Annotated in this window: 52 protein-coding genes, 3 rRNA genes and 1 pseudogene (2 of these 56 cut by a window edge); 23 read left to right on the top strand and 33 right to left on the bottom strand. The window is 69.6% G+C overall.

The genetic code is table 11. The features are described 5' to 3' along the window. The 4 genes from rrf to ACOKM3_RS31500 all read right to left on the bottom strand — a co-directional run. A 5S ribosomal RNA gene (gene rrf / locus ACOKM3_RS31515) occupies positions 1-72 on the bottom strand; it reaches 45 nt to the left of the window's first position. A gap of 134 nt (positions 73-206) precedes the next feature. Next, a 23S ribosomal RNA gene (locus tag ACOKM3_RS31510) occupies positions 207-3,329 on the bottom strand. A gap of 315 nt (positions 3,330-3,644) precedes the next feature. Then, positions 3,645-5,170, bottom strand: a 16S ribosomal RNA gene (locus ACOKM3_RS31505). The 16S, 23S and 5S rRNA genes sit together here, the layout of an rRNA operon. 565 nt (positions 5,171-5,735) lie before the next feature. Next, positions 5,736-6,377 (bottom strand): DNA-3-methyladenine glycosylase, encoded by a 642-nt coding sequence (locus ACOKM3_RS31500; protein ID WP_426904500.1) that lies wholly within the window; start codon positions 6,375-6,377, stop codon positions 5,736-5,738. A gap of 115 nt (positions 6,378-6,492) precedes the next feature. Between ACOKM3_RS31500 and ACOKM3_RS31495 the strand changes: the two genes are divergently transcribed. From ACOKM3_RS31495 to ACOKM3_RS31485, 3 genes are all read left to right on the top strand, one after another. Then, entirely contained in the window at positions 6,493-7,275 is a 783-nt protein-coding gene (locus ACOKM3_RS31495; protein ID WP_426904498.1) for a sporulation protein, read from the top strand. A gap of 66 nt (positions 7,276-7,341) precedes the next feature. Continuing rightward, positions 7,342-7,884 carry a YbhB/YbcL family Raf kinase inhibitor-like protein gene (locus ACOKM3_RS31490; RefSeq protein WP_426904496.1) on the top strand — a complete coding sequence of 181 codons (543 nt, stop codon included), beginning with the start codon at positions 7,342-7,344 and terminating at the stop codon, positions 7,882-7,884. A 178-nt stretch (positions 7,885-8,062) separates the two neighbouring features. Beyond that, complete coding sequence (locus ACOKM3_RS31485) at positions 8,063-8,569, top strand: HNH endonuclease (RefSeq protein ID WP_426904494.1); 507 nt, start codon at positions 8,063-8,065, stop codon at positions 8,567-8,569. Positions 8,570-8,630: 61 nt separating this feature from the next. Here ACOKM3_RS31485 and ACOKM3_RS31480 read toward each other — a convergent pair whose 3' ends face one another. From ACOKM3_RS31480 to ACOKM3_RS31470, 3 genes and pseudogenes are all read right to left on the bottom strand, one after another. Then, complete coding sequence (locus tag ACOKM3_RS31480; RefSeq protein ID WP_426904492.1) at positions 8,631-9,593, bottom strand: SPFH domain-containing protein; 963 nt, start codon at positions 9,591-9,593, stop codon at positions 8,631-8,633. Between the two features lie 136 nt (positions 9,594-9,729). After that, entirely contained in the window at positions 9,730-10,164 is a 435-nt protein-coding gene (locus ACOKM3_RS31475) for an NfeD family protein (protein ID WP_426904490.1), read from the bottom strand. A 335-nt stretch (positions 10,165-10,499) separates the two neighbouring features. Beyond that, positions 10,500-11,030: pseudogene (locus tag ACOKM3_RS31470) on the bottom strand (ABC transporter ATP-binding protein); the annotation flags it as partial. Between the two features lie 166 nt (positions 11,031-11,196). Here ACOKM3_RS31470 and ACOKM3_RS31465 point away from each other — a divergent pair. Then, entirely contained in the window at positions 11,197-11,979 is a 783-nt protein-coding gene (locus tag ACOKM3_RS31465) for a hypothetical protein (protein WP_426904488.1), read from the top strand. A 78-nt stretch (positions 11,980-12,057) separates the two neighbouring features. On the opposite strand, the gene ACOKM3_RS31460 is transcribed toward ACOKM3_RS31465, so the two are convergent. The 4 genes from ACOKM3_RS31460 to ACOKM3_RS31445 all read right to left on the bottom strand — a co-directional run bounded on the left by ACOKM3_RS31460 (position 12,058) and on the right by ACOKM3_RS31445 (position 14,749). After that, a complete protein-coding gene (locus tag ACOKM3_RS31460) occupies positions 12,058-12,297 on the bottom strand; it encodes a chaplin (RefSeq protein WP_385766661.1) in 240 nt (79 codons plus the stop codon). A 223-nt stretch (positions 12,298-12,520) separates the two neighbouring features. Next, positions 12,521-12,766: a chaplin gene (locus ACOKM3_RS31455; protein ID WP_426904486.1), complete on the bottom strand. Its 246-nt coding sequence runs from the start codon at positions 12,764-12,766 to the stop codon at positions 12,521-12,523. Between the two features lie 203 nt (positions 12,767-12,969). Beyond that, positions 12,970-13,611 carry a response regulator gene (locus ACOKM3_RS31450; protein WP_426904484.1) on the bottom strand — a complete coding sequence of 214 codons (642 nt, stop codon included), beginning with the start codon at positions 13,609-13,611 and terminating at the stop codon, positions 12,970-12,972. Then, on the bottom strand, positions 13,604-14,749 hold the full coding sequence (locus tag ACOKM3_RS31445; RefSeq protein WP_426904482.1) for a GAF domain-containing sensor histidine kinase: 1,146 nt from the start codon (positions 14,747-14,749) through the stop codon (positions 13,604-13,606). The genes ACOKM3_RS31450 and ACOKM3_RS31445 overlap by 8 nt, the downstream gene beginning before the upstream one ends. 184 nt (positions 14,750-14,933) lie before the next feature. Here ACOKM3_RS31445 and ACOKM3_RS31440 point away from each other — a divergent pair, with 184 nt between their 5' ends. From ACOKM3_RS31440 to ACOKM3_RS31430, 3 genes are all read left to right on the top strand, one after another. Then, positions 14,934-15,629 carry an SDR family NAD(P)-dependent oxidoreductase gene (locus ACOKM3_RS31440; RefSeq protein ID WP_426904480.1) on the top strand — a complete coding sequence of 232 codons (696 nt, stop codon included), beginning with the start codon at positions 14,934-14,936 and terminating at the stop codon, positions 15,627-15,629. Next, on the top strand, positions 15,629-16,711 hold the full coding sequence (locus tag ACOKM3_RS31435) for an S-adenosylmethionine:tRNA ribosyltransferase-isomerase (protein WP_426904478.1): 1,083 nt from the start codon (positions 15,629-15,631) through the stop codon (positions 16,709-16,711). The genes ACOKM3_RS31440 and ACOKM3_RS31435 overlap by 1 nt, the downstream gene beginning before the upstream one ends. A 319-nt stretch (positions 16,712-17,030) precedes the next feature. Then, a complete protein-coding gene (locus ACOKM3_RS31430; RefSeq protein WP_426904476.1) occupies positions 17,031-17,774 on the top strand; it encodes a transglycosylase SLT domain-containing protein in 744 nt (247 codons plus the stop codon). A gap of 102 nt (positions 17,775-17,876) precedes the next feature. Here ACOKM3_RS31430 and ACOKM3_RS31425 read toward each other — a convergent pair whose 3' ends face one another. Beyond that, positions 17,877-20,408: an ABC transporter ATP-binding protein/permease gene (locus ACOKM3_RS31425; RefSeq protein ID WP_426904474.1), complete on the bottom strand. Its 2,532-nt coding sequence runs from the start codon at positions 20,406-20,408 to the stop codon at positions 17,877-17,879. Positions 20,409-20,668: 260 nt separating this feature from the next. On the opposite strand from ACOKM3_RS31425, the gene ACOKM3_RS31420 reads away from it, so the two are divergent. Together ACOKM3_RS31420 and serB are read left to right on the top strand one after the other, a co-directional pair. After that, complete coding sequence (locus tag ACOKM3_RS31420; RefSeq protein ID WP_426904472.1) at positions 20,669-22,144, top strand: streptophobe family protein; 1,476 nt, start codon at positions 20,669-20,671, stop codon at positions 22,142-22,144. 168 nt (positions 22,145-22,312) lie between these two features. After that, positions 22,313-23,554, top strand: a complete 1,242-nt coding sequence (gene serB, locus ACOKM3_RS31415; protein ID WP_426904470.1) for a phosphoserine phosphatase SerB — start codon at positions 22,313-22,315, stop codon at positions 23,552-23,554. A 78-nt stretch (positions 23,555-23,632) separates the two neighbouring features. Here serB and ACOKM3_RS31410 read toward each other — a convergent pair whose 3' ends face one another. The 4 genes from ACOKM3_RS31410 to ACOKM3_RS31395 all read right to left on the bottom strand — a co-directional run bounded on the left by ACOKM3_RS31410 (position 23,633) and on the right by ACOKM3_RS31395 (position 26,098). After that, positions 23,633-24,151 (bottom strand): SixA phosphatase family protein, encoded by a 519-nt coding sequence (locus tag ACOKM3_RS31410; RefSeq protein WP_403849012.1) that lies wholly within the window; start codon positions 24,149-24,151, stop codon positions 23,633-23,635. 84 nt (positions 24,152-24,235) lie between these two features. After that, positions 24,236-24,442 (bottom strand): hypothetical protein, encoded by a 207-nt coding sequence (locus tag ACOKM3_RS31405; RefSeq protein ID WP_426906946.1) that lies wholly within the window; start codon positions 24,440-24,442, stop codon positions 24,236-24,238. A gap of 190 nt (positions 24,443-24,632) precedes the next feature. Continuing rightward, positions 24,633-24,743, bottom strand: a complete 111-nt coding sequence (locus ACOKM3_RS31400; RefSeq protein ID WP_266725572.1) for an SGM_5486 family transporter-associated protein — start codon at positions 24,741-24,743, stop codon at positions 24,633-24,635. A 38-nt stretch (positions 24,744-24,781) separates the two neighbouring features. Then, positions 24,782-26,098 carry a CynX/NimT family MFS transporter gene (locus ACOKM3_RS31395; protein WP_426904468.1) on the bottom strand — a complete coding sequence of 439 codons (1,317 nt, stop codon included), beginning with the start codon at positions 26,096-26,098 and terminating at the stop codon, positions 24,782-24,784. A gap of 81 nt (positions 26,099-26,179) precedes the next feature. Here ACOKM3_RS31395 and ACOKM3_RS31390 point away from each other — a divergent pair, with 81 nt between their 5' ends. Beyond that, positions 26,180-26,875, top strand: a complete 696-nt coding sequence (locus ACOKM3_RS31390; protein ID WP_426904466.1) for a FadR/GntR family transcriptional regulator — start codon at positions 26,180-26,182, stop codon at positions 26,873-26,875. On the opposite strand, the gene ACOKM3_RS31385 is transcribed toward ACOKM3_RS31390, so the two are convergent. The 3 genes from ACOKM3_RS31385 to fabG form a co-directional block, all read right to left on the bottom strand. Then, the gene (locus ACOKM3_RS31385) at positions 26,850-27,221 is read right to left on the bottom strand and encodes a hypothetical protein (RefSeq protein WP_426904464.1); all 372 of its coding nucleotides are present in this window, start codon (positions 27,219-27,221) and stop codon (positions 26,850-26,852) included. The two genes, ACOKM3_RS31390 and ACOKM3_RS31385, sit on opposite strands and share 26 nt — an antisense overlap. An 82-nt stretch (positions 27,222-27,303) precedes the next feature. Then, on the bottom strand, positions 27,304-28,080 hold the full coding sequence (fabI, locus tag ACOKM3_RS31380) for an enoyl-ACP reductase FabI (protein ID WP_426904462.1): 777 nt from the start codon (positions 28,078-28,080) through the stop codon (positions 27,304-27,306). A gap of 5 nt (positions 28,081-28,085) precedes the next feature. After that, positions 28,086-28,805, bottom strand: coding sequence for a 3-oxoacyl-[acyl-carrier-protein] reductase (fabG, locus tag ACOKM3_RS31375; protein ID WP_426904460.1), 720 nt, complete (start codon positions 28,803-28,805; stop codon positions 28,086-28,088). A gap of 175 nt (positions 28,806-28,980) precedes the next feature. On the opposite strand from fabG, the gene ACOKM3_RS31370 reads away from it, so the two are divergent. From ACOKM3_RS31370 to tyrS, 3 genes are all read left to right on the top strand, one after another. Then, positions 28,981-30,504 (top strand): TldD/PmbA family protein, encoded by a 1,524-nt coding sequence (locus ACOKM3_RS31370; protein ID WP_426904458.1) that lies wholly within the window; start codon positions 28,981-28,983, stop codon positions 30,502-30,504. Continuing rightward, positions 30,501-31,895 (top strand): metallopeptidase TldD-related protein, encoded by a 1,395-nt coding sequence (locus ACOKM3_RS31365; RefSeq protein ID WP_426904456.1) that lies wholly within the window; start codon positions 30,501-30,503, stop codon positions 31,893-31,895. The genes ACOKM3_RS31370 and ACOKM3_RS31365 overlap by 4 nt, the downstream gene beginning before the upstream one ends. A 90-nt stretch (positions 31,896-31,985) precedes the next feature. After that, positions 31,986-33,260 (top strand): tyrosine--tRNA ligase, encoded by a 1,275-nt coding sequence (gene tyrS, locus ACOKM3_RS31360; RefSeq protein WP_426904454.1) that lies wholly within the window; start codon positions 31,986-31,988, stop codon positions 33,258-33,260. A gap of 52 nt (positions 33,261-33,312) precedes the next feature. Here tyrS and ACOKM3_RS31355 read toward each other — a convergent pair whose 3' ends face one another. Next, complete coding sequence (locus tag ACOKM3_RS31355) at positions 33,313-33,588, bottom strand: GlsB/YeaQ/YmgE family stress response membrane protein (protein ID WP_426904452.1); 276 nt, start codon at positions 33,586-33,588, stop codon at positions 33,313-33,315. A gap of 225 nt (positions 33,589-33,813) precedes the next feature. Here ACOKM3_RS31355 and ACOKM3_RS31350 point away from each other — a divergent pair, with 225 nt between their 5' ends. Beyond that, positions 33,814-34,164: a DUF3099 domain-containing protein gene (locus ACOKM3_RS31350; RefSeq protein ID WP_426904450.1), complete on the top strand. Its 351-nt coding sequence runs from the start codon at positions 33,814-33,816 to the stop codon at positions 34,162-34,164. 239 nt (positions 34,165-34,403) lie between these two features. Then, positions 34,404-34,670, top strand: a complete 267-nt coding sequence (locus ACOKM3_RS31345) for a hypothetical protein (protein WP_426904448.1) — start codon at positions 34,404-34,406, stop codon at positions 34,668-34,670. 4 nt (positions 34,671-34,674) lie between these two features. On the opposite strand, the gene moaA is transcribed toward ACOKM3_RS31345, so the two are convergent. The 3 genes from moaA to ACOKM3_RS31330 all read right to left on the bottom strand — a co-directional run bounded on the left by moaA (position 34,675) and on the right by ACOKM3_RS31330 (position 37,806). Next, entirely contained in the window at positions 34,675-35,664 is a 990-nt protein-coding gene (moaA, locus tag ACOKM3_RS31340) for a GTP 3',8-cyclase MoaA (protein WP_426904446.1), read from the bottom strand. Between the two features lie 151 nt (positions 35,665-35,815). After that, complete coding sequence (locus tag ACOKM3_RS31335) at positions 35,816-37,441, bottom strand: solute symporter family protein (protein WP_426904444.1); 1,626 nt, start codon at positions 37,439-37,441, stop codon at positions 35,816-35,818. Then, positions 37,438-37,806 carry a DUF485 domain-containing protein gene (locus ACOKM3_RS31330; protein ID WP_426904442.1) on the bottom strand — a complete coding sequence of 123 codons (369 nt, stop codon included), beginning with the start codon at positions 37,804-37,806 and terminating at the stop codon, positions 37,438-37,440. Before ACOKM3_RS31330 ends, ACOKM3_RS31335 begins: the two co-directional genes overlap by 4 nt. Positions 37,807-38,075: 269 nt before the next feature. On the opposite strand from ACOKM3_RS31330, the gene ACOKM3_RS31325 reads away from it, so the two are divergent. The 3 genes from ACOKM3_RS31325 (at position 38,076) to ACOKM3_RS31315 (ending at position 42,416) form a co-directional block, all read left to right on the top strand. Then, the gene (locus tag ACOKM3_RS31325; protein ID WP_426904440.1) at positions 38,076-39,632 is read left to right on the top strand and encodes a S8 family serine peptidase; all 1,557 of its coding nucleotides are present in this window, start codon (positions 38,076-38,078) and stop codon (positions 39,630-39,632) included. Between the two features lie 111 nt (positions 39,633-39,743). Further along, positions 39,744-41,156: a CoA transferase gene (locus ACOKM3_RS31320; RefSeq protein WP_426904438.1), complete on the top strand. Its 1,413-nt coding sequence runs from the start codon at positions 39,744-39,746 to the stop codon at positions 41,154-41,156. A 240-nt stretch (positions 41,157-41,396) separates the two neighbouring features. Beyond that, complete coding sequence (locus ACOKM3_RS31315) at positions 41,397-42,416, top strand: CopD family protein (RefSeq protein WP_426904436.1); 1,020 nt, start codon at positions 41,397-41,399, stop codon at positions 42,414-42,416. A gap of 80 nt (positions 42,417-42,496) precedes the next feature. On the opposite strand, the gene ACOKM3_RS31310 is transcribed toward ACOKM3_RS31315, so the two are convergent. Further along, positions 42,497-43,132, bottom strand: coding sequence for a response regulator (locus ACOKM3_RS31310; protein ID WP_426904435.1), 636 nt, complete (start codon positions 43,130-43,132; stop codon positions 42,497-42,499). Then, positions 43,129-44,454, bottom strand: coding sequence for a sensor histidine kinase (locus tag ACOKM3_RS31305; protein WP_426904433.1), 1,326 nt, complete (start codon positions 44,452-44,454; stop codon positions 43,129-43,131). Before ACOKM3_RS31305 ends, ACOKM3_RS31310 begins: the two co-directional genes overlap by 4 nt. 164 nt (positions 44,455-44,618) lie before the next feature. On the opposite strand from ACOKM3_RS31305, the gene ACOKM3_RS31300 reads away from it, so the two are divergent. Continuing rightward, complete coding sequence (locus ACOKM3_RS31300; RefSeq protein WP_426904431.1) at positions 44,619-45,395, top strand: class I SAM-dependent methyltransferase; 777 nt, start codon at positions 44,619-44,621, stop codon at positions 45,393-45,395. A gap of 17 nt (positions 45,396-45,412) precedes the next feature. Here the strand turns inward: ACOKM3_RS31300 and ACOKM3_RS31295 are convergent, their stop codons facing one another. The 8 genes from ACOKM3_RS31295 to ACOKM3_RS31260 form a co-directional block, all read right to left on the bottom strand. Then, entirely contained in the window at positions 45,413-46,456 is a 1,044-nt protein-coding gene (locus ACOKM3_RS31295; RefSeq protein ID WP_426904429.1) for a zinc-dependent alcohol dehydrogenase family protein, read from the bottom strand. Positions 46,457-46,494: 38 nt separating this feature from the next. After that, complete coding sequence (locus tag ACOKM3_RS31290) at positions 46,495-47,172, bottom strand: lysoplasmalogenase (protein ID WP_426904427.1); 678 nt, start codon at positions 47,170-47,172, stop codon at positions 46,495-46,497. Next, complete coding sequence (locus tag ACOKM3_RS31285; RefSeq protein WP_426904425.1) at positions 47,169-48,053, bottom strand: sterol desaturase family protein; 885 nt, start codon at positions 48,051-48,053, stop codon at positions 47,169-47,171. The genes ACOKM3_RS31290 and ACOKM3_RS31285 overlap by 4 nt, the downstream gene beginning before the upstream one ends. Before the next feature lie 73 nt (positions 48,054-48,126). Next, positions 48,127-48,852, bottom strand: coding sequence for a VIT1/CCC1 transporter family protein (locus ACOKM3_RS31280; RefSeq protein WP_426904424.1), 726 nt, complete (start codon positions 48,850-48,852; stop codon positions 48,127-48,129). Positions 48,853-48,877: 25 nt separating this feature from the next. After that, positions 48,878-50,122 (bottom strand): amidohydrolase family protein, encoded by a 1,245-nt coding sequence (locus ACOKM3_RS31275; protein ID WP_426904422.1) that lies wholly within the window; start codon positions 50,120-50,122, stop codon positions 48,878-48,880. Beyond that, positions 50,119-51,402 carry an amidohydrolase family protein gene (locus ACOKM3_RS31270; protein WP_426904420.1) on the bottom strand — a complete coding sequence of 428 codons (1,284 nt, stop codon included), beginning with the start codon at positions 51,400-51,402 and terminating at the stop codon, positions 50,119-50,121. Before ACOKM3_RS31270 ends, ACOKM3_RS31275 begins: the two co-directional genes overlap by 4 nt. 17 nt (positions 51,403-51,419) lie before the next feature. Then, the gene (locus ACOKM3_RS31265; RefSeq protein WP_426904418.1) at positions 51,420-52,304 is read right to left on the bottom strand and encodes an SDR family NAD(P)-dependent oxidoreductase; all 885 of its coding nucleotides are present in this window, start codon (positions 52,302-52,304) and stop codon (positions 51,420-51,422) included. 1 nt (position 52,305) lies between these two features. Next, entirely contained in the window at positions 52,306-53,103 is a 798-nt protein-coding gene (locus tag ACOKM3_RS31260) for an acetoacetate decarboxylase family protein (protein ID WP_426904416.1), read from the bottom strand. 153 nt (positions 53,104-53,256) lie between these two features. Between ACOKM3_RS31260 and ACOKM3_RS31255 the strand changes: the two genes are divergently transcribed. From ACOKM3_RS31255 to ACOKM3_RS31240, 4 genes are all read left to right on the top strand, one after another. Then, the gene (locus tag ACOKM3_RS31255; RefSeq protein WP_426904415.1) at positions 53,257-53,883 is read left to right on the top strand and encodes a TetR/AcrR family transcriptional regulator; all 627 of its coding nucleotides are present in this window, start codon (positions 53,257-53,259) and stop codon (positions 53,881-53,883) included. A 79-nt stretch (positions 53,884-53,962) separates the two neighbouring features. Then, positions 53,963-54,949: a DEDDh family exonuclease gene (locus ACOKM3_RS31250; RefSeq protein WP_426904413.1), complete on the top strand. Its 987-nt coding sequence runs from the start codon at positions 53,963-53,965 to the stop codon at positions 54,947-54,949. Between the two features lie 129 nt (positions 54,950-55,078). Then, positions 55,079-55,312 carry a hypothetical protein gene (locus tag ACOKM3_RS31245; protein WP_266721084.1) on the top strand — a complete coding sequence of 78 codons (234 nt, stop codon included), beginning with the start codon at positions 55,079-55,081 and terminating at the stop codon, positions 55,310-55,312. Between the two features lie 77 nt (positions 55,313-55,389). Next, positions 55,390-55,445, top strand: partial view of an SURF1 family cytochrome oxidase biogenesis protein gene (locus tag ACOKM3_RS31240; RefSeq protein ID WP_426904411.1) — the start only. The gene runs 739 nt beyond the window's last position; 56 of the gene's 795 nt are visible here — the first part of the coding sequence; its start codon is at positions 55,390-55,392; the stop codon falls past the right edge of the window.

Here is a 55,445-nt window from a genome sequence, read left to right as displayed (position 1 = left end):
ATCGGCGCTGTGAGGCTTAGCTTCCGGGTTCGGAATGTAACCGGGCGTTTCCCTCACGCTATGACCACCGAAACCCTTTCAGACATCCCTCAAGAGGGACATGTGAACAGGGCGGCGAACTAGCACACTCTTCAATTGATAAGTGAAACTGTTCAGCCAGCACAACTGTTCGTTGTCTGGGAACAACACAGTGGACGCGAGCAACTGAGGACAAGCCCTCGGCCTATTAGTACCGGTCACCTCCACACCTTACGGTGCTTCCAGATCCGGCCTATCAACCCAGTCGTCTACTGGGAGCCTTAACCCCTCAAAGGGGGTGGGAATACTCATCTCGAAGCAGGCTTCCCGCTTAGATGCTTTCAGCGGTTATCCTTTCCGAACGTAGCCAACCAGCCATGCCCTTGGCAGGACAACTGGCACACCAGAGGTTCGTCCGTCCCGGTCCTCTCGTACTAGGGACAGCCCTTCTCAATATTCCTACGCGCACAGAGGATAGGGACCGAACTGTCTCACGACGTTCTAAACCCAGCTCGCGTACCGCTTTAATGGGCGAACAGCCCAACCCTTGGGACCGACTCCAGCCCCAGGATGCGACGAGCCGACATCGAGGTGCCAAACCATCCCGTCGATATGGACTCTTGGGGAAGATCAGCCTGTTATCCCCGGGGTACCTTTTATCCGTTGAGCGACGGCGCTTCCACAAGCCACCGCCGGATCACTAGTCCCGACTTTCGTCCCTGCTCGACCCGTCGGTCTCACAGTCAAGCTCCCTTGTGCACTTACACTCAACACCTGATTACCAACCAGGCTGAGGGAACCTTTGGGCGCCTCCGTTACTCTTTGGGAGGCAACCGCCCCAGTTAAACTACCCATCAGACACTGTCCCTGATCCGGATCACGGACCCAGGTTAGACATCCAGCACGACCAGAGTGGTATTTCAACGACGACTCCACAACCACTGGCGTGGCCGCTTCAAAGTCTCCCACCTATCCTACACAAGCCGAACCGAACACCAATATCAAACTGTAGTAAAGGTCCCGGGGTCTTTCCGTCCTTCTGCGCGAAACGAGCATCTTTACTCGTAGTGCAATTTCACCGGGCCTATGGTTGAGACAGTCGAGAAGTCGTTACGCCATTCGTGCAGGTCGGAACTTACCCGACAAGGAATTTCGCTACCTTAGGATGGTTATAGTTACCACCGCCGTTTACTGGCGCTTAAGTTCTCAGCTTCGCCACACCGAAATGTGACTAACCGGTCCCCTTAACGTTCCAGCACCGGGCAGGCGTCAGTCCGTATACATCGCCTTACGGCTTCGCACGGACCTGTGTTTTTAGTAAACAGTCGCTTCTCGCTGGTCTCTGCGGCCACCCCCAGCTCATGGAGCAAGTCCAATCACCAGTGATGGCCCCCCTTCTCCCGAAGTTACGGGGGCATTTTGCCGAGTTCCTTAACCATAGTTCACCCGAACGCCTCGGTATTCTCTACCTGACCACCTGAGTCGGTTTAGGGTACGGGCCGCCATGAAACTCGCTAGAGGCTTTTCTCGACAGCATAGGATCATCCACTTCACCACAATCGGCTCGGCATCAGGTCTCAGCCTTGTGTGCGACGGATTTACCTACCGCACGGCCTACACCCTTACCCCGGGACTACCATCGCCCGGGCTGGACTACCTTCCTGCGTCACCCCATCGCTCACCTACTACCAGCTTGGGCCGGCGGCTCCACCACTTTCCATTCCCCGAAGGGTCCGGAACGGCTTCACGGCCTTAGCATCACTGGATTCGATGTCTTTCGCGTCACAGCGGGTACCGGAATATCAACCGGTTATCCATCGACTACGCCTGTCGGCCTCGCCTTAGGTCCCGACTTACCCTGGGCAGATCAGCTTGACCCAGGAACCCTTAGTCAATCGGCGCACACGTTTCTCACGTGTGTATCGCTACTCATGCCTGCATTCTCACTCGTGAACCGTCCACAACTACCTTCCGGTGCTGCTTCACCCGGCACACGACGCTCCCCTACCCATCACAGCCGCCGTTGGGCGTATTGCTGCAATGACACGACTTCGGCGGTACGCTTGAGCCCCGCTACATTGTCGGCGCGGAATCACTTGACCAGTGAGCTATTACGCACTCTTTCAAGGGTGGCTGCTTCTAAGCCAACCTCCTGGTTGTCTCTGCGACTCCACATCCTTTCCCACTTAGCGTACGCTTAGGGGCCTTAGTCGATGCTCTGGGCTGTTTCCCTCTCGACCATGGAGCTTATCCCCCACAGTCTCACTGCCGTGCTCTCACTTACCGGCATTCGGAGTTTGGCTAAGGTCAGTAACCCGGTAGGGCCCATCGCCTATCCAGTGCTCTACCTCCGGCAAGAAACACACGACGCTGCACCTAAATGCATTTCGGGGAGAACCAGCTATCACGGAGTTTGATTGGCCTTTCACCCCTAACCACAGGTCATCCCCCAGGTTTTCAACCCTGGTGGGTTCGGTCCTCCACGAAGTCTTACCTCCGCTTCAACCTGCCCATGGCTAGATCACTCCGCTTCGGGTCTTGAGCGCGCTACTAAATCGCCCTATTCGGACTCGCTTTCGCTACGGCTTCCCCACACGGGTTAACCTCGCAACACACCGCAAACTCGCAGGCTCATTCTTCAAAAGGCACGCAGTCACGACTGTATGTGCAAGCACATACAGCGACGCTCCCACGGCTTGTAGGCACACGGTTTCAGGTACTATTTCACTCCGCTCCCGCGGTACTTTTCACCATTCCCTCACGGTACTATCCGCTATCGGTCACCAGGGAATATTTAGGCTTAACGGGTGGTCCCGCCAGATTCACACAGGATTTCTCGGGCCCCGTGCTACTTGGGTGTCTCTCAAACGAGCCGCTAATGTTTCGACTACGGGGGTCTTACCCTCTACGCCGGACCTTTCGCATGTCCTTCGCCTACATCAACGGTTTCTTACTCGTCCCATCGCCGGCAGACGATGGAAGAGAGATCCCACAACCCCGTACACGCAACCCCTGCCGGGTCTCACACGTATACGGTTTGGCCTCATCCAGTTTCGCTCGCCACTACTCCCGGAATCACGGTTGTTTTCTCTTCCTGCGGGTACTGAGATGTTTCACTTCCCCGCGTTCCCTCCACACTGCCTATATATTCAGCAGCGGGTGACAGCCCATGACGACTGCCGGGTTTCCCCATTCGGAAACCCCCGGATCAAAGCCTGGTTGACGACTCCCCGGGGACTATCGTGGCCTCCCACGTCCTTCATCGGTTCCTGGTGCCAAGGCATCCACCGTGCGCCCTTAAAAACTTGGCCACAGATGCTCGCGTCCACTGTGCAGTTCTCAAACAACGACCAACCACCCATCACCCCGAACCAGCAGGTTCGAGTGCACTGGGGCCGGCACTGAAGGCGACCATACGGCCGTACCTTCAGACACCCAACAGCGTGCCCGACACCCTCGCCACTCGTGATCAGCTTTCCACGCTCCGAAGAGCAGTACTTACAGCCCGAGATGACTGACGGTGCCGAATAATCAACGTTCCACCCATGAGCAACCACCGTCGAACGTTTGCCGACGTAATGGCCCTGGACCACCAAACAACGTTTGGCGGCCTAGATGCTCCTTAGAAAGGAGGTGATCCAGCCGCACCTTCCGGTACGGCTACCTTGTTACGACTTCGTCCCAATCGCCAGTCCCACCTTCGACAGCTCCCTCCCACAAGGGGTTGGGCCACCGGCTTCGGGTGTTACCGACTTTCGTGACGTGACGGGCGGTGTGTACAAGGCCCGGGAACGTATTCACCGCAGCAATGCTGATCTGCGATTACTAGCAACTCCAACTTCATGGGGTCGAGTTGCAGACCCCAATCCGAACTGAGACCGACTTTTTGAGATTCGCTCCACCTTGCGGTATCGCAGCTCATTGTATCGGCCATTGTAGCACGTGTGCAGCCCAAGACATAAGGGGCATGATGACTTGACGTCGTCCCCACCTTCCTCCGAGTTGACCCCGGCGGTCTCCTGTGAGTCCCCATCACCCCGAAGGGCATGCTGGCAACACAGAACAAGGGTTGCGCTCGTTGCGGGACTTAACCCAACATCTCACGACACGAGCTGACGACAGCCATGCACCACCTGTACACCGACCACAAGGGGGCGCCCATCTCTGGACGTTTCCGGTGTATGTCAAGCCTTGGTAAGGTTCTTCGCGTTGCGTCGAATTAAGCCACATGCTCCGCTGCTTGTGCGGGCCCCCGTCAATTCCTTTGAGTTTTAGCCTTGCGGCCGTACTCCCCAGGCGGGGCACTTAATGCGTTAGCTGCGGCGCGGACAACGTGGAATGTTGCCCACACCTAGTGCCCACCGTTTACGGCGTGGACTACCAGGGTATCTAATCCTGTTCGCTCCCCACGCTTTCGCTCCTCAGCGTCAGTAATGGCCCAGAGATCCGCCTTCGCCACCGGTGTTCCTCCTGATATCTGCGCATTTCACCGCTACACCAGGAATTCCGATCTCCCCTACCACACTCTAGCTAGCCCGTATCGACTGCAGACTCGGGGTTAAGCCCCGAGCTTTCACAATCGACGTGACAAGCCGCCTACGAGCTCTTTACGCCCAATAATTCCGGACAACGCTTGCGCCCTACGTATTACCGCGGCTGCTGGCACGTAGTTAGCCGGCGCTTCTTCTGCAGGTACCGTCACTTTCGCTTCTTCCCTGCTGAAAGAGGTTTACAACCCGAAGGCCGTCATCCCTCACGCGGCGTCGCTGCATCAGGCTTTCGCCCATTGTGCAATATTCCCCACTGCTGCCTCCCGTAGGAGTCTGGGCCGTGTCTCAGTCCCAGTGTGGCCGGTCGCCCTCTCAGGCCGGCTACCCGTCGTCGCCTTGGTGAGCCATTACCTCACCAACAAGCTGATAGGCCGCGGGCTCATCCTTCACCGCCGGAGCTTTTAACCCCCATCCAGGAGAATGGGAGTGTTATCCGGTATTAGACCTCGTTTCCAAGGCTTGTCCCAGAGTGAAGGGCAGATTGCCCACGTGTTACTCACCCGTTCGCCACTAATCCACCCCGAAGGGCTTCATCGTTCGACTTGCATGTGTTAAGCACGCCGCCAGCGTTCGTCCTGAGCCAGGATCAAACTCTCCGTGAATGTTTCCCCGTAATCGGGGTGACACCACGAGAGCGGAACGGTCGGAGGAATAATCCGACCGTTCACAGCGTCCTCGCTGTGCGCCTGCCGACCCGAAGGCCTGCAGGACTTTTCAAAGGAACCTCGCCCCAGCAGATGCTGGAGACGGGGTATCAACATATCTGGCGTTGATTTTTGGCACGCTGTTGAGTTCTCAAGGAACGGACGCTTCCTTTGTACTCACCCTCTCGGGCTTTCCTCCGGGCGCTTCCCTTCGGTACTTCTTTGCAGTGTTACTGCGTGTTTCCAACTCTACCAGATCCGTTTTCCGTTCCGTTTCCGGTTCGGATTTCATTTCCGGTGGCCGTTGGAGGGCCTTTGCCTTTCGGCGTGTCCACCACATTAGCCGAACCTTCCGGCAACTCATAATCGAGATTTCGCGGGTTCGAATTTCGGCATGCGAGCACGCCGAAAAGACCCCGCCGAGGGAAGTCGTAATGAGTGGTTTGGCCGCTTCCGGGGGTTGGCTGAGCGCCAGATCCGGCTTCAGCGGCTCGGGCCACATTACGGATCCCGTAGGGGCGCGTCAAGTTGAGCGGCGGCGGGGCGTGTGGGCCCGATAAGGGCTCACCGTCGGGTCGTTGGCGATCCAGAAGCGCCAGGGGTGGACGCCACCCTCGCCGGACACTCCGGTTCGTGGGCCGTTGCGTACCTGGTCAGCGGGGACGGGGGTGCCGTGCAGGACTCTCAGTGGGGAGCCCGACCGGGCGCAGGCGTCGGTGCCGTCCAGGGAACGGTCCACGCCGAGGGCCGTGGCCATACGGGCCGGGCCTTTGGCCAGTTCCTTGTCGTGACGGGCCGATAGTCGACGCTTGCGGGCCAGTTCGGCGCCTTCGATGATCTCGCCGGCGCGGAGCAGCACGGCGCTCGCCCTGCCCTCCTCGCCGCAGACCAGGTTCATGCAGTGCCACATGCCGTACGTGAAGTAGACGTACACGTGTCCCGGGCGACCGAACATCACGCTGTTGCGGGCGGTTTGGCCTCTGTAGGCGTGGGACCCGGGATCGTTCGCGCCGTCGTAGGCCTCGACCTCGGTCAGGCGGAGCTCGATCGGTCCGTCCGGGGTGGATCGGACCAGCGTGCGTCCGAGGAGGTCGGGGGCGACGTCCAGTACAGGTCGGTCGAAGAACTCACGTGCGAGGGGCGTACGGTCAGGGGCCGCGATCATGCCCTCCGAGGGTAGTGGAGCGGGGCGGGACACGCGCTCGCGGAACCGGGCGCGGGTGTCCCGCGTTTGTAGTCAGCAGTATCAGCAGTGGTTCGCACACGGAGGAGATCGAGGCATGGGGTTCAAGCGGCTGTTGGCGAGTCTGGGCGCGGGCGGGGCGTCCGTGGAGACGGTGCTCACCGAGGTCAATGTCGTGCCCGGTGGTGTCGTTCAGGGTGAGGTGCGGATCCAGGGCGGGTCCGTCGACCAGGAGATCGAGGGGCTTTCGGTCGGTCTGCAGGCGCGGGTCGAGGTCGAGGGGAACGACCAGGAGACGAAGCAGGACATCGAGTTCACCAAGGTGCGGCTCGGGGGTGCGTTCGAGCTGAAGGCGCAGGCCGTGCACGCCGTTCCGTTCGGGCTCGAGATCCCCTGGGAGACGCCCGTCACGATGATCGACGGGCAGCAGCTGCGTGGCATGAACATCGGGGTGACGACCGAGCTGGAGATCGCCCGGGCCATCGACTCGGGTGACCTCGACCCGATCAATGTGCACCCCCTGCCGTCCCAGCAGGCGCTTCTCGACGCGTTCATCCGCATCGGCTTCCGGTTCAAGAGCGCGGACATGGAGCGCGGCCACATCCGGGGGACGCGGCAGAAGCTGCCGTTCTACCAGGAGATCGAGTTCCACCCGCCGCAGCAGTACCGGGGGCTCAACCAGGTGGAGCTGAGCTTCGTGGCCGACGACCGGGAGATGGACGTCGTACTGGAGATGGACAAGAAGCCGGGGCTGTTCAGCGAGGGCAGCGACACGTTCCGGTCGTTCGTCGTCGGGCACCAGGACTTCCAGGGCACGGACTGGGCCGCGTATCTGCACCAGTGGCTGTCCGAGGTCGGCAGCAAGAGGAACTGGTTCTAGGGTTTCAGGAGCAGGGTCGACAGGCCCTGTGGGACCAGTGTTTCCGTAGATCCAGGAGGTGTCGTTGTGACCGAGCAGCCCCAGAGGGCTTCGCTTCCTCATGACTTTCATCCGCAGGTGCCGTCGTTCACCGTCGTGAGCCAGGACTTCGAGCCGGGCGGGACGCTGGACGACGCGCAGGTGTACGCGGCCGGGAACACCTCGCCGCACCTGCGCTGGGAGGGCTTCCCGGCGGAGACCAAGAGCTTCGCCGTGTCGTGCTTCGACCCGGACGCGCCGACCGGCAGCGGGTTCTGGCACTGGAGCGTGTTCGACATCCCGGCCTCGGTGACCGAACTGCCGGTGGGTGCCGGCAGCGGCAAGTTCGAGGGGCTTCCCGAGGGCGCCGTGCAGGTGCGCAACGACTATGGGACGAAGGAATTCGGGGGCGCCGCGCCGCCTCCCGGGGACCCCGCCCACCGTTATGTGTTCACCGTGTACGCGGTCGACCAGGAGAAGCTCGGCCCGGACTCCGATGCCACGCCGGCCTTCGTCGGGTTCAACCTGCGGTTCCACACGATCGCCCGGGCCCAGGTCATCGCCGAGTACGGGGCGCCCGCCGAGGGCTGAGCCAAACCCCGCGTTCATGGAACGTTTGCCCGCCCCTGGTCATGGAATTGATCAGGGGCGGGCATTTTTATGCCTGGGGCTACAGATATTGCGTTGTCCATCTCGGCGTGCACGGCCAGAGTTGACGCACGGACGCCGAGGGGTGATCCGGTGCGTATGTGTACGGGAGGTGGGCAGGGTGCGGGACACACTGGTGCTGAACGCGAGCTTCGAGCCGCTCTCCACGGTGACGCTCAATCGAGCCGTCGTGTTGGTGCTGCAGGACAAGGCCGTGGTTGAGCAGGTCCACCCCGAGCTGCGCATGCGTGGTGCCGCGATCGATATCCCGGTGCCCCGGGTGATCAGGCTGTGCCGGTATGTCCGGGTGCCGTTCCGAAGACGCGCGCCGTGGTCCAGGCGGGGCGTGCTCGTACGGGATCAGCACCGGTGCGCGTACTGCGGCAAGCGGGCGACGACCGTCGACCACGTGGTGCCGCGGTCGCACGGCGGTGCTGATTCGTGGTTGAACACGGTGGCGTCCTGCGCCGCCGACAATCACCGCAAGGCGAACCGGACGCCCGAGCAGGCGGGGATGCCGCTGCTGCGGCAGCCGTTCGAGCCGACTCCCGCCGATGCGATGCTGCTGTCGCTCGGTGCGGGCGGCCGGGTCGGGCTGCCGGACTGGCTTGCGCAGACCGCCGCGTAGGGACATGACGCGAGGGCCCGCCGACCGTGACGGTCGGCGGGCCCTCGCGCGATCCGAAGCGCTAGTCGATCGGCGGCTGCTCGCGGCGCGGCTGGGGCGGCGTCGGCATCACCGGCGGCGTCTTCGCGTCGCTGCCACCGCCCGGCATGGAGCCGCCGAAGTTGCCGAACGCGCCCGAGAGGCCCTTGAGGGCGTCGCCGATCTCGCTGGGGACGATCCAGAGCTTGTTGGCGTCGCCCTCGGCGATCTTCGGGAGCATCTGCAGGTACTGGTACGAGAGCAGCTTCTGGTCCGGGTCTCCGGCGTGGATGGACTCGAAGACCGTACGGATGGCCTGGGCCTCGCCCTCCGCGCGCAGGGCCGCGGCCTTGGCCTCACCCTCGGCCCTGAGGATCGCGGACTGCTTCTCACCTTCGGCGGTGAGGATCTGGGACTGGCGGATGCCTTCGGCGGTGAGGATCGCGGCGCGCTTGTCACGGTCGGCGCGCATCTGCTTCTCCATCGAGTCCTGGATGGAGGTGGGCGGCTCGATCGCCTTCAGCTCGACGCGGTTGACGCGGATGCCCCACTTGCCGGTGGCCTCGTCGAGGACGCCGCGCAGCGCCGCGTTGATCTCCTCGCGGGAGGTCAGGGTCCGCTCCAGGTCCATGCCACCGATGATGTTTCGCAGGGTGGTGACCGTCAGCTGCTCGATGGCCTGGATGTAGCTGGCGACCTCGTACGTGGCCGCCCTCGCGTCCGTCACCTGGTAGTAGATGACCGTGTCGATGTTGACGACCAGGTTGTCCTGGGTGATCACCGGTTGCGGCGGGAACGGCACGACCTGCTCGCGGAGGTCGATGCGGTTGCGGATCGAGTCGATGAACGGGACGACGATGTTCAGGCCCGCGTTCAGCGTGCGTGTGTAGCGGCCGAAGCGCTCGACGATGGCGGCGCTGGCCTGCGGGATGACCTGGATGGTCTTGATCAGCGCGATGAAGACCAACACCACCAGAATGATCAGGACGATGATGATCGCTGACATCGAGTCTCCCGTGCCCCTCGTACCGTTCGTACCGTCGTGGTTCCGGCGCCCTCGCGCCGGAAGATCATGAGGTCTTGCGCAGTCGAGTGTGTCAGAACTGCCCACGTGGCGGGGCTGGTTCGGATCACCTGTCGGTTCACATGACGATCGCGGTGGCGCCTTCGATGTCGATCACGTCGACCTGCCGGCCCGGCTCGAACGTCGCGTCGGCGTCGAGGGAGCGGGCGGACCAGATCTCGCCGCCCAGCTTGATCCGGCCGCCCTCCTGTCCGTCGACGCGCTCGACGACGACGGCCTGTTTGCCCTTCAAGGCGTCCACGCCGGTGGCCAGTTGGGGCGGTTCCGCGCGCTGGCGCCTGGCGATGGGGCGTACGACCACGATGAGGGCGCACGACACGGCGGCGAAGACCACCACCTGGAGGACGGCACCGCCGCCGAGGCCCGCCGTGACGGCGCCCGCCACGGCGCCGACGGCCAGCATGCCCAGCTCGGGCATGGCGGTGAGGACGAGCGGGATTCCCAGTGCGGCCGCCCCGATCAGCCACCACACCCATGCGTCGATGTCTGCCACAGGGCCATGGTAGATCCGCAACTCCCGCGCGGACAGGGGCCGTCCGGCCTGCGCGGGAGCGCGAAGGATCAGCTGAGGGGCAGGCCGGTGGCGGTCCAGCGGCCGTTGCTCTCCTCGACGACCAGCGGGAGGCCGAAGCACTTGGAGAGGTTGCGGGAGGTGAGCTCGAGCTCGATCGGGCCCGCGGCGAGGATCCGGCCCTGGCGGATCATCAGGACGTGCGTGAAGCCGGGGGCGATCTCCTCGACGTGGTGCGTCACCATGATCATCGAGGGGGCGATCGGGTCGCGGGCGAGGCGGCCGAGGCGGCGCACCAGGTCCTCACGGCCGCCGAGGTCGAGGCCCGCCGCGGGCTCGTCGAGGAGCAGCAGCTCGGGGTCGGTCATCAGGGCGCGGGCGATCAGCGTGCGCTTGCGCTCCCCTTCGGAGAGCGTCCCGAACTTACGGTCCAGGTACTCGCTCATGCCGAGCCGGTCGAGGAACGCGCGGGCGCGCCGCTCGTCCATCTCCTCGTACTCCTCCTGCCAGCCGGCCGTCATGCCGTACGCGGCGGTGAGCACGGTCTGCAGGACGGTCTGCCGCTTGGGCAGCTTGTCGGCGAGCGCGATGCCCGCGACGCCGATGCGCGGGCGCAGCTCGAAGACGTCCGTGCCGGGCTTGCCGAGGGTCTCACCGAGGATCGTGGCGGTGCCGCTGCTCGGGTAGAGGTAGCTCGAGGCGACGTTCAGGAGGGTGGTCTTGCCCGCGCCGTTGGGTCCGAGGATGACCCAGCGCTCCCCCTCCTTCACCGACCAGGAGACCTGGTCCACCAGAGCCCGGCCCTCGCGGACCACGGATACGTCCTCCAGCTCCAGTACATCGCTCATGAGCGCGTTGTCTCCCATTGCAGTCTCGGTCTGTTCGCCGCGTCCGTCATGCCTTCGCATAGTTCCTGCTCGGCACGGCCCCCAGGGAAAACCTACGCCACCGCCCCCGCGGTCCATTCCATCGGTCGGGCTTTTGGCAGCTTTGCGGGCTTCTAAGGTGGGTCGCATGCTCACTGAACCACGCTCCGGACGCCTGGCGGCCTGGGGAAATGCCCTTCTTGGTGGATTTGTCGCGCCCGACGACGCGGCGCTCGCGATTGTCGGCGAGGACACATCGCACCGTGTGGCGGGGCTGCCGGGCGAGGACGGGCCCGTCGGTCTGACGCTGGCGCTCGGCCGGCTGCGGGCGCTCGGCGTCGGCGGCCTGCGCGTGGCGCTGCCCGCGCCGGGCCATCCGCTGGGGCTCAGCGGGCCGCCGGAGTTCAACGCGCGGGCTCTGGAGGCCGAGGAGGCGGTGGTCTGTCACGGCGCCGCGCTCGGGCTCGTTCCCGAGGTGGACGAGGTCGGTCCCGAGGGCGATGTGCACGTCTCGGTGATGTGGCACTGCCTGCCGGTGCGGGAGGCGCCGCCGGCGGATGTGCCCTCGCTCGGCGAGGCGGAGCGGGAGCTGGCGGAGGCGCTGCGGGACGCGACCGAGGTGCTGACGCGGCTCGACGTGGCCGGGTCGGGGCCGGTGTCCGAGGCCGCGGTGGACGCGTACCGGGCACGGGCGGAGCGGGGGCGCGAGGCGCTGGCTCCGGGGTATCCGGGGCGGGCGGTGCGGGTGCTCGAGCTGGCGCAGCGGGTGGGGCTGCTGGTCTCCGTGGCGTACGAGAGCGGGCACGGGGGCGCGGTCAGCGCGTCGGAGATGGGGGCGCGGGCGCTCGCGCTGCGCCCGGTGGAGCGGACGGCCCGGCGCGCGCAGGTGGCCGCGTACAACGCGTTCGTGGAGGAGCGGGAGCGGGGCTGAGCACGGGGCCGGGAACGAGGGAAGGCCCCCACGGACCGGGTCCGTGGGGGCCTTCCTGTGCCTCGGGGGCAGCGAACCTCAGTTGTTCGCCGCGGTGTTGCCGAACGCCGGGTTCAGCAGGCCGATGACGTTGACGGAGTTGCCGTCGACGTTGACCGGGACGTGAACCGGAACGCCCACGTTGTTGCCCGAGCCGACGCCCGGGGAGTTCGCGGCCACGCCGTCGGCGTTCGAGTCGGCGAAGGCGGCACCGGCGGAGGCACCCGCGGCGATGCCGGCGACAGCGACGGCCACGGCGGCCTTCTTGGCGATGTTCATGAGAAGCGTTCCTCCAGATATTGCGGTCCGACCCCAGCCGCGGGGTCGCACGCTGAGAAACGCGCGGGGCGCGTGGGGGACACGGGGTGAACGTTCGATCCGCCCGATTGGATCAATAGGCCGACGAATCGACCAGCCGCGCTATCGAACAGGAGAGCCGCCCCGAAAAAGCGGACCGGCCCCACGGGGGACTCCCCGGGGGCCGGTCAACCCTGAGCACGCGTCAGCCGTTGTAGCCGTCGTTCGCGAACGCCGGGTTGAGGGCGCCGATCACCGAGACGGTGTTGCCCACGGCGTTCACCGGGATGTGGACCGGGGCCTGGACCAGGTTGCCCGAGCCGACGCCCGGGGACTTCACGGCGTGGCCGTGGGCCTGCGCACCGTCGGTGGCGGAGGCGAGGCCCGCACCGGCGGCGACAAGGCCGCCGGCCACGAGGGTGACGGCCGCGGCCTTCTTCAGGTTCTTCACTTCTGGATCCTCCTCAGCGGACGCCGCGACTTGACCGTCGCGGCACGCATTGGAGAACGCGCCACCGCCGGAAGGGATACGCCGTCCGAGGGACATCTACACGACGGTATGAATTCCAGAACGGAGTGCGACGCTCCGTGTTGCCGCCGCGTCCGTGCGCCCGCGTGTACCTCTCGGCCCGCGACGCCGTGTCTCACCGTGTCTCAGCCCGCGACGCCGTGCCGCACGGCCCACAAGGCGGCCTGCGTGCGGTCCGACAGGTCGAGCTTCATCAGGATGTTCGAGACATGGGTCTTCACCGTCTTCTCGGAGAGGACGAGGGCGCGGGCGATCTCCCGGTTCGAGCGGCCGTCGGCGATCAGGCCGAGCACCTCGCGCTCGCGCTCCGTGAGGGAACCGCCCCTCCCCTGCCCGCTGTTGGTCTCCTCCTGGGCCAACAGGGCGCCCGCGACCTCGGGTTGCAACAGGATGTGGCCCGCGTGGACGGAACGGATGGCGCCGGCCAGGGCATCGGGGTCCACGTCCTTGTAGACGTAACCCGCGGCCCCCGCGCGCAGGGCGGGGACGACGGTGCGCTGCTCGGTGAAGCTGGTGACGATCAACACCTTGGCGGGGTTGTCGAGTTCGCGGAGCCGACGCAGGGCGTCGACTCCGTCCATCACCGGCATCTTGACGTCCATCAGGACGACGTCGGGCTTCAACTCCTCTGCGCGGGCGACCCCTTCGGCGCCGTCCGCCGCCTCGCCGACGACCTCGATGTCGCCCTGCACCTCCAGGAAGGTGCGCAGGCCCCGGCGGACGACCTGGTGATCGTCGACCAGCAGTACCTTGATCGGGTCAGCCACCGGGGACCTCCATCTCGATCGTGGTGCCCTTGCCGGGCTCCGATTCCACTGTGAGTCTGCCGCCGACCCCGCCGGACCGGTCGCGCATGGAGACGAGGCCCAGATGGCGGCCCGCGCTGCGGATCGCCTTCGGGTCGAAGCCCGCCCCGTCGTCGGTGACGCGCAGCACGGCGCCCTGGCCGCGCTTGTCGAGTGCGACCCGGACCTTCTCGGCTCCGGAGTGGCGCAGCGCGTTGTGCAGGGCCTCTTGGGCGACGCGCAGCATCGCCTCCTCCTGGGCGGCGGGCAGCGCCTTTATGCCGCTGGTGGTGAAGGTGAGGTGCGCCGCGTGGGCGCGGTCGAGCACCTGGATCTGGGTGCGCAGGGTGGCGACCAGGCCGTCCTCGTCGAGCGCGGCGGGGCGCAACTCGACCACGGCGGCGCGCAGTTCGTCCGCGGCCTCCGCCGCGAGCTCCGCGACGTGGCCCAACTCCCCCTTGGCGCGCTCCGGGTCACGGTCCATCAGGGTCGCCGCGGCCTGTGCGGTGAGGCGCAGCGAGAAGAGCTTCTGGCTCACCGCGTCGTGCAGCTCGTGGGCGATCCGGGAGCGCTCCTCGGCGATGGTGAGCTCGCGGCTGCGCTCGTAGAGGCGGGCGTTCGTGAGCGCGATGGCCGCGTGCTGGGCGAGGATCCCGAGCAGTTCCTCGTCGTCCTGCGTGAAGCCGCAACCGCCTTGTGGTTTCGGGCAGTTCTTGTTGGCGAGAAAGAGGGCGCCGATCGTCTCCTCGCCGTCCTTGATGGGCAGGCCGAGGAAGTCGGACATGTCCGGGTGGGCGGAGGGCCAGCCCTCGAACCGGGGGTCCTTGCGGACGTCGGCGAGGCGCTCGGTCTTCGCTTCGCGCAGCATCGCGGCGAGGATGCCGTGCTGGCGCGGCAGCGGGCCGATGGCCCTCCACTGCTCCTCGCTGACGCCGTCGACGACGAACTGGGCGAAGCCCCCGTGGTCGTCCGGCACTCCGAGCGCCGCGTACTCGGCGTCGAGCAGCTCGCGGGCCGAGGCGACGATCGTCTTGAGGACGTCGCGCACCTCGAGATGCCTGCTCATGGCGAGGAGCGCGGCGCTCACCGCGGCCAAGCCTGTACGTGGACCCTGACTCATGAGCTCACCGTACCGGCGGGGTGTGACAGCCGGATCGGACCGAGGGAGCGCTCCGCCTAGGTCGGTCGGCGTAGGGCGAAGGGCCCTGCGTTGTTGCTGCTCGCGTACGAGGTGCCGAGGGCCGCCGCGTTCCTACGTTGAGGACACGACGCACAACGGATGACGTACGCAAGGGGACGGTGTCATGACGGTAGCGATCATCACGGGGGCTTCGCGGGGGTTCGGCAGGGCGCTCGCGACCGCCCTGGCCGAGCGGGGCTGGGATCTGGTCCTGGACGCGCGCTCCGCCCGGCCGCTGGAGGACGTGGCGGAGCGGCTGCGCAAGCACGGTGGGGCGGTGACGGCCGTGCCGGGCGATGTCGCGGACGGCGGGCACCGGGTGGAGCTGATCGCCGCGGCACGGGAGCTGGGCGGGCTCGATCTGCTGGTGAACAACGCGAGCGTGCTGGGCGCGGAGCCCCTGGTGCCGCTCGACCGTCACTCGCTGGACGACTACAGGTCGGCGTTCGAGGTCAATGTGGTGGCGCCGCTCGGGCTGCTCCAGGAGGCGCTGCCACTGCTGCGCGAGGCGCCGGCCGGGACGGTGATCAGCATGAGTTCGGACGCGGCCACGGAGGCGTACCCCACCTGGGGCGGCTACGGGTCGACGAAGGCGGCCCTCGACCAGCTCGTGGCGGTGCTCGGGGTGGAGGAGCCCGGGCTGCGCGTGTGGGCGGTCGATCCGGGCGGGATGCGGACGGACATGCTGGCGGCGGCCGAGCCGGACGAGGATCTGAGCGAGGTGCCGCGCCCCGAGGACGTGGTCCCCGCCTTCCTGAGCCTCCTGGACCGGCGCCCCGCGAGCGGGCGCTACTCGGCCCCGTCCCTCCTGGAGGCGTGATGGCGCTCGCGCTGCGGGTGCCCGAGGAGCTGTCCGCGCGGGTACCGGCCGAGCAGCGGGGGCCCGGCCGGGACAGATCGTCCGTACGCCTTCTGGTGTCGCGCGGCACCGATGCCACCCATCACCGCTTCCCCGAGCTGCCGTCCGTGCTGCGAGCCGGGGATCTGCTCGTCGTCAATACGTCTCCTACGTTGGCGGCCGCCGTCGACGGAGCGGTGGGGCACGCGCGCGTAGTCGTGCATTTCTCGACGCGCGGCGACGACGGGCGCTGGGCGGTCGAGCTGCGGGACCCGGACGACCGGGGCACGACGGGGCCGCGCGCCGGAGGGCCCGCGGGGTCCGTGGTCGCGCTCCCCGGCGGCGTACGCCTCACCTATGAGGAGCCGCTGGCGGCCGGGAGCGAGCGGCTGTGGTGGGTGCGGGCGACCGGGGACGTGCCCGCGCTGCTCGGCCGGCGCGGGCGGCCCATCCGCTACTCCTACACGGAGCGGGATCAGCCGCTGGCCGCCTACCAGACGGTGTTCGCGCTGCCGTACGCCGCCGGGGCGGGCAGCGCGGAGATGCCGAGTGCCGCGCGGCCCTTCACGGAGTCGATCGTGTCGCGGCTCGTGAGCCGGGGTGTGCAGTTCGCGCCGATCACGCTGCATACGGGGGTGGCGTCCGCCGAGTCGCACGAGCCTCCCTATGCGGAGCGTTTCGAGGTGCCCGAGGCGTCGGCCCGCCTGATCAACGCCGCGCGGGCCGCGGGGCAGAACGTGATCGCCGTCGGGACCACCGCCGTGCGGGCCGTCGAGTCCGCCGTCGACGGCGACGGGGTCGTACGGGCGGCGCGTGGCTGGACGGAGCTCGTCGTGACGCCCGGGCGCGGGGTGCGGGTGGTGGACGGGCTGCTGACGGGGCTGCACGAGCCGGAGGCCTCCCACCTTCTGATGCTGGAGGCGGTGGCGGGGCGGGCCGCGGTGGACCGTGCGTACGAGGAGGCGCTGAGGGGCCGCTACCTGTGGCACGAGTTCGGCGACGTGCACCTCATCCTGCCGGAGGAGAGGCCTCACACTGTGCGTTGCAGTGGCAACCGCGAGTGAGTTCGGGAGGGGGCGCGTGTGACGCCGCGCATAGGGCCCACGTCACGTACGAAGGCCCGTAGTGGATGAGTAAGGGACTTTGGTCCGTTGCTGGACTGGGGCAGGAAGTCGGACATTGGCTTCTTGCCCCTTTTTGCGCCTCCCCGGCCCACTACCCGGGGTCGTAGGTCACACCTTTGCCTCGGCATTTTGCGGCCGCTAAGAATGTCCCTCGTTGTTCGGCGCCGCGGGGTCCTACCCGCGGCGTTCGTGTCCTAAACACGACCGTCCGGTCCCCCGGCCCGCGAGCGACTTCCGTTCTTAGAGAGGTCCCCATCTCATGTCCAAGCACGCCAACGCCGGCCATAGTCAGCTGACCCGCACCCACAAGTTCTCGCTCGCCGGTGTCGCCGCTCTCGGCGCCGCCGCCCTCGCGGTGACGCTGGTGCCGGGTCACGACACGCAGGCCTCGGCGAAGGACGAGACGGTCGCCGCCGCCCCGGTCGCGTTCACCACCGACGCCGGTGCGAAGCAGATCAAGGACGTGCACGCCAGCGTCACCGACCAGCAGGCCGCCGCCAGCGAGAAGGCCAAGCAGGCCGAGGCGAAGCTGAAGGCCCAGAAGGAGGCCGCGGCGAAGAAGAAGGCCGAGGCCGAGCGGAAGGCCCAGGCCGAGGCCAAGGCGAAGGCCGAGGCGCAGGCGAAGAAGGAGCGCGAGGCCAAGCAGGCCGCCGCGCGTGCCGCCGCCCGCAAGCCGGTCTACGCCAACAACCTGGACGGCTGGATCAAGGAATCCCTCGCGATCATGAAGCAGAAGGGCATTCCGGGTTCGTACGACGGCCTGCACCGCAACATCATGCGTGAGTCCGGCGGCAACCCGAACGCCGTCAACGGCACCGACATCAACGCCGTGAACGGCACGCCGTCCAAGGGCCTGCTGCAGGTCATCCAGCCGACCTTCGACGCCTACCACGTCGACGGCACCGCGAACAGCCTGACCGACCCGGTCGCCAACATCGTGGCCGCGGCCAACTACGCGGCCGACAAGTACGGCTCCATCGACAACGTGGACAGCGCGTACTGATTCCTGTAGTCGGGACCTCCAGGTCCGGCACACGCTGAACCCCCACGACACGAAGGGCGGCACCCACAGGGTGCCGCCCTTCGTGTGTCCCTACGGACTCTCCTACTTGCGCATGACCTCGGGCTCGTGCCGGCGCAGCAGGCGCGCGACGGCGAAGCCGCAGACGACGGCGAGCACGATCAGGACCGTGAGGTTGATGCCCCACTGGGTGACCGAGTGCTCCCACAGCGGGTCGAAGTCGGTCGGGTTCTTCGGGTCCCACGGCGGCATCAGCTTGCTGAGGTCCAGGGTGGCGCCCGCGGCGCCCACCGCCCAGCGGGACGGCATCAGCCAGGCGAACTGCTCGAGGCCCACGGTGCCGTAGATCTGGAAGAGCACACCGGTGAACACGACCTGGACGATCGCGAACATGACCAGCAGCGGCATCGTCTTCTCGGACGTCTTCACCAGCGCGGAGATCACCAGGCCGAACATCATCGACGCGAAGCCGAGGGCGATGATCGAGATGCACAGCTCGGCGGCCGGCGGCAGCACGAGGCCTTCCTTCGGCAGTTCGCGCGGAATGAAGCCGATGGCGCAGATGATGACGCCCTGGAACGCCGTGATCACGCCGAGGACGATGACCTTGGACATCAGGTACGCGGAGCGGGACAGGCCGGTGGCCCGTTCCCGCTCATAGATGACCCGCTCCTTGATCAGCTCGCGGACCGAGTTGGCCGCCGCCGAGAAGCACATGCCGACCGCGATGATCAGCATGATCGTGCCGGCGTCCCCGTTGAACTTGGCCGGTGGCTTGGGCGGGCCCAGGCCGAAGTCGGCCGGGATGACCACCGAGACGAGGCCGAGGACCGCGGGCAGGATCACCATCAGTCCGAGGAAGCCCCGGTCGGAGGCGATCACCGACACATAGCGGCGGATCAGCGTGAACAGCTGGGAGCCCCAGGGCTGCGTCTTGGGCGGCTTGATCGCGGAGGGTGGCGCCACCGGGTCCGACTGCGCGGCGACGGCGTCGATGTCGGCCGCGTACATCTGGTAGTGCTGCGAGCCCTTCCAGCGGCCCGCCCAGTCGTAGTCGCGGTAGTTCTCGAACGCCGAGAACACGTCGGCCCACGTCTTGTAGCCGAAGAAGTTGAGCGCCTCCTCCGGCGGGCCGAAGTAGGCGACTGCGCCGCCGGGCCCCATCACGAGCAGCTTGTCGCAGAGCGCCAGCTCGGCCACCGAGTGGGTGACCACGAGGACCGTGCGCCCGTCGTCGGAGAGTCCGCGAAGCAGCTGCATGACATCGCGGTCCATGCCCGGGTCGAGGCCGGAGGTCGGCTCGTCCAGGAAGATCAGCGACGGCTTGGTCAGCAGCTCCAGGGCCACCGACACGCGCTTGCGCTGGCCACCGGAGAGGGAGGTGACCTTCTTCTCCTTGTGGATGTCCAGCTTGAGCTCGCGCAGCACCTCGTCGATGCGCTGCTGGCGCTCCTGCTCGCTGGTGTCCGCGGGGAAGCGCAGCTTGGCGGCGTACTTGAGCGCCTTCTTGACGGTCAGCTCCTTGTGCAGGATGTCGTCCTGCGGGACCAGACCGATGCGCTGGCGCAGCTCGGCGAACTGCTTGTAGAGGTTCCGGTTGTCGTAGAGGACGTCGCCCTTGTCGGCGGGGCGGTAGCCCGTGAGCGCCTTCAGGAGCGTCGACTTGCCGGAGCCCGAGGGGCCGATGACCGCGATCAGCGACTTCTCCGGGACGCCGAAGGAGACGTCCTTGAGGATCTGCTTGCCGCCGTCGACGGTGACCGTCAGATGGCGCGCGGAGAAGGAGACGTCACCGGTGTCGACGAACTCCTCGAGCCGGTCGCCGACCAGGCGGAACGTGGAGTGTCCTACGCCCACGATGTCGCTCGGACCGAGGAGGGTCGTGCCGCCCTTGGGGATCGGCTGGCCGTTCACGTACGTGCCGTTGTGCGAGCCGAGGTCGTGGATCTCGAAGCGGCCGTCGGGCGACGCGTGGAACTCGGCGTGCAACCGCGAGACCTGGAGGTCGGAGACGACCAGCTCGTTCTCCAGGGAGCGGCCGATGCGCATGACGCGGCCGAGCGCCAGCTGGTGGAACGTGGTGGGGCTGCGGTCGCCGTACACGGGTGGGGCCCCCGCGACCCCGCCGGCGCCCTGCTGCTGCGGCACCCACTGTGCCTGCGGCGGCTGTTGCTGCCGTGGCGCCTCGCGCTGCTGGGGCGCCTGTTGGGACCAGCTCGGCTGCTGCTGGTACTGCTGTGGTGGCGGCTGCTGCGCGAGGCCCGCGGCCTGCTGCTGCGCCTGGTGCGGCGTGGCCACGGCGGCGGCGCGGGCGCTGCCCTGCGCGGTCAGGCAGGGGCCGTCGGTGGAGTTGCCCAGGTGCACGGACGAGCCGGGGCCGATCTCCATCTGGTGGATCCGGTGCCCCTGCACGAAGGTGCCGTTGGTCGAGCCGTGGTCCTCGATGACCCAACTGCGGCCGCCCCAGCTGATCGTGGCGTGACGCCAGGACACCCGGGCGTCGTCGAGCACGATGTCACCCTGCGGATCACGTCCGAGGGTGTACGGCCTGGACGCGTCGAGCGTCCAGGTCCTGCCATTCAATTCCAGTACGAGATCAGGCACTCCATGCCCCACTGAGTTGTCCCCCGAGTATTTCCCCCGACATGGGGAGTCTAGGGATGTCGAACATCGTGAGGAACTATTTCAGGAAGCCCTCCGTGACCGAAAGGCGGGCCTTGCGCGGAGCCCGTTCGTACCTCCCGCACACCCCTTGGCACGCGCCCCGTTGACGGTACGGATGCGGCCCCGGAGAGTGGTAGGCGCCCACAACTCCCGACGGATCATGCGCAACTGGGATCTCAGGGGACGAGGCGGGGCGGATCGGGGGGTCCTTGATGTCCTTGGCGGAGAGCGGCCACGACGCGAAGCGGCGCGCGCGCCTGCCCGTCGGCGATGTCCTGCTGTCCGCCGTGGCAGCGGTGAGCTGGGCGTTCATCGCCATGGCCGGAGTCGCGGCGCTCGGCCTGCACTTGCTGGAGGCGGACACGGCCGCTTCGCTCGGGCCGATGACGGCCGCCGTGGTGGCGCTCGCGGCGGGTGGCCGTGTGACGCCTTCCGGAGACGTCTCGGCCTTCGGGATCGAGGGCGCGCAGGCGGACACCGCGATCGACATCGCGCCGCTCGGCGTTGGTCTGGTGGGCGCGCTCGCAATCAGCTGGTTCTTTCTACGCTCCCTGCGGGCGGCGGGAGTTGAGGTGGCGCCGCGCGAACTCCTCGCGCGCGCGGGCGCCGTGGTGGCACTGTTCGTGGCGATGATGGGCGGCCTCGCCTGGGCCGGTCACGACGTCATCACGATCGACGGCTCGCAGTTGGGGCTCGACAAGATCCCGGGCGGCGGGGACAAGCTGCCGGGGGGCATCGCGGACAAGCTGCCGGGCGGGATCGGTGACGCGCTGCCCGACCGGATCGGTGACCTGGTCGACGCGAAGGCCTCCGTCGGGTTCACCGTGGAGACGGTCCCTTCGTTGCTCGGCGGCGCGGCGTTCGTGGTGGGTGTCCTGGTGATCGCCCTGCTCGCGTCGCGGCGCACGCCGCTGCCGCGCGCGCTCGCGCCGCTGGGCCGGACGGTCCGCCCGGCCGCGTCCGCGCTCGTGGGGGTGCTGCTGATGGCAGTCGTCGCGGGCCTGGCTGCCGCGGTGTACGCGGCGATCGGCGACGACCATCCGAAGCGGATCGCGGGCGCCGCGCTGCTCGGGGCGCCCAACGGGGTGTGGCTCGGCATCCCCCTCGGCCTCTTCGTGCCCTGGGACGGCCAGGCGACGGGTGAGCTCGCGAAGCTGCTGCCGGATCCACTGGACGAGCTGCTCAGAGTGTCGTCCGACGAGCCGGTGACGCTGGGGCGGCTCGCGGAACTCGACGGCAGGGTGTGGCTGTTGGGGGTCGCGGCGGCCGTGATGATGCTGCTCGCCGGGGTGCTGACGGCCGTGCGCTCGCCGGTGACGCGGGGCGTCCTGGGGTTCGCGGGGCGGTGCGCGTTGCGACTGGGGGGCGTGACGGCGCTCGCGCTGCCGCTCCTGGTGTGGCTCACCGGGGTGTCGGCGGGGGCCTCGCTCTCGGTCCTCGGCTTCGACGCGTTCGGGGCGGGCATCGAGTTGCACGGGCAGGTCGGGATGGCGGTGCTGCTCGGGGCGGCGTGGGGGGCGGGGGCGGGAGCGCTTGGCGCGGTGCTGGCGTATGCGACCGGGCGGGTTCGACCCGCGCCGCCCCCGGGTGGCGAGGCGCCGGGGCCGTCGGGGCCGTATCAGCCCAGCCGTCCGTATCGGCCGGCGAATCCGGATACGAATCCGTATCTGCGGCCATACGATCCGTGATGCTCGTCCGTGGATCGGCCGCGGGGCTCTGCCCCGGACCCCGCGCCTCAATCGCCGGCGGGGCTTGATTGCCGCAACCGGCGGCGGGGCTTGATTTGCCGGGCCTGTGCTCAAGGGGTGGGCTTGATTGCGGTGGCCGTACACGCGCCCGATAACGTAGGGCCCATCATGAGCGCTTCGCAGCCCCAGCCCACCGCTGATGCCCCTCCCGTGGACGTTCCGGCGGACGTCCCCACTCTCCTGGTCAAGATCTTCGGCAAGGACCGGCCCGGCATCACCGCCGGGCTCTTCGACACCCTCGCCGCCTACTCCGTGGATGTCGTCGACATCGAGCAGGTCGTCACCCGCGGCCGCATCGTCCTGTGTGCCCTGGTGACCCAGCCGCCGGCCGGGCTCGAGGGGGATCTCCGGTCGACCGTCCACAGCTGGGCCGAGTCGATGAAGATGCAGGCGGAGATCATCTCCGGCATCGGCGACAACCGTCCGCGCGGCACGGGCCGCTCCCACGTCACCGTCCTCGGTCACCCGCTCACCGCCGAGTCGGCCGCGTCGATAGCGGCCGCCATCACCGGCACCGGCGGCAACATCGACCGTATCTTCCGGCTCGCGAAGTACCCCGTGACGGCGGTCGAGTTCGCGGTGTCCGGCACCCCGACGGAGGAGCTGCGCACGGCCCTCGCCACCGAGGCCGCGAAGCTGGGCGTGGACGTGGCGGTCGTCTCGGCCGGACTGCACCGGCGCGCGCAGCGGCTCGTCGTGATGGACGTCGACTCGACGCTCATCCAGGACGAGGTGATCGAGCTGTTCGCGGCGCACGCGGGCTGCGAGGACAAGGTCGCCGAGGTGACGGCGGCGGCGATGCGCGGCGAGCTCGACTTCGAGCAGTCGCTGCACGCGCGCGTGGCGCTGCTCGCGGGCCTCGACGCCTCGGTCGTGGAGAAGGTGCGCAGCGAGGTCCGGCTGACGTCGGGCGCGCGCACCCTGATCCGTACGCTCAAGCGCCTCGGTTACCAAGTGGGCGTCGTGTCCGGAGGATTCACGCAGGTCACGGATGATCTGAAGGAGCGCCTCGGGCTCGACTTCGCGCAGGCGAACACCCTGGAGATCGTCGACGGGAAGCTGACCGGCCGGGTCACGGGCGAGATCGTGGACCGCGCGGGCAAGGCGCGCCTGCTGCGGCGGTTCGCCACCGAGGCGGGGGTGCCGCTGGAGCAGACCGTGGCGATCGGCGACGGCGCGAACGACCTGGACATGCTGAACGCGGCGGGGCTCGGCGTCGCCTTCAACGCCAAGCCGGTCGTGCGCGAGGCCGCGCACACGGCGGTGAACGTACCGTTCCTCGACACGGTGCTGTATCTGCTGGGCGTCACGCGTGAAGAGGTCGAGGCCGCGGACGCGCAGGGCGCGTAGGACATCGTGGCGTGGGGCCCGGTACCGATCGTCGGTACCGGGCCCCACGTCGTACGTATGACGGACGGGCGGTGGCGGTTACTCGCTCGGCGCCCAGTAGTCGGCGAGCGTGGCGGTGCCGGGCTCCAGGCTCTTCCACGGTCCGGTGAACGTGAGCACGGAGAACGCGGCGGTCGGGAAGCCACGTCGGTTCAGCCGCTGCCGGGCGTCGCCCTCGGCGTCCGCGGCGAGGATCTCGGAGAGGGCCTGCACGCCGGGGTTGTGGCCGATCAGCACGGCATTGTGCACGTCGTCGGGGGTCTCGTTCAGCACGGCGATCAGTTCGCCGGGCGACGCTTCGTAGATCCGCTCCTCGTACACGGTCTTCGGTCGCTCCGGCATCTCCTGCACGGCGAGCTTCCAGGTCTCACGGGTGCGCGTGGCGGTCGAGCACAGGGCCAGGTCGAAGGAGATGCCTGCGTCGGCCAGCTTGCGGCCGGCGACGGGGGCATCCCTGCGGCCCCGCTCGGCGAGCGGCCGCTCATGATCGGAGACCTGCGGCCAGTCCGCCTTGGCATGCCGGAAAAGGACAATCCTGCGGGGTTCTGCGACGCTCATGTGTCCCAGCTTCGCATGAAACCCTCGGCCGGGCGCAGGGAGTTGACGGGGTCACCCGGCACGAGTGAACGGCCTGTGGGGGCTCTATCGGAGTACCAGGTCCTTCGCGCGGTCCAGGATGTGGACCAGGCTCGGGTCGCCCGCGACGGCCTGGGCGTCCGCCGGGTTGAGGATCAGCAGGAGCAGGGCCACGAAGGCCACCGCCGGAAGCACGATCGCCCACCACGGCAGCCGGACGTCGACGCGACCCGCGGCTGCCGCGTCGGGCCGGGTGTGCGTGGGGGCTGACATCGACATGGCTGCTGCCTCCGGGGCCGTGTTCCGTGGATGCGCTTCGTCCGGTGCGCCGACTCTCTCGGCGACACTTCGAAGCTACGGAACCGCGGGCCTCGGGCCCATCCGGTGATCCACCCACTTCACCCTGACACTGGCCCCCTAGGGGATGGGGGAGTTAACCCCACCCCGCCCCGAGGGACCGGCTCTACGGTGCGGCGATGGACGCGATGATGCCGACGACGACGGTGACGGCCAGCATCGCGCCGAGCACGAGGAGCAGCTTCTTCTGGCCGTTCTGGGGATTCGGCTCGAGCACAGGCGACATGCGCCAAGTGTCGCACCTGTCCGTGCCCCTCAGGACGCCGGGGCGGCCTTGGTCGTGTCGCCCGCCTCGTCCTCCACGGTGCGGTTGCGGCCCGCGAAGACGCCCACCACGATCTGCGGCACCATCAGTGCGGCCATGAACGCGATCGGGACGCCCCAGCCGCCGCTGTGCTGGTTGAGGACGCCGACGAGCAGCGGCCCGGGGATCGAGATCAGGTAGCCGGTGGACTGCGCGAAGGCGGAGAGCTTGGCGACACCCACGCCCGTGCGGGCGCGCATCCCGACCATGGTGAGCGCCAGCGGGAAGGCGCAGTTGGAGATGCCGAGCAGCAGCGCCCACGCCCAGGCGCCGGAGGCCGGGGCGAAGTACAGGCCGGCGTAACCGGCGAGGCCGCACAGGCCGAGGGCGATCACCATCGGCCCCTGGCTGGGCAGCCGGGCGGCCATCCGCGGGATGACGAAGCCGAGCGGGATGCCCATCGCCATGGTGACGGCGAGCAGCACGCCCGCGGTGGACGCGGAGACCCCCGAGTCGCGGAAGATCTGCGCCATCCACCCCATCGTGATGTACGCGGCCGTGGCCTGGAGCCCGAAGAAGACGGCGAGCGCCCAGGCGGTACGGCTGCGGGCGATGCGCAGGCCGCTTCCTTCGGAGGCCGCGGCGGACTCGGCGGCGGGTGAGGCGGCGGCCGCCAGGGTGGCCGTGTCCTTCTTGCCCACGAGCGGCAGCCAGGCCAGGGCCGCCGCGACGGCGAGCACCGCCCAGACCGCGAGCCCCGCCTGCCAGCTCCCGCCGAGCGCCGAGGTCACCGGCACCGTCGCGGCGGCCGCGGTGGAGGTGCCGAGCGCGAGGGCCATCGAGTACAGGCCGGTCATGGTGCCGACCTTGTCGGGGAACCAGCGCTTGACGATGACCGGCATCAGCACGTTGCTGACGGCGATGCCCATCAGGCCGAGCGCGCTGGCCACGAGGAAGCCGGCGGTGCCGCCGGTGAACGGGCGGATGACGAGGCCCGCGGCGATGGCGAACATGCCGGCGCAGACGACGGCGCTCGGGCCGAAGCGCTTGGCGAGCCGGGGCGCCATCACGCCGAAGATCGCGAAGCAGAGCGGCGGTACGGAGGTGAGCAGTCCGGCGACGCTGCCGCTCATCCCGAGCCCGTCGCGGACCTCTTCGAGGAGGGCGCCGAGGCTGGTGATGGCGGGCCGCAGGTTCACGGCGGCGAGCACGATGCCGACGACGACCAGCCGGACCACCCACGCGCGCGGGGCGGGCTGCTCGGTGCGCACGGGGGTCTCATGGTCGGCGCTCGGCGGTGCCATCGTCGGGGTTTCCTCACTAGCCATGAGACCCATCTTAGATTCATGGGATGATTGGTTGTCCAATCGGTTCGCTACCGTACGACCTCCGCCGCACGAAGGAATGTCATGCCGCTGACCTCGCCCCAGCGCTCGGCCCTGTCCGAGCAGGTCATCTCCGCCCTGCGCGCCCAGATCTCCTCGGGCGAGTGGCCGGTGGGCTCCCGCATCCCGACGGAGCCCGAGCTCGTGGAACAGCTGGGTGTGGCCAGGAACACGGTGCGGGAGGCGGTGCGCGCCCTCGCGCACAACGGCCTGCTGGACATCCGGCAGGGCTCGGGCACGTACGTCGTGGCGACGAGCGAGCTGGCGGGCGTCATGCAGCGGCGGTTCGCGGATGCCGCCCCGCAGGACATCGCCGAGCTGCGCGCCACGCTGGAGTCGAGTGCGGCGAAGTTCGCGGCGGAGCGGCGCACCGAGCGCGACCTGAAGCAGCTCGACGCGCTGCTCGTACGGCGTGAGGAGGCGTGGTCGTCCGGGGACACGGAGGCGTTCGTGACGGCGGACTCGACGTTCCACCTGGCCGTGGTGGCCGCGTCCCACAACGAGGTGCTGACGGCGATGTACGCGGACCTCGGCGAGGTCATGCGGGACTGGCTGCGCGAGGACGTGGGCGAGCGGCTCACCGCGGAGAACCACATGGACCACACCACGCTCGTCGACGCGATCCGGGTGGGCGACGCCGAGGCCGCCGCCAAGGAGGCCGCGCGCTATCCGTTCGACTGCCGCCCCGGGCGGCTCACCGCGCCGACTTCCGGTGACTGACCCAGGCCGTCCGCACGTTCTTCCAGCACCGGCCGTCCAGCCGCAGGGTCTCGGCCGGGAACACCGCCTTGGGGCGTGAATCGGTGTCGATGTCCCACCACTCGTCGCACTCGATGTGCAGGGCGACGCGGTCGATCGTGGGATACGGGTTGTGACAGGTCGCGCTCACGAGGTCCCGGTCGATGTCGATCCGGCAGTCCGCACCGGAACGCTCCCGCTTCTTCTCTGCCACGCGCGCGTGGTCGCCCTTTTCGGCTGTCGCCCCCTGCGCCTGCGCGCACGCGGCGACGTACGGCAGCGAGAGCAACAGGACGACGGCGGCGGTGAGACGGGGGTACAGACGCACGTAGGGACCTCCTCGCACCAGCGTGCGTGGAGGTCCCCACGGCTCGCCCGGCCGGTGGGCCGAACGAGTGAGCTATCGGCTGTCAGGCACCGATGGCGTGCAGGCCGCCGTCGACGTGCACGATCTCGCCCGTCGTCTTCGGGAACCAGTCCGAGAGCAGGGCGACGATGGCCTTGCCTGCCGGCTCCGGGTCATCCAGCTTCCACTCCAGCGGGGAGCGCGAGTCCCACACGGCGGCCAGGTCGCTGAAGCCCGGGATGGACTTGGCGGCCATGGAGCCGAGCGGGCCCGCCGAGACCAGGTTGCTGCGGACGTCGTGCTCGCCCAGGTAACGCGCCATGTAGCGGTTCGTCGCCTCGAGAGCGGCCTTGGCCGGGCCCATCCAGTCGTACTGCGGCCACGCGAACTGCGCGTCGAAGGTGAGGCCGACGACGGAGCCGCCCTCGTTCATCAGCGGCAGCAGCGCCATCGTCAGCGACTTCAGGGAGAAGGCGGAGACGTGCATGGCGGTGGACACGGACTCGAACGGCGTGTTCAGGAAGTTGCCGCCGAGCGCGTCCTGCGGCGCGAAGCCGATGGAGTGCACGATGCCGTCGAGGCGGCCACCGAGCTGCTCGCGGACCTGGCCCTCCAGGCGGGCGAGGTGCTCGTCGTTCGAGACGTCGAGCTCCAGGACCTTGACCTTGTCGGGCTGCGGCAGCTTCTTGGCGATGCGCTCGGTGAGCGTCGGCCGCGGCCAGGCGGTGAGGATGATCTCCGCACCCTGCTCCTGGGCCAGCTTCGCGGTGTGGAAGGCGATGGAGGACTCCATCAGCACACCGGTGATGAGGATCTTCTTGCCCTCGAGAATTCCAGCCATGACAGTCAGTGACCCATTCCCAGTCCGCCGTCAACCGGGATGACGGCTCCAGTGATGTACGCGGCGTCGTCGGAGGTCAGGAACTTCACCACTCCGGCGATCTCCTCGACCTGCGCGTACCGGCCGAGCGGCACCTGCGACACGATGCCCTTGCGCTGCTCGTCGGTGAGCGCCTGGGTCATGTCGGTGTCGACAAAACCGGGGGCGACGACGTTGAAGGTGATGTTGCGCGACCCGAGCTCACGAGCGAGGGAGCGCGCGAAGCCGACCAGACCCGCCTTCGAAGCGGCGTAGTTCGCCTGCCCCGCCGAACCGAGCAGGCCGACCACGGAGGAGATCAGCACGACGCGGCCCTTCTTGGCGCGCAGCATGCCGCGGTTGGCACGCTTCACGACACGGAAGGTGCCCGTGAGGTTGGTGTCGAGGACGGACGTGAAGTCCTCCTCGGACATGCGCATGAGGAGCTGGTCCTTGGTGACGCCCGCGTTGGCGACCAGGACCTCGACGTTGCCGTGCTTCTCCTCGATCTCCTTGTAGGCGGCGTCCACCTGCTGGGAGTCCGTGATGTCGCAGTGGACGCCGAGGGCGCCGGCGTCGACGAGCTCCTTGGGGGGCTCTCCGGAGCGGTAGGTGAAGGCCACCTTGTCGCCCTGCTCCAGGTAGGCGCGGGCGATGGCGAGGCCGATGCCCCGGTTTCCCCCGGTGACGAGAACCGAGCGGCTCAACGGATCACCCTTTCGTTTCGGCGGTCAGGTACGTCTTGAACCTATCCGGCCCCGGCACCGGGTGCCGAATCCGGGGGCGACAGGGCGAGGGGGTGCTGTCTGTGGGGTTCCCACAGACAGCACGTGTCGTGGTTCACTCACACGCACTGTGCCGCGACAGAAGGGGAAGCCGCCCATGGCCCACGAGATCGATCAGTCGTTCCTCGCACTGCCCCTGAGGGCACTCGCCGACGCCGCCCTCGCGCGCGCACGCGCGCTGGGAGCGGACCACGCGGACTTCCGCCTCGAGCGCGTGCGCGGCGCTTCCGTGCGACTGCGGGACGCCAGGCCCTCGGGGTCCTCCGACAGTACGGACCTGGGCTATGCGGTACGCGTGGTGCACGGCGGGACCTGGGGGTTCGCCTCCGGTGTCGATCTGACGATGGGCGGCGCCGCGAAGGTGGCCTCGCAGGCCGTGGCGATGGCGAAGCTGAGCGCGCAGGTCATCAAGGCGGCTGGCTCCGACGAGCGCGTGGAGCTGGCCGATGAGCCGGTGCACGCGGACAAGACCTGGGTCTCCTCGTACGAGGTCGATCCCTTCACCGTTCCGGAGGAGGAGCGGGCCGGGCTGCTCGCCGACTGGAGCGCGCGGCTGCTCTCGGCGGACGGGGTATCCCACGTGGACGCCTCCTTGTACTGCGTCCACGAGAACAAGTTCTACGCGGACACGGCGGGGACCGTCACGACGCAGCAGCGCGTGCGGCTGCACCCGGAGCTGACGGCGGTCGCCGTGGACGACTCCAGTGGCGAGTTCGATTCGATGCGCACGATCGCGCCGCCGGTGGGGCGCGGCTGGGAGTACCTGACCGGGACCGGCTGGGACTGGGACGCCGAGCTCGCCGAGATCCCCGAGCTGCTCGCCGAGAAGATGCGCGCGCCGAGCGTCAAGGCGGGCACGTACGACCTGGTCGTGGATCCGTCCAACCTGTGGCTGACCATCCACGAGTCGATCGGGCACGCCACCGAGCTGGACCGCGCGCTCGGCTACGAGGCGGCGTACGCGGGCACCTCCTTCGCCACCTTCGACCAGCTCGGGAAGCTCAAGTACGGCTCCGAGATCATGAACGTGACGGGTGACCGGACGGCCGAGCACGGGCTCGCGACCATCGGCTACGACGACGAGGGCGTGGCGGGACAGTCCTGGGACCTGGTGAAGGACGGGACCCTCGCCGGCTATCAACTCGACCGCCGCATCGCCAGGTTGACCGGCTTCGAGCGCTCCAACGGGTGCGCCTACGCGGACTCCCCCGGGCACGTCCCCGTGCAGCGGATGGCGAATGTGTCGCTGCAACCGGATCCGGGCGGGCTCCCGACGGACGACCTGATCGCGGGGGTCGACCGGGGGCTCTACCTCGTGGGCGACCGGTCGTGGTCCATCGACATGCAGCGCTACAACTTCCAGTTCACGGCGCAGCGGGCGTACGCGATCCGGGGCGGGAAGCTCGCCGGGCAGGTGCGGGACTTCGCGTACCAGGCGACGACGACCGACTTCTGGGGCTCCATGGCGGCGGTCGGCGGCCCGCAGACGTACGTCCTCGGCGGCGCGTTCAACTGCGGCAAGGCCCAGCCGGGCCAGGTCGCCTCCGTCTCGCACGGCTGCCCGTCGGCCCTCTTCAAGGGCGTCAACATCCTCAACACGACGCAGGAGGCGGGTCGATGAGCCCTCGTACGAACAAGCCTTACGAGATCGTCGAGCGCGCCCTCGAGCTGTCGCGGGCCGACGGCTGCGTGGTCATCGCCGACGAGACGTCCACCGCCAATCTGCGCTGGGCGGGCAACGCCCTCACCACGAACGGCGTCACGCGCGGGCGCACCCTCACCGTCGTCGCGACGGTCGACGGCAAGGAGGGCACGGCGTCCGGCGTCGTGTCCCGGTCCGCCGTGACCGCGGACGACCTGGAGCCGCTGGTCCGCGCCGCCGAGGAGGCCGCCGCCAAGGCCGGGCCCGCCGAGGACGCGCAGCCGCTGATCGGCGACGTACCGCACTCCCCCGACTTCACGGACGCGCCCGCCGAGACGTCCTCGGCCGTCTTCACCGACTTCGCGCCGGCGCTCGGCGAGGCGTTCGCACGGGCCAAGGCGGGCGGCCGGGAGCTGTACGGGTTCGCCAATCACGAGCTGACCAGCAGCTACCTCGGTACGTCGGCGGGGCTGCGGCTGCGTCACGACCAGCCCAACGGGACCCTTGAACTGAACGCCAAGTCGCACGGCCGCAAGCGCTCGGCATGGGCGGGGCGCTCGACGCGGGACTTCAAGGACGTCGACCCGGCGGCCATGGACGCGGAGCTCGCCACCCGGCTCGGGTGGGCCCAGCGGCATATCGACCTGCCTGCCGGGCGCTACGAGACGTTGCTGCCGCCGACCGCCGTGGCGGACCTGCTGATCTACCAGATGTGGTCGTCGGGGGCGCGGGACGCGACCGAGGGCCGCACCGTGTTCTCCGAGCCGGGCGGCGGTACGCGGGTGGGCGAGCGGCTCAGCGAGCTGCCGCTGACCCTGCGCAGCGACCCCCGGGAGCCGGGGCTCGAATCGGCTCCGTTCGTCCTCGCGCACTCCTCCAGCGACGCGTCGTCGGTGTTCGACAACGGGCTGCCGGTCAGCGCCACCGACTGGATCTCCCGGGGAGAGCTCAAGCACCTGACCACGACCCGGCACAGCGCCGCGCTCACCGGGCACCCGGTCGCGCCCGCCATCGACAACCTGATCCTCGACGGCGGCGGCACGAAGTCCCTCGACGAGATGGTGGCCGACACCGGGCGCGGCCTGCTGCTCACCTGCCTCTGGTACATCCGCGAGGTCGACCCGGCGACGCTGCTGCTCACCGGGCTCACCCGCGACGGCGTGTACCTCGTGGAGAACGGCGAGGTCGTGGGCGAGGTGAACAACTTCCGGTTCAACGAGTCGCCGGTCGGGCTCCTGGGCCGGGCCACGGAGGCGGGGCGGACGGAAAAGACGCTGCCGAGGGAGTGGGGCGACTGGTTCACCAGGGCCGCGATGCCCGCGCTGCGGGTGCCGGACTTCAACATGAGCTCGGTCAGCCAGGGCGTCTGAGCCGGCGCCGGACAACTCGGTACGGCGTTGTCGGTGGGCGCCCATAGACTGGCAAGGTTCCAGCAGACCTGTTCAAGGAGAACCAGAACCGTGACCGACATCGTCGACGAGCTGAAGTGGCGTGGCCTGTGGGCCCAGTCCACTGACGAGGACGCACTGCGCAAGGCGCTCGCGGACGGTCCGGTCACGTTCTATTGCGGCTTCGACCCGACCGCGGCCTCCCTGCACGTCGGACACCTGGTGCAGGTCCTCACCATGCGCCGGCTCCAGCAGGCGGGCCTGCGCCCGCTCGCCCTGGTGGGCGGGGCCACGGGACAGATCGGCGACCCCCGCCCGACGGCGGAGCGCACGCTGAACGATCCGGAGACGATCAAGCTGTGGGTCTCCCGCCTGCGCTCGCAGATCGAGCCGTTCCTCGACTTCGAGGGCGAGAACGCGGCGACGATGGTGAACAACCTGGACTGGACCGCGGGCATGTCCGCGATCGAGTTCCTGCGCGACATCGGCAAGCACTTCCGGGTCAACAAGATGCTGACCAAGGACTCCGTGGCCCGCCGCCTGGAGTCCCAGGAGGGCATCAGCTACACGGAGTTCAGCTACCAGCTGCTGCAGGGCATGGACTTCCTCGAGCTGTACCGCCGCTACGGCTGCACGCTCCAGCAGGGCGGCTCCGACCAGTGGGGCAACCTCACGGCCGGGCTCGACCTGATCCACCGCCTGGAGCCGGACGCGGTGGCGCACTGCGTGGCGACGCCGCTGATGGTGAAGGCCGACGGCACCAAGTTCGGCAAGACCGAGGGCGGCGCCGTCTGGCTCGACCCGGAGATGACGACACCGTACGCGTTCTACCAGTTCTGGCTGAACGTGGACGACCGGGACATCTCGACGTACATGCGCATCCTGTCCTTCAAGTCCCGCGAGGAGCTCGAAGAGCTGGAGAAGCAGACGGAGGAGCGGCCGCAGGCCCGTGCCGCGCAGCGTGCACTCGCCGAGGAGCTGACGACGCTGGTGCACGGCGCCGACCAGACGGCCGCCGTGATCTCCGCGTCGAAGGCGCTGTTCGGTCAGGGCGACGGGAACCTGGCGGACCTGGACGAGGCGACGCTCGCCGCGGCCCTGTCCGAGCTGCCGAGGGCCGAGGTTGCCGAACTGGGCCCGGTCGTCGACCTGTTCGCCGAGGTCGGCCTCGTCGCCAGCAAGTCGGCCGCGCGCCGCACCGTGAAGGAGGGCGGCGCGTACGTGAACAACGTCAAGGTCGCCGCCGAGGACTTCGTGCCGGGCGCGGACGAGCTGCTGCACGGGCGGTGGCTGGTGCTGCGGCGCGGCAAGAAGAACCTCGCGGCCGTGGAGGTCAAGGGCGCCTAGCGCGACATGCGAGTGCCCCGCACCCCGAGAGGGGTGCGGGGCACTCGCGCGTCTACGCCCTGCTCTTGTTGCCGCGCAGCGCCACCCACAAGCGGTCGCCCACGCCGACCACGACCACCGCTCCGATCAGCTGCAGCAGATGGCGGATCCAGTCGATGCCCCGAGTGTCGTTGACGCCCATCCCTGTGGCCGCCCAGTTGCCCAGGACGCTGCCGATGATGCCGAAGACCACCGTCAGCCACAGCGGGATCTGCTGTTTGCCGGGCAGGATCGCCTTTGCGATCAGACCCAGCACCAGGCCCACGATGATCGCCCACAACCAGCTCATGTCGTCGCCTCCTCGCGCGGTGCGGGATGCCGAACGGCCACCCACGCGATCAGTGTCACCGCGTACGCCATACGGCGCATGTCGGACAGCTCCGTACGTGGTACTGCGCAGGCCACGCGCCCAGGACGGGCCCGCCCCCGGTCTCGTAGCCGACGCATACCGGGCGTACCGTGGACGCAGTCCGGTCCGGGGAGAGTCCGGCCAGCTGGCGGGTGGTGGAGTGTGATGCGGAAGCGCAAGGACAACGGTGGGGCCGAGGTTTTCCGGATCACGGGCGCCAGGCAGGGGCTCGCCGACGATGTCCGCGGCCGACAGCGCCGGTACATCATCTCGATGACCGTCCGCACCATTTCCGTCATCCTCACCGCAGTGCTGTGGAACGTGGAGCGGCACGTCGCCATCGTGACGCTGGTGCTCGGCGTACTCCTCCCCTACGTCGCCGTGGTCTTCGCCAACGCGGGCCGGGAGAACGCGCCCTCGCTCCCGTCGACCTTCGTGCCCGCGCCCTCGCGCCCCATGATCTCGCCGGTGCCGGCCGCCGACGCCGCGGAATCCGCGCCGGAGGACCGGGCCTGAGCGAGGGTCGCGCCGGGCGCACAACCGGTCGACAAAGCTCAAGAAAAGCTCAGATCAATCATGTTGTTCCGGTGCCGGGCGGCGGGTCCGCCGTGACATACTGCGTGAGCGCTCCGCATCCCCCGTCGGAGCGACGGACCGACGCCGGGCAGCTCCCCCCGTGGCTGCTCGGCGTCGCCATTTCCGGGGTCTTTCAAGGGCCTTTTCGGGGCGCCTTCCAGGGCGTTTAAGGTTGACGCGTGAACCTCGCGAACCTCTCAGGACCGTCGCCCGAAACTCCCCAGTGCTCGGCCAAGGGCTGTCGCGCCGACGCGGTGTGGGTGCTCGCGTGGAACAACCCGAAGCTGCACACGCCGGAGCGCCGCAAGACGTGGCTTGCGTGCGAGGAGCACCGCGAACACCTGGCCAAGTTCCTCGGCGTACGCGGCTTCCTGAAGGACGTCGTGACGCTGGCGGAGTGGGAGGACGCCCCCGGGACCGAGAACGGGACCGGGGCCGAAGGCTGAGGCCTCAGCCGCCGATCGCCGACATCGGGCGGTCCGGCTGCAGGAACGTCGGGTCGTCGAGACCCGAGCCCGCCTTCTTGCCCCACATCGCGGTCTTCCAGATGCCGGCCAGCTCCTCGTCCGGCATGTCGGAGCGCAGGGCCGCCCGCAGGTCCGTCTCCTCCGTGGCGAACAGGCACGTGCGGACCTGGCCGTCCGCCGTGAGCCGCGTGCGGTCGCAGGCCGAGCAGAACGGGCGGGTCACCGAGGCGATGACGCCGACGCGGTGCGGTCCGCCGTCCACGATCCAGCGCTCGGCCGGCGCGGAGCCCCGCTCACCGGCACCTTCCTCGGTGAGCTCGAAGCGCGTACGCAGCGAGGTGAGGATGTCGCCCGCGGTGATCATGCCCTCGCGCTTCCAGCCGTGCTGGGCGTCGAGCGGCATCTGCTCGATGAAGCGCAGCTCGTAGTCGTGCTCGACGGCCCAGGCGAGGAGGTCGGGGGCCTCGTCCTCGTTCAACCCCGGCATCAGGACGGAGTTGACCTTCACCGGGGTGAGGCCCGCGTCGCGCGCCGCTTCGAGGCCCTCGATGACGTCCTTGTGCCGGTTGCGCCGGGTCAGGGTCTTGAAGACGTCGGGGCGGAGCGTGTCCAGCGAGACATTGACCCGGTCGAGGCCCGCCTCCTTGAGCGCCTGCGCCGTGCGCTTCAGCCCGATCCCGTTCGTCGTCAGGGACATCTTCGGGCGGTGCTCCAGGGCCGCGACCCGCTCGACGATGCCGACGAGGCCGGGCCTGAGCAGGGGCTCGCCGCCGGTGAAGCGGACGTCGGTGATGCCGAGGTCGGTGACCGCGATGCGGATGAGGCGGACGATCTCGTCATCGGTCAGCAGGTCGGGCTTGGACAGCCACTGCAGGCCCTCCTCGGGCATGCAGTACGTGCACCGCAGATTGCACCGGTCGGTCAGCGAGACCCGCAGGTCGGTTGCCACTCGGCCGTATGTGTCGATGAGCACGTGGGCCCCCTCCCTCGGCGTGTACTTACCTACTGATCCCGAGCCTACGTGACAGGTATGACAGCGGCAGGCCTGCGAACAGACGAGTGTGCCGGGCTCCGCGTCGTAGGGATCTACGATGCGGGGCCCGGCACACTCGCGACGCGGCAGGTCAGTGCGCTCCGGTGCCCGTCAGGGAGCGGACCTCGAGCTCGGCGTACTTGCCCTTGTCGGCCTTCTCCTTGGCGACGTAGGTGCCGATGATGCCCAGCAGGAAGCCGACCGGGATCGAGATGATGCCGGGGTTCTCCAGCGGGAACCAGTGGAAGTCGATGCCCTTGAACATGGAGGTCTTCGGGTTGCCCGAGACGACGGGCGAGAAGAGGACCAGGAAGACCGCCGTGAACAGGCCGCCGTAGATCGACCACAGCGCGCCGTTGGTGTTGAACCGCTTCCAGAAGAGCGAGTACAGGATCGTCGGCAGGTTCGCGGAGGCGGCGACCGCGAAGGCCAGGGCGACGAGGCCCGCCACGTTCAGGTCGCGGGCGAGCGCGCCCAGGGCGATCGAGACGATGCCGATGAAGACGGTGGCCCAGCGGGCCGCCTTCATCTCCTCCTTCTCGGTCGCCTTCCCCTTCTTGATGACGTTCGCGTAGATGTCGTGCGCGAACGAGGAGGACGAGGCGAGGGTCAGGCCCGCGACGACCGCGAGGATCGTGGCGAAGGCGACCGCCGAGATCGAGGCGAGCAGGATCGCGCCCCAGCTGGAGTCGACGCCGCCCAGATGGAGCGCGAGCAGTGGCGCCGCCGTGTTGCCCGCCGGGTTGGAGGCGATGATCTCCTCCGGCTTGATGAGCGCGGCCGCGCCGAAGCCGAGCGCGATCGTCATCAGGTAGAAGGCGCCGATGATGCCGATGGCCCAGTTGACCGACTTACGGGCCGCCTTGGCGGTCGGCACCGTGTAGAAGCGGATCAGGATGTGCGGCAGGCCCGCCGTGCCGAGCACGAGCGCGATGCCCAGCGAGATGAAGTCGATCTTCGATGTGGAGGTGAGGCCGTACTTGAGGCCGGGCTCCAGGAACGCCGATCCCTTGCCGCTGGTCTCGGAGGCCGTGCCGAGCAGGTCCGAGACGTTGAAGTCGAACTTCAGGAGCACCAGGAAGGTGAGCAGCAGCGTGCCCGCGATCAGGAGCACCGCCTTGACCATCTGCACCCAGGTGGTGCCCTTCATGCCGCCGATGGTGACGTACACGATCATCAGGACGCCGACGAGCGCGACGATGCCGATCTTGCCCGCGTCCGAGGTGATGCCGAGCAGCAGCGAGACGAGGACGCCCGCGCCCGCCATCTGCGCGAGCAGGTAGAAGATCGAGACGACGATCGTCGAGGTGCCGGCCGCCGTGCGGACCGGGCGCTGGCGCATCCGGTAGGCGAGCACGTCGCCCATCGTGTAGCGGCCGGAGTTGCGCAGCGGCTCGGCGACCAGGAGGAGCGCGACGAGCCAGGCGACCAGGAAGCCGATCGAGTAGAGGAAGCCGTCGTAGCCGAAGAGGGCGATGGCGCCCGCGATGCCGAGGAACGACGCCGCGGACATGTAGTCGCCGGAGACCGCGAGTCCGTTCTGGAAAGCGGTGAACTGGCGGCCGCCCGCGTAGAAGTCGGACGCGCTCTTGGTCTGGCGGCCGGCCCAGACGGTGATGACGAGCGTCGCGAGGACGAACACGGCGAACAGGCTGATGATCAGCGGCCGGTGCTCGCTCGCCTCACCGGCGGCGAGTACGTGCAGTGCGGGGCTCATGCGCCGCCCTCCAGACGGGACTTGATGGCCTCGGCCTTGGGGTCGAGCTTCGCGGCGGAGTACCGCGAGTACCACCAGGCGATGAGGAACGTGGTGAGGAACTGGGCGAGCCCGAGGACGAGGGCGACGTTGATGTTGCCGAACAGCTTGGTGCCCATGAAGTCGCCCGCGTAGTTCGACAGCAGCACGTACACGAGGTACCAGGCGATGAAGGCGAAGGTCAGCGGGAAGGCGAACGAGCGGTGCGCGCGGCGCAGTTCACCGAACTCCGCGCCCTCCTGCACCTCGATGAACTTCTCGGTGGAGGGCAGCGCGGGCCCGTCGTGCGGGCTGCCCTGCTGCGGTGGTGGTGCGTCGGTGGACACGGACTCTCCTCGCGGTGGGGTGCTGTCTCTCTGAACTCGACGTGATCTGGATCACGCGGGCCGGGTCGCGATGGTAGAGCTCCCCGACCCCCTGCACAACGGCACGGGAGCCCGGTCGACGCGGTTCAACTCACCTTGTTTCTTTCGGAACTCGTTGATGACCTGCGGCGACCAGGGATACGTTCACACCGCACCACGCGTCATGTACCTGCCCGGAACCCACTCGTGTACCGGGCATTTCCATAAACGACGGATGATGTGGAGACCCCATGGCTCATCTGCCTTCCAGACGCCCGACCGCCGGACGCCCGGCGTCCCGGCGCCGCCTGGCCCTCGCCCTGCCGGTCGGTATCGCGCTGACGGCCTCCTTCGGCTTCCTGCCGTCCGCGGCGGCGGCCCCCGTCGCCGACTCGCCCTCGGTGACGGCCAGTTCGGCCTCCTCACTCGCATACGTGGTGAACACGCGCGGCACCGATGCCCGCACGATCTCCTCGGTGACCAAGGCGATATCCGCGGCGGACGGCTCCATAGTCGAGACGTACGCGAAGATCGGCGTCTTCGTCGTGCAGTCCTCGAACCCCGACTTCGGCAAGCGGATACGCGCGGCCAAGGGGGTGGCCACGGCGGGCGCGACCCGCACCGCACCGCTCAGCGCCGCCGGCACCACCGAAGAGGGCGCCGTCCAGAAGCTGTCGAAGGCGGACGCCAAGTCCGTTGCCGCGCAGGCCACTTCCGCCCAGGAGCCGCTCGAGGCCGACCAGTGGGACCTGCGGGCGATGGGCGCCGACAAGGCCGCGAAGATCAACCCGGGCAGCAAGAAGGTCACCGTCGGCGTCATCGACACCGGCGTGGACGACACCCACCCCGACCTCGCCCCGAACTTCTCCGCGTCGCAGTCCGCGAACTGTGTCGGCGGCAAGGCGGACACCTCGCCGGGCGCCTGGCGGCCCGCGAACCCGGACCACTACCACGGCACGCACGTCGCCGGTGAGATCGCCGCCGCGCGCAACGGGATCGGGGTCGCCGGTGTCGCGCCGGGCGTGAAGGTCGCGGGCATCAAGGTGGCGGACCCGGTCAGCGAGCTGTTCTACCCGGAGAGCGTGGTCTGCGCCTTCGTGTTCGCCGCCGACCACGGCATCGAGGTCACCAACAACAGCTATTACGTGGACCCTTGGCTCTACAACTGCATGGACGACCCGGACCAGCGGGCCATCGTCGACGCGGTGAACCGGGCCCAGCTGTACGCCCAGAAGAAGGGCACCCTGAACCTGGCGTCGGCGGGCAACTCCAACCACGACCTCGACTCCGACGCGATCGTGGACGACTCCAGCCCCGACGACTCGACGCCGGTGAACCGCACGATCGACCCGCACACCTGCTTCGACATCCCGACCCAGCTGCCGGGTGTCGTCACGGTGAGCGCGACGGGCGTGAACAAGGCCAAGTCGTACTACTCGACGTACGGGAACGGTGTCATCGACATCGCGGCGCCGGGCGGCGACAAGTACCAGATCCCGGCCGACACCCCGTCGAAGAACGGCCGCATCCTGTCCACGCTGCCGGGCAACCAGTACGGCTGGCTGCAGGGCACGTCGATGGCCTCGCCGCACGCCGCGGGCGTCGCCGCGCTCCTCAAGTCGACGCATCCGAAGGCCACTCCGGCGCAGCTCCAGTCCCTGATGAAGGCGCAGGCCGACAAGGAGGCGTGCCCGACCGCGTACGACGGTGACGGCGACGGCACCGTCGACGCGGTCTGCGAGGGCCCCGAGCGGCGCAACGGCTTCTACGGGTACGGGATCGTCGACGCGCTGAAGGCCGTCAAGTGACGTAATCCGTAAGGAACATGCGAGGCGGGCAGGGGGCGGGTGGCGCACGCCACCCGCCCCCTGTGTGTGCCGCCCGTGTGCCGGGGCCAGGTGCTGCGCGATAGTGCGGACATGACACATGCGCCCCATGTACCGGTCGACACCCGGGCCGCGTGGGCGGCGCTCGGCGGCGACCCCGCCCTGCTCGCCCGCATTTCGTACCGCACGCGCGCGGGTGCGCTGCCCGCCCGCCTCCCCGCCGTCGACCTGGCGAGATCCGTCGTCGCCTGCTGCTCACTGGCCGCCGCCGAACTGGCCGCCACGCGCGCGAGGCACTCCCTCGGCGCCATCCGGGTGCGGGTCGACGACGGCGCGGTGGCCACGGCGTTCACCAGCGAGCGGCATCTGCTGATCGACGGTCGCGCGCCGGTCAACTTCGCGCCACTGTCGCGCTTCTGGCGCATGCGGGACGGCTGGCTGCGCACGCACGCGAACTATCCGCACCACCGGGCGCGGCTGTGCGCGGCCCTCGGGGTCGGCACGGACGCGACCGTGGACGAGGTGGCGCCGCTGCTCGCCGAGCGCTCCGCGCTCGAGGTCGAGGAGACGGTCCACGCGGCCGGGGGCCTGGCCGTCGCGCTGCGCACGCCCGAGGAGTGGGCGGCGCATCCGCAGGGCGCTCAGGTGGCGGCCCGGCCGCTCCTGACGCTCGACCGGGTCGGCACGGCGCCGGACCGGACGCTGTCGCGCGGGGTGCTCTCGCCCGCGGCCGGGATCCGGGTACTCGACCTCACCCGCGTCATCGCGGGCCCTGTCGCCACGCGCACCCTGGCGCTGCTCGGCGCGGACGTGCTGCGGGTGGACGCGCCGCAGCTGCCCGAGGCGGCGGACGCGCACGCCGACACCGGCTTCGGCAAGCGCTCGACCCGGCTCGACCTGACGGACGGGGCGGACCGGCGCACGTTCGACGAGCTGCTCGCGGGCGCGGACGTCGTGGTCACGGGGTACCGGCCCGGCGCGCTCGACCGGTTCGGGCTCGCTCCGGAGGCGCTCGCCGAGCGGCGGCCGGGGCTCGTGGTGGCGTCCCTGTCGGCCTGGGGCGGGTACGGGCCGTGGAGCGGGCGGCGCGGCTTCGACAGCCTCGTCCAGGTGGCGGCGGGCATCGCGGCGACGGAGGGCTCCCCCGGGCGCCCCGGGGCGCTGCCCGCGCAGGCGCTCGATCACGGTACGGGCTATCTGCTCGCGGCGGCGGTGCTGCGCGCGCTCACCGAGCAGACGGCGCAGGGCGGTTCGCGGGTCGTGCGGCTGGCGCTCGCGCAGACGGCGGCCTGGCTCGTGCAGGGGGCGCGCCCGAGCGGGTACGGCGAGCGCGCGGAGCCGTACGAGGCGGACGATCCGGCCACCTGGCTGACCGAGGCGGACAGCCCGGTCGGACGCCTGCGGCACGCCCTGCCGCCCCTGTCGTTCGACGGTGGACCGGCCAACTGGGCGCGCCCTCCCGGGTGCTGGGGCACGGACGAGGCCGGGTGGCTGCCGGCGGGGTGAACCGCGGGGGCGCGAAATCGCGTCCTACGTAGCGGGGTGAACCGCCGGGCCGCCAAATCGTGTCCTACGTAGCGGGGTGAACCGCCGGGCCGCGAAATCGCGTCCTACGTAGACGTGAACCGACGCAGCGCAGCCCCGGACCCGGCCGCGACCCCGGCCGCACAGGGTGGGCCGGATTCGTATGCCCCACTTGTAGGTCTGCGCTTGCCGGGATCCGTGCCGCCTGGTGAAGATCCAGTGGTGAGTTCCATACCGCCGCCCACCGAGGCGCCCGTTTCCGTCGGGGCCGACGTCTCCCTGCGCAGACCCGGCGCGGGGCGCGCCGTCGCCGTGCTCGTACTCGTGGCCGTGGCCGCACTGATCCCGCTGTTCGGACCGCGTGCCGCGCTCGACGGCACCGGTGAGGCATCGGCGCCCGGCGTCGGCGTGATCGCGCTCCTGCGCACGGTCCTGTTCGCGGCGTTGTGCGTCCAGATGGGCGAGGTGTTCGCCGGGTTCCTCGCGCGCAGGGTGGCCCCGGACCGGGAGCCGCCCCGCACCTGGTCGGCGTACGCGCCGTGGGCGGGGTTCGCGGCAGCGCTCGGGCTCGCCTCCGTGGTGGCCTCCGGGAACCTGATCCCGCACAGCGTCGCGGCGCTGGACATCGGCGGCCTGGGCGGCACACGTGACGGCACGCTCGCGCTCGTGGAGGTCAACGGCTTTCTGCTCGCGGGCCTGTGCGCCCGCCGGCGGCGTCCCACGACGGCGCTCCTCCCGCTGGCCGCCGTGGCGGTCGCGGAGGCGCTGCGGGCGCACCCCGCGGCCGAGGACAGCGCGCTGGTCGGCTCGGGTCTCACCCTGGTCCATCTGATCTGCGCCGCCCTGTGGGTGGGCGGACTGCTGTACGTACTGCGCACGACGCACGCCTGGCGCACCACCGCCCCCGAGGCGGGCACGGCGCTGCTCGGCCTCTACGCGCGCGTGGCCGCGGTACTGCTCACGGCCATCACCGCGACGGGCGTGTGCAGCACGCTGCGCCGGATGCCGCCGAGCACGGTCCTCGACCAGCTGACGACGACGGCCTACGGGCGCGTGCTGCTCGCGAAGGTGCTCCTCGTCGCCGTCGTCGCGGGCCTCGCCCTGGCGGCGCGGCTGCGCCTGCGCCGCGCCCCCGACCGGACGAACGCCTACGCGCCCGCGCGTGCGGAAGTCGTGATCCTGGCGGTCGTGGTGGCGGTGTCGGCGGCGCTGACGGCGCTGCCGGTGCCGATCCGCTGGTGACATGACCTTTCCGCAGATGTGGCCTTCTTACCGACGTGGCCTTTCTACAGACGTGAATTCCTGAACAGCACGCCGCCCGCTCACGGCAGCAGTCGGTGACGGGCCGCGGCCGCCACGGCTCCCGCCCTGGTGCGCACCCCGAGCTTGGCGTAGACGCGGCCCAGGTGGGTCTTGACCGTGGCCTCGCTGAGGAACAGGGCACGGGCGATCTCCCGGTTCCCCAGGCCCTGGGCCAGCCGGGCCAGGACGTCACGTTCGCGTTCGGTCAGTGCGGGCCCGGGGGCGCGGAGCCGGGACACCACCCGGTCGGCGACCGCACCCGACAGGGCGGTGCGTCCGGCGGCGGCGTCGCGGATCGCCACGAACAGCCGGTCGGGGCGCTCGGCCTTGAGCAGGTAGCCGGTGGCGCCCGCGGCGACGGCTCGGGCGATGTCCGCGTCGGTGTCGAACATGGTGAGCACCAGCACGCGCGGGGCCTCCCCCGCGCCGGACGCGGTCAGCCTGCGGGTGGCCTCGACGCCGTCCATGCCGGTGCCCAGTTGCAGGTCCATGAGGACCACGTCGGGGCGCAGCGCCTCGGCCATCGCCAGGGCCCGCTCACCGCTGTCCGCCTCGCCGACCACCTCCATGCCGTCGGTGCTGGACAGCAGGGCGCGCAGCCCGGCGCGGACGACGGCGTGGTCGTCGCAGAGCAGGACCCGTACGGCGGCGCTCACGCCGTCCCCCTTACGTCGCCGTCCGCGGGCAGCGGCACGGACATCGTCACGACCGTCCCCTCGCCGGGCGTCGACTCCACGGCGAGCGTCCCGCCCGCCTGCCGCGCCCGGTTGCGCATGCCCGCGAGGCCGTGGCCGCGGGTGCCGGCGCCGCCGCGGCGGGGCGGCCGTGAGACGTCGAAGCCACGTCCGTCGTCGGCGATGTCCACGGTGATCCGGTCCTCCAGACAGGTCAGGGTGATGACGGCCCGCCGCGCCCCGGCGTGCTCCCGTACGTTGGCCAGCGCCTGCTGGGCCACCCGCAGCAGGGCGGTCTCCGCGGGGCCCGGCAGGGGTCCGGGGGTGCCGGGGACGCCTGGCTCGGCGTCGAGGCGGAACTCGACGACCGGCCCGGGCACACCGTCCGGTCCCGCCCCGTCGGCCGGGCGTCGGGGTTCCGCCAACTCGCGCAGGGCCTGGACGAGGGAGCTTCCGGCGAGGTCGAGCGGGGTGAGGTCCCGGACGAACCGGCGGACCTCGGCGAGCGCGCGGTCGGCGGTGCCCGCGGCGTCCTTCATGTGGGTGTGCGCGGTGTCCGGGTCGGTGTGCCAGTGGCGCTCGGCGGCCTGGAGCAGCATCCGCTGGCTGGACAGGCTCTGGGCGAGGATGTCGTGGATCTCCGCCGACAGGCGCTGCCGCTCCGCCAGGACGCCCGCGTGCCGTTCGGTGGCGGCGAGTTCGCCCCGCGTGCGTACCAGGTCGTCGATGAGCAGGCGCTGCCGGGCGGCCTGCCGCCGGGCGTCGACCAGGACGGCGGTGGCGACCGTGCCGAGGGCCACCGGGGCGAGCACCAGGTTGGGGTTGAACCCGCCGCTGGCCACCCGCAGTTCGGTGGCGACCACCAGCACGACGAGGACGGCGGCCAGCGGCACCGCGAGGCGGACGGGCAGCCGGTGCAGTCCGGTGAAGAGCAACGGCATGGTGCACCAGGTGGCGCTCGGTTCCACGGCGAGCAGCACCAGCCAGACGGCGAGGACGGCGCCCAGCCAGAGCAGATGCCGGGTGGTGGGCCGGCCGCCGTGCGCGGGCGCGGGCGCCCGGACCTGCCCGGCCGCGTAGAGCACCCCGAAGACGAGGAACAGGGCGAGCACCCAGCCCGTGCGCCCGGTGAGCGGTCCCTTGGTCAGCAGCCGGGCGACCCCGCCCACGAGGAGCAGGGCGAACGCCGTGTGCAGGGCCGCGGTCAGCCACCGCGGGCCGGGGTCCGGCCATATGTCCGGCCGTATGTCCGCTCGCTCCACCGTTTCCCCGTCGCCTCGCGCGCGTGCCGTCCGACCACTCATGTCCGCCCACGTATATCCGCACGTCCCGGCACGGACATCATCCGATCGGCTGACATCGGCACGGCCCGGCGGGACCCCCGGGTACAGCCGCACACCCGAAGAAGCAGGCCACAGGGGGCCGTGAGACTGCCGTGACACGGCCCCTACGGAGATCGAGTACCGCCATGCCGAAGAATCTCACCGCCAACCGCTCCGCCCTCTCCCACCGCGTCGGCTACGCGCTGCGCAACCCCGCGCGCGTACCCCGCCATCTGCGCCGCGCGGCCCGCGACGCCTGGCTGCGGCACCGCTCGCCCGACCACGTCGCCTACTACCGGGCGGTCATGCGCTCCGACACGCGCCGTGATCCCGACGCGGCGGTGGGCGGCCGCAGCCGGGAGCGCTGGCTGGCACTCGGGGCGATGCAGTTCGACTACCTGCTGGGGCACGGGCTGCGCCCGGAGCACCGGATGCTGGAGATCGGCTGCGGCAACCTGCGGGCGGGCCGGCGTTTCATCGAGTACCTCGACCCCGGCCACTACTACGGCGTCGACATCTCCCCCGACATCCTCTTCGCCGCACAGGACACGCTCCGGGACCAGGGGCTCCAGGACCGGCTGCCGACACTGACCCCGGTGCGCGATCTGACCCTGGGCTTCCTCCCCGAAGGCCACTTCGACGTGGTGCACGCGCACAGCGTGTTCTCGCACTCACCGCTGCCAGTGATCGAGGAGTGCTTCGCGCACATCGGTCGGCTCCTCGCGCCGGGCGGCTGGTTCGACTTCACCTTCGACCGCACCGAGGGCGAGGAACACCACGTGCTGCGCGAGGACTTCTACTACCGCACCGGGACGCTGACCGCGCTGGCCGCCGACCACGGTCTCTCGGCGCGCTTCATGGACGACTGGGAGGAGCTGAAGCACGGCCAGTCCAAGATCCGCGTCACCGTCCCGTCGTCGTAACACCTGTAGGTGCGGCCCTAGTTGGTGACCATCACCTTGAGGGCGGTGCGCTCGTCCATCGCCTTGTAGCCACCGGGCACGCCCTCGATGTCGACCGTCATGTCGAAGACGGGCGACGGGTCGATGGTCCCGTCCAGGACGTCGGGCAGCAGGTCGGGGATGTACGTGCGGACGGGGGCGACGCCGCCGCGCAGCGCGATGTTGTGGTCGAACATGACGCGCAGGTCGACTCCGCCGCTGCTGCCGTGCGGGACGCCGACGAAGCCGATGGCGCCGCCGTCGCGGGTGATGTTCACGGCGGTGTTCATGGACTGCTCGGTGCCGACCGCTTCGATCACGGAGTGCGCGCCCTGGCCGCCGGTGAGTTCGCGGACCGCCGCGACCGCCGCCTCGCCGCGCTCCGCGACGACGTCCGTGGCGCCGAAGCTCCGTGCGATGTCCGTACGCACCTGGTGGCGGCCGAGCGCGATGATCCGCTCGGCGCCGAGCCGGTGGGCCGCGAGGACCCCGCACAGGCCCACGGCGCCGTCCCCGACGACGGCGACGGTCGCGCCCTTGCGCACGCCCGCGCCGAGCGCCGCGTGGTGGCCGGTGCCCAGCACGTCGGACAGCGTCAGGAGGGCGGTCAGCAGACGGTCGTCGGATGCGGCGTCGGAGGGCAGCGCGACGAGCGTGCCGTCGGCGAACGGGACGCGCACGGCCTCGCCCTGGCCTCCGTCGTACCCGACCGCGCCCCAGAACCCGCCGTGCTCGCACGACGTGGTCAGGCCCTCGCGGCAGTAGTCGCACACCCCGTCCGACCACATGAAGGGCGCGACGACCAGGTCTCCGCGCTTGAAGACGGACACCTCGGAGCCGGTCTCCTCGACGACGCCGAGGAACTCGTGCCCGATGCGCTGCCCGGGCTGCCGCGCGGCCTCGCCCCGGTAGGCCCAGAGGTCGCTGCCGCAGATGCAGGCGCGCAGGACCCGCACCACGGCGTCCGTGGGCAGCATGACGACGGCGTCCGGAACGTCCTCCACGCGCATGTCGTACGGGGCGTGGATGGTGGTGGCGCGCATGGCGTGTTCCTTCGTGCGGGTCCCGCGATCGATGCAGGTCAGTGAGCGACGCGCCGCGTTCCGACGCGCCTTTCACGGTACGCCGAAGGGACCGCGGCCCGCTCCCCGAGCACGCCACGGGCGAGCAGGTACTGCGCCGCTGCGTAGGTGGCCATGACCCAGAAGTCGGGGCGCGGCAGGGCGGGCCAGTCGGCGATGCCCGTGGCGATGAGCGAGTCCGAGAGCAGGAACAGCGCGCCGCCGACGCCCGCCGCCGCCCCGAGCCGGGAGGACGCGAACGCCATACAGGTCAGCAGCACGCTGTACGCGGCGACTGGCACGCGCATGTCCGCCGGCAGATCGGGCCACAGGGCGGCCACCGTCACGACGAGCGCGACGCCGTAGGCGGCGCCGAGCAGCGCACCACGCGCGCGTACCGTCCCCTGCCGCTTGAACAGCACCAGATAGCAGACGTGCCCGACGGCGAAGGCGCCCATCCCGGCGAGGAACACGGTGTCCTGGTCGAACAGCAGCAGCACGTCGCCGCACCACCCCAGCAGCAGGGCGGCACACAGCAGCCGGGGGCCGCGCCGCGCGACCACGTAGGCCGCGAGCAGCGGCATGAGCAGGGGCTTGAGGACGACGTGCGCGCCCTCCGCGCCCGCGAGCAGCGCGACGAGGTCGGCGGCGCACGCCACGAAGAACGCGGCGCGCCACACCGGTGCGGCAGGCCTCACGCGGCGCCCTCGGTGACCTTCTGCGGGGCGTTCGTGGCGCCGACGGGCTCCGGCTTCCACCCCGGCCCCCGGAAGACCCTCCCGGCCCGCTCACGCCAATTGGTCGCGGCCCTCAAGTCCTTGGCGATGGCCGCGTACTCGTGGGTGGCGACGCGCAGCGGGTTGTACGTGCTGATGTTCTTGGTGAGCCCGAACTCGGGGCGCTCGACCTCCGCCACCCACGACCCGAAGAGCCGGTCCCAGACGATGAGGATCCCGCCGAAGTTGCGGTCCAGGTAGCCGCCTTGGGAGGCGTGGTGGACGCGGTGGTGGGAGGGCGTGTTGAAGACGAACTCGAAGGGTCGCCACATCTTGTCGATGCGCTCGGTGTGGATCCAGAACTGGTACACGAGGTTGACCGAGGAGCAGAACGCGAGCGCCGCGGGGTGCACGCCGAGCGCGATGAGCGGCAGGTAGAACGGCCACACGGTCAGGCTCGTCCAGGGCTGCCGCAGCGCCGTGGTGAGGTTGAACCTGCGGCTGGAGTGGTGCACCACATGGCACGCCCACAGGATGCGGATCACGTGGTGTCCGCGGTGCGACCAGTAGTAGAAGAAGTCCTGGCCGAGCAGCATCAGCGGGATCGTCCACCACAGGACGGGCACGCGCAGGGGGGTCAGTTCGTAGACCGCCGTGTAGATGGCGACGATCGGGATCTTCCACAGGAAGTCGAAGACCAGGCTTCCGAGCCCCATGGTGACGCTGGTCGCCGCGTCCTTGGTCTCGTAGCCGGCGGCGTCCTCGTCGGGGTGGATCCGGACGCTGACGATCTCCACGATCGTGAGCAGCACGAAGGCGGGGATCGACCACAGCACGGCGTCGGGCAGGTTCGGGGTCGGCATGCGTGCACCGTAAGGGCGTGAAAGGCGCCCCGGCTAGAGGTAGTTACTGACAAGTATTACCTCTGGTAAGGGGTCAAACTCCGGCGGCACCCAACAAAGAACCCGCCGCATACGTGACGGCCATCGCGAGCGCTCCCCCGCCCACGTTGCGCCACACCGCGGGCCGCACCGCCGCACTGCCCATCCGTGCGCTGCTGTAGCCGGTGAGGGCGAGCGCGACGAGGACGGAGCCGACCGTGACGGGCAGCCGCCACGCGGAGGGCGGCAGGACGATGGCGAGCAGCGGCAGCAGCGCGCCCGCCGTGAAGGCGAGGAAGCTGGCCCACGCGGCGTGCCACGGGTTGGTGAGGTCGTCGGGGTCGATGCCGAGTTCCACGCGCGCGTGGGCGCGCAGCGCGTCCCGTTCGGTGAGCTGCTCGGCGGCCTCGCGGGCCACCTCCCGGCTGAGCCCGCGCTCCTCCAACAGGTCGGTGAGCTCCTCCAGTTCGGCGGCAGGCTGCTCCTTCAGCTCGCGCTTCTCCATGGCGATGGCGGCCTTCTCGGAGTCGCGCTGCGTGGACACGGAGACGTACTCGCCGGCGGCCATGGACATCGATCCGGCGAGCAGCCCGGCGAGCCCGGCGGTGAGCAGCGTGGAGCGGTCGTCGGTGGCTCCGGCGACGCCGACGACGAGCCCCGCGGTGGAGACCACGCCGTCGTTGGCGCCGAGCACGGCGGCGCGCAGCCAGTTCAGCCGCGAGCCGAGCGCGCCGCCGTGGGACTCGTCATGGGTGGGTGCACTCCCGTTGGGTTCTGTCACGGGGTGAGCATGCCACCCGGCGGTGTCACCACACGCGTACCGACGCCCCCGGTGCGAACACCGGGCTCGTCGCGTCCGCGGGCGGCTCCTTGAGCGGTTCGTCGATCTCCGCGACCGTGGGGCCCACGCGGGCCGCGATGGGGTCGAGGAGACCGAGGTCGAACCCGTAGACACGGGCCGCGTTGCCGCCGACCATCGCGGCGATCTCGTCCTTCGGGAGCCCCGCGTAGGCGATGCGCAGGCCCTCGCGCGTGTACGGGTGCGTGCCCTCGTCGTGCGGGTAGTCGCTGCCCCACATGATCTTGTCGAGGCCGATCCGGTCCCGCAGGGGCACTTCGTGGGGCCGCATGAAACTCGCGCCTACGTAGCAGTTCTCGCGCCACACAGTAGAGGGGCGCTCCCCCATCGAGTCGGCGAGCCCGACACCGAACTTGGCCTCTGCCGTGTTGGCCTTCGTGGCCGCCCTGACCAGGCGCGCGTGGTAGTAGTCCAGCATGTCCAGGACGCCGGGGATCCAGCCCGAGCCCTGCTCCGTGAGGACGAGCCGCAGGTCGGGGTGCTTACGGAAGGCGCCGCCGAAGACGAGGTGCCACAGGGCGCGGTGCGAGAACCACGTCGTCTCGACCATGAAGACCGCGCGGGCGGCCGGTTCCTCGCCGAGCGGCGGGGACGCCGAACCCGCGTGGTGGTTGACCGGGACGCCGAGCTCGGCGCAGGTGCGCCAGATCGGATCGTACGTCGCCGAGTAGAGCTCCGGGAGGCCCGAGCCCGGCGGCGTACCGGGCAGCAACAGGCCGCCCTTCAGGCCCGCTTCGGCCGCCCAGCGGATCTCCTTGACGGCCTCGTCGACGTCGTTGAGGAGGATCTGGAAGACGCCCGCCCTGCGGCCGGGGGCGGCGGCGCAGAAGTCCGCCAGCCACCGATTGTGGGCACGCAGGCCCGCCCAGCGCTGCTCGAACTCCTCCCGCGTGGGCGCCGGCGCCATCAGCGAGGCCGACGGGAAGAACGGCGGGATGGTGTTCGGGAAGACGACCTCGGCGACGATGCCGTCCCGCTCCAGCTCCTCGACACGCCTCTCGGAGTTCCAGTTCCGGTCTGCGGTGTCGGCGAGCAGATCCTCGTACGGGTTCACGTAGCCGGCCGCCCACGCGTCGAACGCGTCGTGGTGCCGCGCCTCCAAGTACGGCTTGTAGTCGAGGAGATCGGCGCCCGCGTGGCAGTCCGCGGAGATGACGGTGTACCGGTCGTCGGAAGCGGGCGTAGGGCTCATGGGGTCACCCCGATGTTCGGGAAGTCGTTCTCGGTCAGCCAGTGCCTGCCCACCTCGCGCGAGCGCGCCCAGGACGCCTCCACGGCGCTCTGGTCGGCGTCCTGGCCGAGGTCGGCCGGGGTAGGGCCGATGCGGGCCGCGAGCGGCGCCAGCTTCGCGGTGTCGAAGCCGAACACCTCGGCGGCGGACAGGCCGAGCATCCGCCGGGTCTCTGAGACCGGGATGTCGTGGAAGGTCTTTTGCAACCACGCGCGCGTGTCGGGCCAGGTCCCTTCGGGGTGCGGGAAGTCGCTGCCCCACAGGATGTTGTCGACGCCGATCTCGTAGCGCTGGGCGAGTTCGCGGCGCTTGGTGTTGGTGGCGCAGACGAAGACCTGCCGGTCCAGATACTCCGCCGGGGAGCGCTTCAGCTCGGCGAACGGGGACAGCTTCTTGCCGCCGTGCGCGCCCAGGTAGAGGCGGTCCATGAACCACAGCAGGTTCGGCAGCCACCAGCAGCCGGACTCGGCGACACCGAACTTCAGCCCCGGATGCCGCTCGAAGGCGCCCGACCAGAGAAGGAACCACAGGGGGCGCGCGGGCCACCACGTCACTTCGCTTACGTAGATGCCGAGATGGTCGCCGTACTCGTGCCGCGGCGCCGCCCCCGAGTGCGTCACCACCGGCATCTCGCACTCGGCCGCCGCCGCCCACACGGGGTCGTAGCGGCGCGCGTGGTACGGGTCCTGGTCGACCCACATGGAGGGGATCATCAGGGCGCCGAGCCCCGACTCCTTGGCGCGGTGGATCTCGGCGACGACCTTGTCCGGATCGGCGGTGACGGGCAACAGGGCGACGCCGCAGTGCCGTTCGGGGTTCTGCCCGACGAACTCGGCGAGCCAGCGGTTGTGGGCCTGCGCGCCCGCCATGCCGAGTTCGGGGTCCTGGTCGCCGGAGAGGCCGAGGCCGACGCCGAAGGGCGCCGCCGTCTGGCTGTCCACGGCGTCCGCGTCGGGGAAGACGACCTCGGCGGCCACCCCGTCGCCGTCGAGCTCCTTGAGGCGCTGCGCGGAGTCCCAGCCGCCGCGCAGGCCCTCCTCGTTGTCCTCGAACCACTTGGCAGCGAACGCGTCGTTGCGGATGCCAAGCCGGGTCGCCTCCTCGCGGCGCTTGTCCCGCTCGCCGAGGAACTCGTCGAAGTCGCGGTGGAAACGGCTGTCCAGGTAGGGCCGGTACTCCTCGGTGGGCAGCCCGGCGTGGCAGTCGGAGGAGATGATCAGGTACGGGTCTTGGTCGGTCATCACACGTCCCCTCGTGCTCAGTCGAGAATGAAGCTCTCCAGGTACGCCGGGTTCGCCCGGTCCAGCATCGACCGCGACCGCCCCCGGATCTGCTTGTCGCTGTGCTCGCTCTCGGGAAGCAGCCAGAACCGGTCCGCCGCGATGCCCTCGGCGACGAAGTCGGCGACCTCCTCCACGGGCGTGAACTCGACCTCGTTCCCGGCCTCCTTCATGGCGGCCTCCCACTGGTCGAGGCTGCGGTACGGCGTCTTACGTGGACGCTCCTTCGCGAACCGGTCGGGCCGGTTGCGGTGCGACTCCCACAGGCCCGTGCGCAACATGTGGGGACCGGGGAACAGCACGGACGCGCCCACGCGCGCGTGCTCCGCCTTCAGGTGCGCGTACAGCGACTCCGTCATGGTCACGACGGCCGCCTTCGTCACCGCGTACACGGACGCCGTCGGCAGCGGCGCGATGCCGCCGTCCCCGGAGGACGTGTTGACGATGTGGCCGGGCTCGCCGCCCTCGATCATGCGCGGCACGAAGGCCTGGATGCCGTGGAAGACACCCCACACGTTGACGTTGAACGCCCACTTCCAGTCGTTCGGTTCGTGCTGCCACATGCGGCCCTCGGCGCCCGAGCCGACGCCCGCGTTGTTGCACAGCACATGGCAGGCGCCGAACGTCGCGTACGTGTCCGCGGCCAGGTCCATGACCTGCTCGCGCTCGCCGACGTCGACCACGCGCGCGTGCACGGTCGCGCCTGCACGGCGCAGGCCCTCGGCGGCGCTCTCCAGGGCGCCCTTCTCGACGTCGGCGAGGACCACCTTCAGGCCGTCCGCCGCGAACCGCCGCGCCATGGCGAGCCCGATGCCACTCGCCGCGCCCGTGACGACGGCGACCTGTCCTGCGCGGAGCTCCATGTCAGGCGCTCCCCTCGGGCGGGCCGTCGTGGATCTGCTGCGGGTCGTCGTAGCGCTGGTGGATGTACGGGAGCAGGGCCTCGGCGCTGACCCGCTCGACGACCTTGCCCTTCTGATCGGTGGTCTTCTCGCCGATGGTGATCTCCACCAGGGACCGCACCGGAAGGTCGGCGATCGGGTCGTACATGGACTCCCGCAGGACGACGTCCCCGGTGATCCGCTCCAGCTTCCTGACCTTCTCGTTGCGCAGGCAGTGCACGAGGACCGGCTCCGCGTCGAAGCCCGAACCGTCCACTCCTGGAAGGAACTTGAAGTAGAAGTCCGTCTTCTGTGACGGCTCGGGCAGCGGCAGGCTCTCGCTCACCGCGCCGCGCACCTCCACGAACGCGATGCCGTGCCGCGCGAGCGCCGCCTTCACGACGAGCCCGTCGCGCTCCACCGTGACCTCGCCGAGCTTCTTCGGTTCGCCGAAGACCTCGCGGCCGCCGATCAGCGCCCGCTCGTGCGTCATCGGCATGACGAGCGGATACCAGCCCTGCACTCCCCCGTGCTCGGCGGCGACGGCCACCGAGCCCGCGCCGAGCGGATAGCCCGGCAGGTCGACCTTGCTGATGTTGGCCCGCACCAGGGGCCGGCCCGTGGGCTTCAGCGGCGGCGGCAGCACCGCGGCCACCGCGTCCGGATCGGATTCCCACACGGCCACCACACCGGTGGACCAGATGTCGGGAAGCTTGCTGCTCGCCGAGCGCGAAGCGGCGATCTCCGCCTCACTGCGCGCTCCGTACCGTACGCGTGCCATGTCGTACCACCCTTCGTACGAGACGTGCCGGGGGTCGTTCGGTCGTTCGCGAGGCGCCTGTAACACAGTTACACCGGAGGCGATGAAGGGTAAAGACACATGCACCGGCCGGTCGATGACACGGCAGATTGCGGGAGACGGGGAGGGCGAGGCATGACGGCACGCGCACCGCTCACCCGCGAGGAGGTCGTCGCGGTCGCCGCCGATCTCGTCAAGCAGCACGGCCCGCAGGCGCTCACCATGCGCAAGCTCGCGGCCGAACTGGGCACGGCCGTCACGTCGATCTACTGGCACGTCGGCAACCGCGAGTCCCTGCTCGACGCCCTCGTGGAGCGGACCGTCGCCGACCTCGGCGGCTTCCGGCCCCGTGGGGCCACGCCACAGGACCGCGTCCTCTCCGTCGCCCGCACGCTGCGCCGCCGGCTGCGCGCCCACCCGCATCTGATCGCGATGGTCCATGAACGGGGCCTCACCGAGCGGATGTTCCTGCCCGCACAGCAGGCGCTGGTCCACGAGGTGCACGCCGCGGGACTGCGCGGGACGCCCGCCGCCGAGGCCGTGCGCGCGGTCCTCTTCCAGGTCGTCGGCCACGTCCTCGTCGAGCGCAACCGGGAGCGCGCCCCGGCGCAGCACCCGCGCGAGGAGGAACTCTGGGGCGCGGGCACGGCGGAGGAGGACCGGGTGCTGGCCCGCGCGCTCGCCGCGCCCGCCGACCCGGAGCGGATCTTCACAACTTCGGTACGCGCCCTGGTGAAGTCGCTCCTGGACCCGCCCACTTGAGCCGTGGCGTGATCCGCGACACGGCTCGCGGGGCAGGCGGCGACCGGAGTGTCAGTCACGGCCCGTATCCTCTGGGACCATGCTCGAAGACCATCCGACCGCAGCGTCCGCAGCCTCCTGGCCGGCCGCGTATCCGCAGGGATACGCGGTCGTCGACGTGGAGACCACCGGCCTGTCCCGGGACGACCGGATCATCTCCGCCGCCGTCTACCGCCTGGACGCGCGGGGCGATGTCGAGGACCACTGGTACACGCTGGTCAACCCGCAGCGCGACCCGGGACCCGTGTGGATCCACGGCCTGACGACGGACGTGCTGACGTCCGCCCCGCTGTTCGCGGACATCGCCGAGGAGTTCGCCGCGCGCCTCGCGGACCGCGTCCTGGTCGCGCACAACGCGGTCTTCGACTGGTCGATGATCGCCCGCGAGTACGCGCGTGCGGAGCGCACCGCCCCGGTCCGCCAGCGCCTGTGCACCATCGCGCTCTCCAAGGAGCTGGGCCTGCCGCTGCCCAACCACAAGCTGGAGTCCCTCGCGGCGCACTTCGGCGTCGTACAGGAGCACGCGCACAACGCGCTGGACGACGCGCGCGTGCTCGCGGAGGCGTTCCGCCCGAGCCTGCGCACGGCCGCGGCGGACAATGTGCGGCTGCCGCTGCTCGAATGCCGCCCGCTCACCGAGTGGTCGGAGGGGTCGGTGCCGCGTCAGCCCGGGTCCTCCTCCTACCGGGGAGGCGGCGGGGGCACCTGGCGCGCCTCGCGCAAGCGCCCCGCCTGCCCGTACCCGAACCCGGGCCGCTACGAGCCGGGCAAGCCGCTCAAGCAGGGGATGCGGGTGGCGTTCTCCGGGGACACATCGGTCGACCGTGAGCTCCTGGAGGACCGGGCCGTCGACGCGGGCCTCCATGTGGCGACGAGCCTGTCCCGGCTCACCAGCCTCCTGGTGACCAATGACCCGGACTCGTACACCTCGAAGGTCGTGAAGGCGAAGCAGTTCGGGACGCCGGTCATGGACGAGGCGGCGTTCGGACAGCTGTTGCAGGACGTGGCGCCGGCCGACGGCTCGTAGGCCGCACGCGTGGGGCCACGCGTGTAGGCCACTCGCACAGGCCACCGGTCCTGGCAGACGGGTGAACGCGGGGCGACTCGCCCCGTCACCGCTCGCCCGGCGCCGCTCCGGACACCCACCCTGTGGCGCATGGCACGTTGTGAAGTCTGCGGAAACGACTACGGCATGTCCTTCGAGGTCCATGCCCAGGGAGCGGTCCACGTCTTCGACTGCTTCTCCTGCGCCATTCACCGCATGGCGCCGATCTGCGAGCACTGCCGGTGCCGCATCATCGGGCAGGGCGTCGAGGTCGACGGGCACTGGTTCTGCGGGGCGCACTGCTCCCGCGCGGAGGGGAAGGTGGGCATCGTCGACAACGTCTGAACCCTTCGGCACACGCCCGCCACAATCGGGCGCACCCCACTGAAAGCACCCCATGCCCGCCGCTGTACGGTCATGGGGTGTACCGCTTCCTGTTGACCCGGCAGTGGGTGATCCTCACCCTGGTCGCTCTCGT

This window comes from Streptomyces nidicola (genome assembly GCF_050106155.1).
In the GTDB taxonomy this organism is placed as follows: domain Bacteria; phylum Actinomycetota; class Actinomycetes; order Streptomycetales; family Streptomycetaceae; genus Streptomyces.
This window is presented reverse-complemented; position numbering and strand designations above follow the sequence as displayed.

Excerpts from the sequence above, each read along its gene's own strand:
- ACOKM3_RS31500 (WP_426904500.1), bottom strand. The coding sequence starts at position 6,377 with ATGATCGCGGCCCCTGACCGTACGCCCCTCGCACGTGAGTTCTTCGAC.
- ACOKM3_RS31495 (WP_426904498.1), top strand. The coding sequence starts at position 6,493 with ATGGGGTTCAAGCGGCTGTTGGCGAGTCTGGGCGCGGGCGGGGCGTCC.
- ACOKM3_RS31480 (WP_426904492.1), bottom strand. The coding sequence starts at position 9,593 with ATGTCAGCGATCATCATCGTCCTGATCATTCTGGTGGTGTTGGTCTTC.
- ACOKM3_RS31465 (WP_426904488.1), top strand. The coding sequence starts at position 11,197 with ATGCTCACTGAACCACGCTCCGGACGCCTGGCGGCCTGGGGAAATGCC.
- ACOKM3_RS31460 (WP_385766661.1), bottom strand. The coding sequence starts at position 12,297 with ATGAACATCGCCAAGAAGGCCGCCGTGGCCGTCGCTGTCGCCGGCATC.
- ACOKM3_RS31445 (WP_426904482.1), bottom strand. The coding sequence starts at position 14,749 with ATGAGTCAGGGTCCACGTACAGGCTTGGCCGCGGTGAGCGCCGCGCTC.
- ACOKM3_RS31440 (WP_426904480.1), top strand. The coding sequence starts at position 14,934 with ATGACGGTAGCGATCATCACGGGGGCTTCGCGGGGGTTCGGCAGGGCG.
- ACOKM3_RS31435 (WP_426904478.1), top strand. The coding sequence starts at position 15,629 with ATGGCGCTCGCGCTGCGGGTGCCCGAGGAGCTGTCCGCGCGGGTACCG.
- ACOKM3_RS31430 (WP_426904476.1), top strand. The coding sequence starts at position 17,031 with ATGTCCAAGCACGCCAACGCCGGCCATAGTCAGCTGACCCGCACCCAC.
- ACOKM3_RS31420 (WP_426904472.1), top strand. The coding sequence starts at position 20,669 with ATGTCCTTGGCGGAGAGCGGCCACGACGCGAAGCGGCGCGCGCGCCTG.
- serB (WP_426904470.1), top strand. The coding sequence starts at position 22,313 with ATGAGCGCTTCGCAGCCCCAGCCCACCGCTGATGCCCCTCCCGTGGAC.
- ACOKM3_RS31410 (WP_403849012.1), bottom strand. The coding sequence starts at position 24,151 with ATGAGCGTCGCAGAACCCCGCAGGATTGTCCTTTTCCGGCATGCCAAG.
- ACOKM3_RS31405 (WP_426906946.1), bottom strand. The coding sequence starts at position 24,442 with ATGTCAGCCCCCACGCACACCCGGCCCGACGCGGCAGCCGCGGGTCGC.
- ACOKM3_RS31395 (WP_426904468.1), bottom strand. The coding sequence starts at position 26,098 with ATGGCTAGTGAGGAAACCCCGACGATGGCACCGCCGAGCGCCGACCAT.
- ACOKM3_RS31390 (WP_426904466.1), top strand. The coding sequence starts at position 26,180 with ATGCCGCTGACCTCGCCCCAGCGCTCGGCCCTGTCCGAGCAGGTCATC.
- fabI (WP_426904462.1), bottom strand. The coding sequence starts at position 28,080 with ATGGCTGGAATTCTCGAGGGCAAGAAGATCCTCATCACCGGTGTGCTG.
- ACOKM3_RS31370 (WP_426904458.1), top strand. The coding sequence starts at position 28,981 with ATGGCCCACGAGATCGATCAGTCGTTCCTCGCACTGCCCCTGAGGGCA.
- ACOKM3_RS31365 (WP_426904456.1), top strand. The coding sequence starts at position 30,501 with ATGAGCCCTCGTACGAACAAGCCTTACGAGATCGTCGAGCGCGCCCTC.
- ACOKM3_RS31355 (WP_426904452.1), bottom strand. The coding sequence starts at position 33,588 with ATGAGCTGGTTGTGGGCGATCATCGTGGGCCTGGTGCTGGGTCTGATC.
- ACOKM3_RS31350 (WP_426904450.1), top strand. The coding sequence starts at position 33,814 with ATGCGGAAGCGCAAGGACAACGGTGGGGCCGAGGTTTTCCGGATCACG.
- ACOKM3_RS31335 (WP_426904444.1), bottom strand. The coding sequence starts at position 37,441 with ATGAGCCCCGCACTGCACGTACTCGCCGCCGGTGAGGCGAGCGAGCAC.
- ACOKM3_RS31325 (WP_426904440.1), top strand. The coding sequence starts at position 38,076 with ATGGCTCATCTGCCTTCCAGACGCCCGACCGCCGGACGCCCGGCGTCC.
- ACOKM3_RS31320 (WP_426904438.1), top strand. The coding sequence starts at position 39,744 with ATGACACATGCGCCCCATGTACCGGTCGACACCCGGGCCGCGTGGGCG.
- ACOKM3_RS31305 (WP_426904433.1), bottom strand. The coding sequence starts at position 44,454 with ATGAGTGGTCGGACGGCACGCGCGCGAGGCGACGGGGAAACGGTGGAG.
- ACOKM3_RS31300 (WP_426904431.1), top strand. The coding sequence starts at position 44,619 with ATGCCGAAGAATCTCACCGCCAACCGCTCCGCCCTCTCCCACCGCGTC.
- ACOKM3_RS31295 (WP_426904429.1), bottom strand. The coding sequence starts at position 46,456 with ATGCGCGCCACCACCATCCACGCCCCGTACGACATGCGCGTGGAGGAC.
- ACOKM3_RS31285 (WP_426904425.1), bottom strand. The coding sequence starts at position 48,053 with ATGCCGACCCCGAACCTGCCCGACGCCGTGCTGTGGTCGATCCCCGCC.
- ACOKM3_RS31275 (WP_426904422.1), bottom strand. The coding sequence starts at position 50,122 with ATGAGCCCTACGCCCGCTTCCGACGACCGGTACACCGTCATCTCCGCG.
- ACOKM3_RS31270 (WP_426904420.1), bottom strand. The coding sequence starts at position 51,402 with ATGACCGACCAAGACCCGTACCTGATCATCTCCTCCGACTGCCACGCC.
- ACOKM3_RS31265 (WP_426904418.1), bottom strand. The coding sequence starts at position 52,304 with ATGGAGCTCCGCGCAGGACAGGTCGCCGTCGTCACGGGCGCGGCGAGT.
- ACOKM3_RS31260 (WP_426904416.1), bottom strand. The coding sequence starts at position 53,103 with ATGGCACGCGTACGGTACGGAGCGCGCAGTGAGGCGGAGATCGCCGCT.
- ACOKM3_RS31255 (WP_426904415.1), top strand. The coding sequence starts at position 53,257 with ATGACGGCACGCGCACCGCTCACCCGCGAGGAGGTCGTCGCGGTCGCC.
- ACOKM3_RS31250 (WP_426904413.1), top strand. The coding sequence starts at position 53,963 with ATGCTCGAAGACCATCCGACCGCAGCGTCCGCAGCCTCCTGGCCGGCC.
- ACOKM3_RS31245 (WP_266721084.1), top strand. The coding sequence starts at position 55,079 with ATGGCACGTTGTGAAGTCTGCGGAAACGACTACGGCATGTCCTTCGAG.